Origin of the sequence: Roseovarius tolerans, from assembly GCF_900109855.1 — a bacterium.
Classification (GTDB): domain Bacteria; phylum Pseudomonadota; class Alphaproteobacteria; order Rhodobacterales; family Rhodobacteraceae; genus Roseovarius; species Roseovarius tolerans.
In genome coordinates this window covers 108,579-164,211 of sequence record NZ_FOBO01000005.1, presented here as the reverse complement: position 1 = coordinate 164,211, position 55,633 = coordinate 108,579, and the positions used below count along the sequence as shown (strand labels likewise).

General features: G+C 63.9%; 55 protein-coding genes and 1 tRNA gene (1 of these 56 running past the window's edge). 20 read left to right on the top strand and 36 right to left on the bottom strand.

Going from position 1 to position 55,633, the window contains the following annotated elements; translation table 11 throughout:
- The 4 genes in view from BMX04_RS06880 to BMX04_RS06865 are tightly spaced (at most 56 nt apart) and all read right to left on the bottom strand, a layout consistent with a single transcriptional unit that may run on beyond the window.
- Window positions 1-55 carry the 5' portion of a ubiquinol-cytochrome c reductase iron-sulfur subunit N-terminal domain-containing protein gene (locus BMX04_RS06880; protein WP_050664171.1) on the bottom strand. Its footprint begins 137 nt before the window's first position, so 55 of the gene's 192 nt are visible here — the first part of the coding sequence; the start codon lies at window positions 53-55; its stop codon lies off the left edge, out of view.
- A 56-nt stretch (window positions 56-111) separates the two neighbouring features.
- Window positions 112-741, bottom strand: a complete 630-nt coding sequence (locus BMX04_RS06875) for a TorD/DmsD family molecular chaperone (RefSeq protein WP_074785574.1) — start codon at window positions 739-741, stop codon at window positions 112-114.
- Window positions 738-1,355 carry a DUF3306 domain-containing protein gene (locus BMX04_RS06870; protein ID WP_074785573.1) on the bottom strand — a complete coding sequence of 206 codons (618 nt, stop codon included), beginning with the start codon at window positions 1,353-1,355 and terminating at the stop codon, window positions 738-740. The genes BMX04_RS06875 and BMX04_RS06870 overlap by 4 nt, the downstream gene beginning before the upstream one ends.
- The gene (locus BMX04_RS06865) at window positions 1,352-1,942 is read right to left on the bottom strand and encodes a DUF3305 domain-containing protein (RefSeq protein ID WP_244888496.1); all 591 of its coding nucleotides are present in this window, start codon (window positions 1,940-1,942) and stop codon (window positions 1,352-1,354) included. The genes BMX04_RS06870 and BMX04_RS06865 overlap by 4 nt, the downstream gene beginning before the upstream one ends.
- 351 nt (window positions 1,943-2,293) lie before the next feature.
- Here BMX04_RS06865 and BMX04_RS06860 point away from each other — a divergent pair, with 351 nt between their 5' ends.
- Complete coding sequence (locus BMX04_RS06860; protein WP_074785572.1) at window positions 2,294-4,249, top strand: 4Fe-4S binding protein; 1,956 nt, start codon at window positions 2,294-2,296, stop codon at window positions 4,247-4,249.
- Here BMX04_RS06860 and BMX04_RS06855 read toward each other — a convergent pair.
- Window positions 4,243-5,016, bottom strand: coding sequence for a hypothetical protein (locus BMX04_RS06855; protein ID WP_074785571.1), 774 nt, complete (start codon window positions 5,014-5,016; stop codon window positions 4,243-4,245). The two genes, BMX04_RS06860 and BMX04_RS06855, sit on opposite strands and share 7 nt — an antisense overlap.
- A 63-nt stretch (window positions 5,017-5,079) precedes the next feature.
- Between BMX04_RS06855 and BMX04_RS06850 the strand changes: the two genes are divergently transcribed.
- The 4 genes from BMX04_RS06850 to BMX04_RS06835 are packed head-to-tail and all read left to right on the top strand — an operon-like array spanning window position 5,080 to window position 7,520.
- Window positions 5,080-5,274 (top strand): DUF6494 family protein, encoded by a 195-nt coding sequence (locus tag BMX04_RS06850; protein WP_074785570.1) that lies wholly within the window; start codon window positions 5,080-5,082, stop codon window positions 5,272-5,274.
- Window position 5,275: 1 nt separating this feature from the next.
- Window positions 5,276-6,340, top strand: a complete 1,065-nt coding sequence (gene apbC / locus BMX04_RS06845; protein ID WP_074785569.1) for an iron-sulfur cluster carrier protein ApbC — start codon at window positions 5,276-5,278, stop codon at window positions 6,338-6,340.
- On the top strand, window positions 6,337-7,044 hold the full coding sequence (locus BMX04_RS06840; protein WP_074785568.1) for a biotin/lipoate--protein ligase family protein: 708 nt from the start codon (window positions 6,337-6,339) through the stop codon (window positions 7,042-7,044). Before apbC ends, BMX04_RS06840 begins: the two co-directional genes overlap by 4 nt.
- Entirely contained in the window at window positions 7,041-7,520 is a 480-nt protein-coding gene (locus tag BMX04_RS06835) for a DUF6505 family protein (protein ID WP_074785567.1), read from the top strand. Before BMX04_RS06840 ends, BMX04_RS06835 begins: the two co-directional genes overlap by 4 nt.
- Before the next feature lie 11 nt (window positions 7,521-7,531).
- Here the strand turns inward: BMX04_RS06835 and BMX04_RS06830 are convergent.
- The 3 genes from BMX04_RS06830 to BMX04_RS06820 form a co-directional block, all read right to left on the bottom strand.
- A tRNA-Leu gene (locus tag BMX04_RS06830) sits at window positions 7,532-7,617 on the bottom strand.
- A 64-nt stretch (window positions 7,618-7,681) separates the two neighbouring features.
- Entirely contained in the window at window positions 7,682-8,230 is a 549-nt protein-coding gene (locus tag BMX04_RS06825; protein ID WP_074785566.1) for a tetratricopeptide repeat protein, read from the bottom strand.
- Window positions 8,231-8,261: 31 nt separating this feature from the next.
- The gene (locus BMX04_RS06820; protein WP_050662042.1) at window positions 8,262-8,741 is read right to left on the bottom strand and encodes an Lrp/AsnC family transcriptional regulator; all 480 of its coding nucleotides are present in this window, start codon (window positions 8,739-8,741) and stop codon (window positions 8,262-8,264) included.
- Between the two features lie 105 nt (window positions 8,742-8,846).
- Here BMX04_RS06820 and putA point away from each other — a divergent pair, with 105 nt between their 5' ends.
- Window positions 8,847-12,278 (top strand): bifunctional proline dehydrogenase/L-glutamate gamma-semialdehyde dehydrogenase PutA, encoded by a 3,432-nt coding sequence (gene putA / locus BMX04_RS06815; protein ID WP_074785564.1) that lies wholly within the window; start codon window positions 8,847-8,849, stop codon window positions 12,276-12,278.
- A gap of 10 nt (window positions 12,279-12,288) precedes the next feature.
- Here the strand turns inward: putA and BMX04_RS06810 are convergent, their stop codons facing one another.
- Complete coding sequence (locus tag BMX04_RS06810; protein WP_074785563.1) at window positions 12,289-12,885, bottom strand: LysE family translocator; 597 nt, start codon at window positions 12,883-12,885, stop codon at window positions 12,289-12,291.
- 131 nt (window positions 12,886-13,016) lie between these two features.
- Here BMX04_RS06810 and BMX04_RS06805 point away from each other — a divergent pair, with 131 nt between their 5' ends.
- A complete protein-coding gene (locus tag BMX04_RS06805) occupies window positions 13,017-13,763 on the top strand; it encodes a rhomboid family intramembrane serine protease (RefSeq protein WP_050662045.1) in 747 nt (248 codons plus the stop codon).
- Window positions 13,760-14,128, top strand: a complete 369-nt coding sequence (locus BMX04_RS06800) for a GFA family protein (protein WP_139194517.1) — start codon at window positions 13,760-13,762, stop codon at window positions 14,126-14,128. Before BMX04_RS06805 ends, BMX04_RS06800 begins: the two co-directional genes overlap by 4 nt.
- A 24-nt stretch (window positions 14,129-14,152) precedes the next feature.
- Here the strand turns inward: BMX04_RS06800 and BMX04_RS06795 are convergent, their stop codons facing one another.
- The 3 genes from BMX04_RS06795 to BMX04_RS06785 form a co-directional block, all read right to left on the bottom strand.
- Window positions 14,153-14,938: an inositol monophosphatase family protein gene (locus tag BMX04_RS06795; RefSeq protein ID WP_050662046.1), complete on the bottom strand. Its 786-nt coding sequence runs from the start codon at window positions 14,936-14,938 to the stop codon at window positions 14,153-14,155.
- A 68-nt stretch (window positions 14,939-15,006) separates the two neighbouring features.
- On the bottom strand, window positions 15,007-16,050 hold the full coding sequence (locus BMX04_RS06790; protein ID WP_074785562.1) for an aldo/keto reductase: 1,044 nt from the start codon (window positions 16,048-16,050) through the stop codon (window positions 15,007-15,009).
- An 80-nt stretch (window positions 16,051-16,130) separates the two neighbouring features.
- The gene (locus BMX04_RS06785) at window positions 16,131-16,544 is read right to left on the bottom strand and encodes a VOC family protein (protein WP_074785561.1); all 414 of its coding nucleotides are present in this window, start codon (window positions 16,542-16,544) and stop codon (window positions 16,131-16,133) included.
- Window positions 16,545-16,628: 84 nt separating this feature from the next.
- Here BMX04_RS06785 and BMX04_RS06780 point away from each other — a divergent pair, with 84 nt between their 5' ends.
- Complete coding sequence (locus BMX04_RS06780) at window positions 16,629-17,909, top strand: O-acetylhomoserine aminocarboxypropyltransferase/cysteine synthase family protein (RefSeq protein ID WP_074785560.1); 1,281 nt, start codon at window positions 16,629-16,631, stop codon at window positions 17,907-17,909.
- A gap of 194 nt (window positions 17,910-18,103) precedes the next feature.
- Here the strand turns inward: BMX04_RS06780 and BMX04_RS06775 are convergent, their stop codons facing one another.
- Window positions 18,104-19,315, bottom strand: a complete 1,212-nt coding sequence (locus BMX04_RS06775) for a tetratricopeptide repeat protein (protein WP_074785559.1) — start codon at window positions 19,313-19,315, stop codon at window positions 18,104-18,106.
- A 360-nt stretch (window positions 19,316-19,675) separates the two neighbouring features.
- Between BMX04_RS06775 and BMX04_RS06770 the strand changes: the two genes are divergently transcribed.
- Together BMX04_RS06770 and BMX04_RS06765 are read left to right on the top strand one after the other, a co-directional pair.
- Window positions 19,676-22,126, top strand: coding sequence for a hypothetical protein (locus tag BMX04_RS06770; RefSeq protein WP_074785558.1), 2,451 nt, complete (start codon window positions 19,676-19,678; stop codon window positions 22,124-22,126).
- Window positions 22,127-22,165: 39 nt separating this feature from the next.
- The gene (locus BMX04_RS06765; RefSeq protein ID WP_074785557.1) at window positions 22,166-24,091 is read left to right on the top strand and encodes a cation:proton antiporter domain-containing protein; all 1,926 of its coding nucleotides are present in this window, start codon (window positions 22,166-22,168) and stop codon (window positions 24,089-24,091) included.
- Between the two features lie 132 nt (window positions 24,092-24,223).
- Here the strand turns inward: BMX04_RS06765 and BMX04_RS06760 are convergent, their stop codons facing one another.
- The 7 genes from BMX04_RS06760 to BMX04_RS06730 all read right to left on the bottom strand — a co-directional run bounded on the left by BMX04_RS06760 (window position 24,224) and on the right by BMX04_RS06730 (window position 31,775).
- The gene (locus BMX04_RS06760) at window positions 24,224-26,266 is read right to left on the bottom strand and encodes an ASKHA domain-containing protein (RefSeq protein ID WP_074785556.1); all 2,043 of its coding nucleotides are present in this window, start codon (window positions 26,264-26,266) and stop codon (window positions 24,224-24,226) included.
- Between the two features lie 109 nt (window positions 26,267-26,375).
- Window positions 26,376-27,071, bottom strand: a complete 696-nt coding sequence (locus tag BMX04_RS06755) for a hypothetical protein (protein WP_074785555.1) — start codon at window positions 27,069-27,071, stop codon at window positions 26,376-26,378.
- A gap of 290 nt (window positions 27,072-27,361) precedes the next feature.
- Complete coding sequence (locus tag BMX04_RS06750; RefSeq protein WP_074785554.1) at window positions 27,362-27,790, bottom strand: BLUF domain-containing protein; 429 nt, start codon at window positions 27,788-27,790, stop codon at window positions 27,362-27,364.
- A gap of 136 nt (window positions 27,791-27,926) precedes the next feature.
- The gene (locus BMX04_RS06745; RefSeq protein WP_139194516.1) at window positions 27,927-28,400 is read right to left on the bottom strand and encodes a GNAT family N-acetyltransferase; all 474 of its coding nucleotides are present in this window, start codon (window positions 28,398-28,400) and stop codon (window positions 27,927-27,929) included.
- Window positions 28,401-28,621: 221 nt separating this feature from the next.
- Complete coding sequence (locus BMX04_RS06740) at window positions 28,622-29,887, bottom strand: ABC transporter permease (RefSeq protein WP_074785553.1); 1,266 nt, start codon at window positions 29,885-29,887, stop codon at window positions 28,622-28,624.
- Complete coding sequence (locus tag BMX04_RS06735) at window positions 29,884-30,693, bottom strand: taurine ABC transporter ATP-binding protein (protein ID WP_050662057.1); 810 nt, start codon at window positions 30,691-30,693, stop codon at window positions 29,884-29,886. The genes BMX04_RS06740 and BMX04_RS06735 overlap by 4 nt, the downstream gene beginning before the upstream one ends.
- Before the next feature lie 86 nt (window positions 30,694-30,779).
- Window positions 30,780-31,775, bottom strand: a complete 996-nt coding sequence (locus BMX04_RS06730) for a taurine ABC transporter substrate-binding protein (RefSeq protein ID WP_050662058.1) — start codon at window positions 31,773-31,775, stop codon at window positions 30,780-30,782.
- 441 nt (window positions 31,776-32,216) lie between these two features.
- Here BMX04_RS06730 and BMX04_RS06725 point away from each other — a divergent pair, with 441 nt between their 5' ends.
- Window positions 32,217-33,614: an aminotransferase family protein gene (locus BMX04_RS06725; protein ID WP_074785552.1), complete on the top strand. Its 1,398-nt coding sequence runs from the start codon at window positions 32,217-32,219 to the stop codon at window positions 33,612-33,614.
- Between the two features lie 103 nt (window positions 33,615-33,717).
- On the opposite strand, the gene BMX04_RS06720 is transcribed toward BMX04_RS06725, so the two are convergent.
- The 3 genes from BMX04_RS06720 to BMX04_RS06710 all read right to left on the bottom strand — a co-directional run bounded on the left by BMX04_RS06720 (window position 33,718) and on the right by BMX04_RS06710 (window position 37,102).
- Entirely contained in the window at window positions 33,718-34,890 is a 1,173-nt protein-coding gene (locus tag BMX04_RS06720) for a type III PLP-dependent enzyme (RefSeq protein ID WP_074785627.1), read from the bottom strand.
- Window positions 34,891-35,088: 198 nt separating this feature from the next.
- Entirely contained in the window at window positions 35,089-36,222 is a 1,134-nt protein-coding gene (locus BMX04_RS06715; protein WP_083398110.1) for an NAD(P)/FAD-dependent oxidoreductase, read from the bottom strand.
- Window positions 36,223-36,340: 118 nt separating this feature from the next.
- On the bottom strand, window positions 36,341-37,102 hold the full coding sequence (locus tag BMX04_RS06710; protein WP_074785550.1) for a DUF1013 domain-containing protein: 762 nt from the start codon (window positions 37,100-37,102) through the stop codon (window positions 36,341-36,343).
- Between the two features lie 115 nt (window positions 37,103-37,217).
- Here BMX04_RS06710 and BMX04_RS06705 point away from each other — a divergent pair, with 115 nt between their 5' ends.
- Complete coding sequence (locus BMX04_RS06705) at window positions 37,218-37,868, top strand: ribonuclease T2 family protein (protein WP_074785549.1); 651 nt, start codon at window positions 37,218-37,220, stop codon at window positions 37,866-37,868.
- A gap of 58 nt (window positions 37,869-37,926) precedes the next feature.
- Here BMX04_RS06705 and BMX04_RS06700 read toward each other — a convergent pair whose 3' ends face one another.
- Window positions 37,927-38,910 (bottom strand): NAD(P)H-quinone oxidoreductase, encoded by a 984-nt coding sequence (locus tag BMX04_RS06700; RefSeq protein ID WP_074785548.1) that lies wholly within the window; start codon window positions 38,908-38,910, stop codon window positions 37,927-37,929.
- An 18-nt stretch (window positions 38,911-38,928) separates the two neighbouring features.
- Window positions 38,929-39,618, bottom strand: coding sequence for a COQ9 family protein (locus BMX04_RS06695; protein ID WP_074785547.1), 690 nt, complete (start codon window positions 39,616-39,618; stop codon window positions 38,929-38,931).
- Window positions 39,619-39,722: 104 nt separating this feature from the next.
- Here BMX04_RS06695 and rpsU point away from each other — a divergent pair, with 104 nt between their 5' ends.
- Window positions 39,723-39,929, top strand: a complete 207-nt coding sequence (gene rpsU, locus BMX04_RS06690) for a 30S ribosomal protein S21 (RefSeq protein WP_008207378.1) — start codon at window positions 39,723-39,725, stop codon at window positions 39,927-39,929.
- 155 nt (window positions 39,930-40,084) lie between these two features.
- Here the strand turns inward: rpsU and BMX04_RS06685 are convergent, their stop codons facing one another.
- The 5 genes from BMX04_RS06685 to BMX04_RS06665 form a co-directional block, all read right to left on the bottom strand.
- On the bottom strand, window positions 40,085-40,273 hold the full coding sequence (locus BMX04_RS06685; protein WP_050662108.1) for a hypothetical protein: 189 nt from the start codon (window positions 40,271-40,273) through the stop codon (window positions 40,085-40,087).
- A gap of 103 nt (window positions 40,274-40,376) precedes the next feature.
- Entirely contained in the window at window positions 40,377-41,099 is a 723-nt protein-coding gene (locus tag BMX04_RS06680; RefSeq protein WP_050662066.1) for a gamma-glutamyl-gamma-aminobutyrate hydrolase family protein, read from the bottom strand.
- Complete coding sequence (locus tag BMX04_RS06675; RefSeq protein WP_050662067.1) at window positions 41,096-42,049, bottom strand: amidoligase family protein; 954 nt, start codon at window positions 42,047-42,049, stop codon at window positions 41,096-41,098. Before BMX04_RS06675 ends, BMX04_RS06680 begins: the two co-directional genes overlap by 4 nt.
- A 3-nt stretch (window positions 42,050-42,052) precedes the next feature.
- Entirely contained in the window at window positions 42,053-43,231 is a 1,179-nt protein-coding gene (gene rlmN / locus BMX04_RS06670) for a dual-specificity RNA methyltransferase RlmN (protein ID WP_074785546.1), read from the bottom strand.
- 229 nt (window positions 43,232-43,460) lie between these two features.
- Entirely contained in the window at window positions 43,461-44,027 is a 567-nt protein-coding gene (locus BMX04_RS06665; protein ID WP_074785626.1) for a DNA-3-methyladenine glycosylase I, read from the bottom strand.
- A gap of 93 nt (window positions 44,028-44,120) precedes the next feature.
- Here BMX04_RS06665 and BMX04_RS06660 point away from each other — a divergent pair, with 93 nt between their 5' ends.
- The 3 genes from BMX04_RS06660 (at window position 44,121) to phbB (ending at window position 47,150) form a co-directional block, all read left to right on the top strand.
- Window positions 44,121-44,957: an EAL domain-containing protein gene (locus tag BMX04_RS06660; RefSeq protein ID WP_074785545.1), complete on the top strand. Its 837-nt coding sequence runs from the start codon at window positions 44,121-44,123 to the stop codon at window positions 44,955-44,957.
- 140 nt (window positions 44,958-45,097) lie between these two features.
- The gene (locus BMX04_RS06655; RefSeq protein WP_074785544.1) at window positions 45,098-46,273 is read left to right on the top strand and encodes an acetyl-CoA C-acetyltransferase; all 1,176 of its coding nucleotides are present in this window, start codon (window positions 45,098-45,100) and stop codon (window positions 46,271-46,273) included.
- 154 nt (window positions 46,274-46,427) lie between these two features.
- Window positions 46,428-47,150 carry an acetoacetyl-CoA reductase gene (phbB, locus tag BMX04_RS06650; protein WP_050662072.1) on the top strand — a complete coding sequence of 241 codons (723 nt, stop codon included), beginning with the start codon at window positions 46,428-46,430 and terminating at the stop codon, window positions 47,148-47,150.
- Window positions 47,151-47,230: 80 nt separating this feature from the next.
- Here phbB and BMX04_RS06645 read toward each other — a convergent pair whose 3' ends face one another.
- From BMX04_RS06645 to BMX04_RS06635, 3 genes are all read right to left on the bottom strand, one after another.
- Window positions 47,231-47,401 carry a YdcH family protein gene (locus BMX04_RS06645; RefSeq protein WP_074785543.1) on the bottom strand — a complete coding sequence of 57 codons (171 nt, stop codon included), beginning with the start codon at window positions 47,399-47,401 and terminating at the stop codon, window positions 47,231-47,233.
- Between the two features lie 122 nt (window positions 47,402-47,523).
- Window positions 47,524-48,297: a tRNA1(Val) (adenine(37)-N6)-methyltransferase gene (locus tag BMX04_RS06640; RefSeq protein WP_244888495.1), complete on the bottom strand. Its 774-nt coding sequence runs from the start codon at window positions 48,295-48,297 to the stop codon at window positions 47,524-47,526.
- Window positions 48,287-48,502, bottom strand: coding sequence for a putative signal transducing protein (locus tag BMX04_RS06635; protein ID WP_050662074.1), 216 nt, complete (start codon window positions 48,500-48,502; stop codon window positions 48,287-48,289). The genes BMX04_RS06640 and BMX04_RS06635 overlap by 11 nt, the downstream gene beginning before the upstream one ends.
- Window positions 48,503-48,558: 56 nt before the next feature.
- On the opposite strand from BMX04_RS06635, the gene BMX04_RS06630 reads away from it, so the two are divergent.
- Entirely contained in the window at window positions 48,559-49,560 is a 1,002-nt protein-coding gene (locus BMX04_RS06630; protein ID WP_074785541.1) for a polyprenyl synthetase family protein, read from the top strand.
- On the opposite strand, the gene BMX04_RS06625 is transcribed toward BMX04_RS06630, so the two are convergent.
- From BMX04_RS06625 to BMX04_RS06615, 3 genes are all read right to left on the bottom strand, one after another.
- Window positions 49,553-50,368 (bottom strand): 4-(cytidine 5'-diphospho)-2-C-methyl-D-erythritol kinase, encoded by an 816-nt coding sequence (locus BMX04_RS06625; protein ID WP_074785625.1) that lies wholly within the window; start codon window positions 50,366-50,368, stop codon window positions 49,553-49,555. The genes BMX04_RS06630 and BMX04_RS06625 overlap by 8 nt on opposite strands.
- The gene (locus tag BMX04_RS06620) at window positions 50,361-52,082 is read right to left on the bottom strand and encodes a tetratricopeptide repeat protein (protein WP_139194514.1); all 1,722 of its coding nucleotides are present in this window, start codon (window positions 52,080-52,082) and stop codon (window positions 50,361-50,363) included. The genes BMX04_RS06625 and BMX04_RS06620 overlap by 8 nt, the downstream gene beginning before the upstream one ends.
- 111 nt (window positions 52,083-52,193) lie before the next feature.
- On the bottom strand, window positions 52,194-53,843 hold the full coding sequence (locus tag BMX04_RS06615) for an electron transfer flavoprotein-ubiquinone oxidoreductase (RefSeq protein ID WP_074785540.1): 1,650 nt from the start codon (window positions 53,841-53,843) through the stop codon (window positions 52,194-52,196).
- Between the two features lie 279 nt (window positions 53,844-54,122).
- Between BMX04_RS06615 and greA the strand changes: the two genes are divergently transcribed.
- A complete protein-coding gene (gene greA / locus BMX04_RS06610; protein ID WP_074785539.1) occupies window positions 54,123-54,593 on the top strand; it encodes a transcription elongation factor GreA in 471 nt (156 codons plus the stop codon).
- A 41-nt stretch (window positions 54,594-54,634) separates the two neighbouring features.
- Complete coding sequence (locus tag BMX04_RS06605) at window positions 54,635-55,618, top strand: hypothetical protein (protein WP_244888494.1); 984 nt, start codon at window positions 54,635-54,637, stop codon at window positions 55,616-55,618.
- The last annotated feature ends 15 nt before the right edge of the window (window positions 55,619-55,633 follow it).

The window sequence follows — 55,633 nt, the reverse complement described above, 5'->3', positions numbered from 1 at the left end:
CGGCCATCTTGAGGAAATCGCGGCGGCTGCTGCCATCCTCGGGTTTCCGGGTCATGAAGGTTCCCCTCCTCTGGTTATGGTGAGCGCGTGCCCACCGGTTACGGCGCGGGATCAGCCCGCGCTCATCCGAAAGCCCTGCGCCTCGATCTCCATGAACACCCGGCCGACAACGCCGACCGAGGCATAGAGAACCGAATTGCGCGCAGCCTCCAAATCGCTGAAAAAATGCCCGGCCCATGGGCCGACATGCTTGGCAAAGAAAACCTGTTGCTCGGCCAGCGTGGCGGGTTTGCCGAAGCGGCCCCGGATCAACCCCGCCATCATCTCCATGCAAGACGCGATATTGTCCTCGGGCTCATAGACATTCTCGGCCCGCGTCATGCCGCGCGCGGCCATGTCCCGGCGCAGCCCGGCGAGCGGCTTTTCGTTGAGAAATCCGGTCAGGTAGTAGCTGGCATAGGGCAGCAGTTCGCCCCGGCCCAGCCCGATGAAAAGCGCGTTGAACTCGCTCTCGACCGCGCCGGGTTTGCTGACGCGCGCGACGCGGGCCAGCGCCGCGATGGCCTGCCCCATATCGCTCTGATCGCCGCTCAGCGCGGCGGTCTTGTCGAGCAGGTCCTGCCCCGGCGGGCGTGCAAGAAGGGCGGCAAGGAAATCATAGAGATCGGCACGCAGCGCGTCCTCCTCGGTGATCTCCGGCGTGGCGGTCTGGTCTTGCATAAAGGCCTCTTGCTGGGTCATGCCGATGCTCCGGCTGTGTCGTCAAACTCGAACCGCATGCGGCGGCGGGGTGGCGCGGCCTCTTCAGCCTCAGATGTGTCGGCCCAGACATACGGCTCCGCCACCTCCTGCGGCTCCTCAGCTTCGGCCACCTGCGGCGGTGTCTCGTCTTCCGTCTCCTGCGGGGCCTCCTCTGGCTCCGGCTGCTCTGCAGCTTGCGCCTCGGCCTCGGCCTGCCGCGCCATCTCCTCGACATGGGCGGTCATGCCCTTGCCCACCTGATAGGCGGTCTGCATGTTCTCGATCACCGTCGCACTGTCGGTGAAATCCTCACCGTAATCGATCAAACCATCGAGATTGGCGAGCGCCGGGTTGCTCAGCCACAGACGCCGCAGCGCCCGGCGGCGCAGCCGGTCGGGCACGGCCTTGGCCATGAAGGCGCGGAAATCATCGCCGGGCTGCAACGTGTCGGGATCGGGCAGGCCCAGCTCTTCGCAGAGGTCGTCATCGCTCTTCTCCGCCTGCTCCGCGTCCTGTACCGCGCGCGCCTGCGCCTCCGTCGCGCGGGCCTGTGCCTCGGCCTCTGCCTCGACCTGCGCCTTGCGGCGCGACCAGAAATCGCCTCCCCGGCTCAATGCAGCCTCCCTTTGCGCGCCATCACCGGCGCGCGATACACGTCGCTCATCTGCGGTATGCGCGGATCGCCGATGCCATCCTGCGCGTCGCCGATGGTGCGCTTGTCGCGGCGACGCTTCTTGAATTCCTCGTCCTGATGGTGCGCCTCGACAAAATCGCGCACCCACGCCACCAGACCTTCGGGCATCGGCACCTTCTCGACGATCTCTTCGCCGGTATCGGCATAATCCTGCGCCTCAAAGGGTGATGCGGTCGCCAGAAGCACTTCCAGCGGCGCGCCATCGCGATGCGCCGCTGGGCCGTTGCGCATCACCACGTAAACGGCGGGAACTTTGGCTGAAATGCCTTGCAGATACGCTTCTGTCTGGGTGTGGTGCAGTTCGACCTGCACGGTCGCGGCATGGTACTCCACCGCCTCGCCCTCGCGGCGCAATTCGCGCCACTCAGCAGGACCGGCCCCGGGCAAGACCGCTATAGCCCGCCACGACCACGCCGCCCACCGGGTTACACCGGGCGACTTTCGGATCACGATCCCCACCGGCATCGTCACCTCTTTTTCGTGGCTATGGGTCACGCGCTGTGCCATCCCCTTGCTGCGTAAACCCAGATTGGTTCAGTTTCCTGACCGGGCAAAGCCTTTTCTGTGTGCAAAGGTAGACTTTGACGACCGCCCGGACATTTTGAACCGGCAACAAGACGCTACAAGACAGGATTGGACATTTTGTCCACATGAACCCTCTCGATGCTGCGATGCCGCATTGCAAGACCTTGAATCCAAACAGAATCAATCGGGATTAAAATCACCCTCTCTGCGCCGAGCCCGGACGGATGGCGTGATTCGAATTGCTGTTTACGAGGGCTTCGAATCGTGCCTAATCTTGCGCCGAACAGACCGAAAACGTCGCCTTCCCAGCCGTGCAAAACACCCGGGGTGAAAATGCCTAAGCAACTGATATTGTGTGACTGTTCTGCGTCACAGACGCTCGACGCCGAGGGGCTGGAGACGGCCACCGGCTTGCCCTGCTCGCGGCTCCACAGCGCGCTTTGCACCGACGAGATCGGGTCGGCGGCCAAGGCGATCGAGGGCGGCGAGGCAATTATTTGCTGCGCGCAGGAGGCCCGGATTTTCGAGGAGCTGGCCACCGATCTGGAAGCCGACACCCCCGCATTTGTCGATCTGCGCGACCGGGCGGGATGGTCCGAGGATCCGGCCCCGAAACTACCCAAAATGGCCGCATTGCTGGCCGAGGCGGCGCTGCCGACACCCCCGGAAAAGACCCTGGACGTAATCTCCGAAGGGCTGTGCCTGATCATCGGGGCCTCCGACGTGGTGATGCCCGCCGCCGAAAAACTGGCCCCGCTTCTGGGGGTCACGGTGCTGCTGACAGACGAGTGCGACCCGCCCGAGGCCCGCGATTTCGATGCGATCCGGGGGCACATCACGCAGGCAAGCGGCGCCTTGGGCCAATTTGAATTGCGCCTCGACGCGCTACAACAGGTCAATCCCGGCGGGCGCGGCGCGCTGCGCTGGACCGCGCCCCGCGATGGAGGGCAGACACAGTGCGATGTCATTCTCGACCTCACGGGAGGCACGCCAATGTTCCCCGCCCCGCAGAAACGCGAGGGCTATCTGCGCGCCGATCCGGGCAGCCTGACGACGGTCTCGGACGCGGTATTCGAGGCGGCGCAGATGATCGGCACGTTCGAGAAGCCGCTCTATGTGGCGCTCGAGCCGCTGATTTGCGCGCATAGCCGCGCCGAGCAGACCGGGTGCAGCAAATGCCTTGATATCTGCCCCACCGGCGCAATCTCACCCGATGGCGATCATGTCAGCATTGACCCGATGATCTGCGCGGGCTGCGGGGACTGCGCCGCGCGCTGCCCCTCGGGCGCGATCACCTATGACGCGCCGCCGCCCGACATGACGTTTCGGCGCATTCAGACGCTGGCCTCGGCCTATCGCAAGGCTGGCGGCGCGGCCCCGCGCCTGCTGGTGCATGATGCAAGCCATGGGGCCGAGATGATCCGCCTCGCCGCCCGCCACGGGCGCGGGCTGCCCGCCGATGTGATCCCGCTGGAAGTGTCGGCGCTCTCTGGCTTTGGCCATGCCGAGATCCTCGCGGCCCTCGCCTCGGGCTTTGGAGCCGTTTCGATCCTGCTCTCGCCGCGCACTGAGCGCGACGCACTCGACCAAGAGGTGCCACTGGCGCAGGCCATGGCAGGCGGCGCGCCTGTCGGGATGCTCGACCTCGCCGATCCCGACGCGCTCTGCGATGCGCTCTACGATGCAGGACCAGTCCACACCCTGCCCGAACCCGTCTTGCCGATGGGCAGCCGCCGTCAGGTGGCGCGCCTCGCGGCCAAGGCGCTCAACACCGAGGGCGGCACCCTGCCCCTGCCCGACGCCGCCCCCTACGGCGCGGTGCTGGTCGATCAGGATGCCTGCACGCTCTGCCTCTCCTGCGTCTCGCTCTGCCCCTCGGGCGCGCTGATGGATAACGAGGATCTGCCGCAACTGCGTTTTCAGGAGGATGCCTGCCTGCAGTGCGGGATCTGCGCCACGATCTGCCCTGAAAAGGCGATCACGCTGGAGCCGCAGATGAATCTCGATGACAGCGCCCTCACCCAGGTCGTGCTCAACGAGGAAGAGCCCTTTGCCTGCATCGAATGCGGCGTGCTTTTCGGCTCGAAATCAACCATCGCGCGGATCACCGAGAAACTTGCGGGCAAGCATTCGATGTTCGCCACCTCGGATGCCGCAAAGATGATCCAGATGTGCGAAGGCTGCCGGATCAACGCGCAGTTCCATTCAGACGACAATCCGTTCGCCGCAGGCCCGCGCCCGCGTGTCCGCACGACCGAGGATTATCTCAGCAAGCGCAAGGATCACTGAAATTGAATCGGCGCGCCCAGATCGGCGGGGGCCATCTCCGCCACATAGGCCAGGATCGCCTCCACCTCGTCGAGCGTCACTTCGACGGGCACGATGGGCGAGGGCCGGTTGATCGGGAACGGCGCTGTGACATCCTCGACCTGCGTGAAAGCGGCATGCGGCCTGAGTGCGTAAAAGCTCTGAAACCGCGCGGCCCAATCGGGCAGCGTGCGCAGTACGGCAAAGGACGGGGTGGAGCCCATGGCGTTCATTCGGTTCTCGAGCGCGACCACGTGACAGCGCCCGCATTGCGCCAGCGACACCGCCTTGCCCTCGGACGCGTTGCCGTCAAAGTCAGGTATGGCCTCGGCCTCTTCGACCACCTCCGGCAGGGTAAAGGGCGCGCGGCCCGCAACCTCATAGCTGGTGACAGTGCGCTGCCCGATCTCGGAGGTCAGCCACTCGGCAAACCGCGCCGCCCCGGGGTGATCGCCGTTGAGGGCCATGCGCCAAATATTGGCTTCACCCTTGAAGACAGGCCGCCCCGCCTCGGGGCCAATCGTCATCTCTGTCGGATCAGCCGGGCCTACGATCTCGATCCGCACCCCGGTCTTGAGCGAAAATCGCGGCAGCAAGTAATCGAGCAAGCCAGTCTCCACGAGGGCGGCAGGCGCGCTCAGCCGAAATCGCTTGTCATCGGCGCACGCCTGCTCCACGTCCAGCATAAAGCCAAGAGACGCAACCACGATCCACAGCCGGTTTGCAATATGAGAGATCACTCCACGCATACCCAAGCCTAGAAAAGCGCCACTATCGGCGTCAAGTCGTCTGAACCACGAAGGGAGAAACCGATGAGCGATGAGTTCAACATGTCGATGCGCAAATTCCTCAAGCAGGTGGGCGTCACCTCGCAGCAGGCCATCGAGGAGGGGCTGCGCAAAAAAGGCGCCACAGCCGGGCAGGAGTTTCAGGCCAAGGTGGTTTTGACCGTCGAGGGTCTCGATATCGAGCATGTCGTGACCGGCACGATCAAAGGGCAGGACTGACGTGGCAGTGACAAGAGAGAGCGTCCTAGCGGCGCTCAAGACCATCACCGATCCGCTCAGCGGGTCGGATATCGTGGCGGCGGGCGTGATGCGCGCGCTGACGGTAGAGGGCGGCTCGGTACGCTTCGTGCTGGAGATCGACCCGGCAAGCGCCGAGGCCTACAACCCCGTGCGCGATGCCGCCGAGGCCGCAGTCAAGGAACTGCCGGGGGCCGAGACCGTCTCGGTCGTGCTGACCGGCCATTCCGCCAAGGCCCCGCCCGATCTAAAACCCGGCAAAAAGGCCGAACCAAAAGGCCCCGAGAAAGTGCCCGGCGTCAATCACCTGATCGCCATCGCATCGGGAAAGGGCGGCGTCGGCAAATCCACCGTGTCGGCCAATCTCGCCTGCGCGCTCGCCGCCGAAGGCCGCCGCGTGGGGCTTTTGGATGCGGATGTCTACGGGCCCTCGCAGCCACGCATGCTCGGTGTCTCGGGCCGCCCCGCAAGCCCCGACGGCAAGACCATCCTGCCGATGCGCAACCACGGTGTCACCATGATGTCCATCGGCCTGATGACCAACGAAGGGCAGGCGGTGGTCTGGCGCGGCCCGATGCTGATGGGCGCGCTGCAACAGATGCTGATGCAGGTGCAATGGGGTGCGCTCGACTGTCTGCTGGTGGATCTGCCGCCCGGCACCGGCGACGTGCAGATGACGCTGGCGCAAAAGGCGCAGGTCGATGGTGCAATCATCGTCTCCACCCCGCAGGACGTGGCGCTTCTGGATGCGCGCAAAGGGATCGACATGTTCAACCAGTTGCATGTGCCGGTGCTTGGCATGATCGAGAACATGAGCACGCATATCTGCTCCAATTGTGGCCATGAAGAACACGTTTTCGGACATGGCGGCGTCAAGGCCGAGGCCGAGAAACTGGGCGTGCCGCTGCTGGCGGAAATCCCGCTGCATCTCGACATTCGTCTCGCCTCGGATGGCGGCGCGCCCATCGTGGTCTCAAAGCCCGAGAGCGCGCAGGCACAGGCGTTTCGCGACGTGGCGCGGCAACTCATTGCACAGGGCATTGCATGACCGAGCCGAGCTTTCCGCCGCTGATGTCAGGCCTTGCGGTCGAGGGTGCGATCGACCCGTTCGAGAAAGCCTGCGCCATGGCCGCCTTGGGCTGTGACGCAGGCCTGATCGTGCATAATGTGACGGCCAATCACCTGTTGGCCGCCCTCGTCATCGCCCCCGAAGTCCCGCTTGAAGACGCGATGGCGATGGTACCTGTCTGCGGCGTGGGTTTTCAGAACGCGCTCGGCGCGCTCGCCCCGCCCGAAGTGGCGGTGCATCTGGAATGGGCAGGCGGCCTGCGCATCAATGGCGCGTCCTGCGGGCGGCTGCGCGTCGCGGCGGGTGGCACCGCACCGGATGCCGAGCCCGGCTGGCTCGTCGTCGGCCTTGAACTGCCGTTGATCCAGATCACCGAGCGGCCCGGCGACGCGCCAGATCAGACCGCGCTCTATGACGAGGGCTGCGCCGAGGTCGATCCGGTGGGATTGCTTGAGGCTTGGGCCCGGCACACGCTGGTCTGGATCAACCGTTGGGAAGACGGCGGCCCCAAGGTGCTCCATGCAGAATGGCGCGGTCTGGCCCATGGCATCGGCGAGCACATCACCCTCGACGGACGCAGCGGCACCTATCTCGGCGTCGACGATCGCTTTGGCATGCTCATGCGCGAAGGCGAAACCACCCATCTCATCCCCCTCAGCACCCGTCTGGAGACCCCGCAATGAAACTCGCCCGCGCGATCCATTTCGACGAAAGCGACCAACGCGTCTATCACAGTCCGGCGCGCACCGGCGAATGGTGCATCTCGGGCGGGTTCGAGTTTTCCAACTGGTCCGAAGCGGATCTGACAGGCAAATCCCGGCAGGCATTTGCAAATGGCTGGTTGGGGTTGGAGACATTCGGCCGCGTCACATTCGTCGCGGTCACGCAGATCGAGGAGGCCGAGGTCGAGACACTGACCCGCGCCCTCGCGCAGCATTTCGTGGACATCTACGGCGCCCCCTCCATCGACGCCGCCTTGCCCGTGGCCCGCGACGAGATCACCCAGATGATCGAGCTTTGCGAGGATCACGCGCCCAACACGCTGCTCACCGTGCTGCGCGAGTTGACCGAGGCGGGCGTGCGCGAGACCTACAGCATGATCGAGGCGCAGGAGGCGGGGTTGGAGCAATTCGCGATCCACGGCACGCTCGACGAGTGACGCTCACCGCCTGGTGCCCGCGGCCGGACTCGAACCGGCACGGCCTTTCGGCCTGGAGATTTTAAGTCTCCTGTGTCTACCATTCCACCACGCGGGCAAGGGCGACCAGACGCGCGCGGACAATATCCGCTTTGACCGGGGTGTAAAGCCATAGCGGCGTGTCAAATGTCGTCTTCCAGCGCCTCCAACCCGGGCAGCAGATGGCGCTCGGTCAGCCACGGGTTGAGGTCGAGCGCGCGGCGCAGGATCAGCGCCGCCTCGCCCGGACGCTGCAAAGCCACAAGCGTCAGCGCCTGCCCGGTCATCGCCGCGATATGGCGCGGCGACAATTCCAGCGCACGCTCCAGATCGGGCAGCGCCGCCGCATAATCCTGCCTTATGAAATTGACAAAGGCGCGTTGGTTGTAGCCCTCGGCATAGTCCGGGCAGTAGGCGATCAGCGCGTCGAACGCATCTACGGCCCCGGCGAAGTCATAGGCCTCGCGCCGCGTCATGCCCTCGTCGAGCAAGTCCTGCGCGCGCACGTCTGGCGCGTCGGCCCAGTATTCCCACATCTCGTTTGAAATGAGCCGAGCGCTGCGCTCGTCCTCTGCCTCCTGCACATCCTCGATCAACCCACCGATGGCCGCGCGGTGATCGGGCGGCTCGGGGCAGGTCTGGGCAAAGGCCGGTCCGGCCATCAGTGCAAACGCGGTCAGGGCAAGTTTCATGCGACTTATAATGGCGCAGGCCGCGCCCAGGTCAAATCACGTCCGAGAGCGCGTTTTCCTTCACCGCCTGCATCGCCACATAGGTCGAGGTATTGGCCAGATGCGGCAGCCCCGAGATATGCTCGGCCAGAACCCGGCGATAATCGGCCATGCTCTGCGTGCGGATTTTCAGCAGGTAGTCGAAACTTCCGGCGATGAGATGCACCTGCTCGATCTCGGGCACCTTGGACACGGCGGCATTGAACTCGGCCAATGCTGCCTCACGCGTGTCATGCAGCCGCACCTCGACGAAACTGACGTGATCCAGCCCCAGCCGGATCGGATCGAAAAGCGCGCGGTAGCCGGTGATCACCCCGTCCCGCTCCAGCCGCCGCAACCGCGCCTGCGTGGGCGATTTCGAAAGCCCGATCGCCTTGGCCAGGTCGGTCACGCTGATCCGCCCGTCACCCGCCAGAACACGCAGAATCGCCCGGTCGAAACGGTCGAGATCAAGCTGTTCACTTTGGTCCACTTTTCTCTCCAATTCAATGCAACCGGCCTGCGTTTCAACCCTAATCGGGAAAAGTCACTTAGACAATGATGGTAGCATCATGCGATCAATCATGGGGGAGTAGCCATGCCGTATGACACCGATATCCGCCGCGCCATCGACCTTGGCACCTATGCCGACGAGGCCGAGACGCTCGCCCGCCTAACCGAGATCGCCGACCTCTCGCCCGAAGATCGCGCGCGCATCTGCGCCCGCGGCGCACAGCTTGTGCGCGACATTCGCGGCCGGTCCGATACCGGGTTGATGGAGGTGTTTCTGGCGGAATACGGCCTGTCCACCGACGAGGGCATCGCGCTGATGTGTCTGGCCGAGGCGCTGCTGCGGGTGCCAGACGCCGAAACGATAGATGCCCTCATCGAGGACAAGATCGCGCCCTCGGACTGGGGCAAACACATGGGCCATTCCACCTCGCCGCTGGTCAATGCCTCGACCTGGGCCTTGATGCTGACCGGCAAGGTGCTCAAGGACGAACAACCCGGCCCGGTGGGCCACCTGCGCGGTGCAATCAAACGTCTGGGCGAGCCGGTCATTCGCACCGCCACGGGCCGCGCGATGAAGGAAATGGGCCGTCAGTTCGTGCTGGGTGAAACCATTCAGGCCGCGATGGACCGCGCGGCGGGGATGGAGAAGAAGGGCTATTCCTATTCCTACGATATGCTCGGCGAGGCGGCGCGCACCGATGCCGACGCCACCCGCTATCATCTCAGCTATTCCCGTGCGATCAGCGCCATCGCCAATGCCTGCACCAACAAGGACATCCGCGACAATCCCGGCATATCCGTGAAACTCTCGGCGCTGCATCCGCGCTACGAGGTGGCACAACGCGACGAGGTCATGAACATCCTCGTGCCGCGCCTGCGCTCGCTCGCGCTGCTGGCGAAATCCGCGCGTATGGGCCTCAATATCGACGCCGAAGAGGCCGACCGCCTCGCGCTCTCGCTCGACGTGATCGAGAGCGTGCTCTCGGAGCCGGCACTTGCCGGTTGGGACGGGTTCGGCGTGGTGGTGCAGGCCTACGGGCAACGCGCCGCCCATGTGCTCGACTACCTGCACGATCTGGCAACGAAACTGGACCGCCGGATCATGGTGCGGCTGGTCAAGGGCGCCTATTGGGACACCGAGATCAAGCGCGCGCAGGTCGAGGGCGTGGACGGCTTTCCGGTCTTCACCTCGAAACCGGCAACCGACATTTCCTATATCGCCAATGCCCGAAAGCTCTTGGCGATGACCGACCGCATCTATCCGCAATTCGCCACCCATAACGCCCATACGGCAGCGGCGATCCTCGACATGGCGACGGATAAATCCACCTTCGAATTCCAGCGCCTGCACGGCATGGGCGAGGCGCTGCATGACATCATCCTGAAATCCGAAGGCACCCGCTGCCGCATCTACGCCCCCGTGGGCGCGCATCGTGATCTGCTGGCCTACCTCGTGCGCCGCCTCTTGGAAAACGGTGCCAATTCCAGCTTCGTCAATCAGATCGTGGATGAGGATGTGGCCCCCGAAACCGTGGCCCGCGACCCGTTTGAGGCGGTGGATGATCCGCAGCCGCACCTGCCCACCGGGCCTGATCTGTTCCAACCTGAACGACCCAATTCGCTTGGGTTTGACCTGACACACCAACCGACGCTCGACGCCATTGAGGCCGCGCGCGCGCCCTATGCCTCGCAGGCATGGGAGGCCGCGCCGCTGCTGGCGGGCAAGGCGCAGCCAGAGACGCCCGAGCGCGTCGAGAACCCCGCCGATCCCGCCGACAGCCCCGGCACGGTCGCCTGGGCCTCTGAGGCGGATATCGAGACGGCGCTTGCGGCAGCCAAGCCGTGGGACGCCACAGCGACCGAGCGCGCCAAAATCCTCAACAAGGTGGCCGATCTCTACGAGGAGAACTACGGCGAGGTCTTCGCGATCCTGCACCGTGAGGCCGGGAAATCCATTCCCGACGCCGTGGCTGAGTTGCGCGAGGCGGTGGATTTCCTGCGGTACTACGCGGCCAACGCGCCCGAAGCGGAACCGGTTGGCACCTTCACCTGCATCTCACCCTGGAACTTCCCCCTCGCCATCTTCACCGGCCAGATCGCGGCGGCGCTTGCGGCGGGCAACGCGGTGCTGTCGAAACCCGCCGAGCAAACCCCGCTCATCGCGCATCTGGCCGTGCGCCTGATGCACAAGGCAGGCGTGCCCGACACGGCGCTGCAACTCCTGCCCGGCGCGGGACAGGTCGGCGCGGCGCTCACCTCGGACGCGCGCGTCGGCGGCGTGGCCTTCACCGGCTCGACCGACACGGCGCTGAAAATCCGCGCGGCAATGGTCAAGAACCTCGCCCCCGGCGCGCCACTTATCGCCGAGACCGGGGGCATGAACGCGATGATCGTCGATAGCACCGCCCTGCCCGAACAGGCGGTGCAGGCGATCGTCGAATCCGCCTTTCAGTCCGCCGGGCAGCGCTGCTCGGCGCTGCGCTGTCTTTACGTGCAGGAGGACATTGCCGAGGGCTTTACCGAGATGCTCACCGGCGCGATGGACGCGCTGCATGTCGGCCACCCCTGGCACCTCTCGACCGATTGCGGCCCGGTGATCGACGAGGAGGCCCGCGCAGGGATCGCCGAGCATATTCAGCAGGCCCGCAGCGACGGGCGGCTCCTGCATGAGCTCAAGACCCCGAATGCCGGAACGTTCATCGCGCCCACGCTGATCAAGGTCGGCGGCATCGAGGAAATCGAGCGCGAGATCTTTGGCCCGGTTCTGCATCTCGCCACCTTCAAGTCGCGCAACCTCGACAAGGTGATCGGTGCGATCAACGCTACCGGCTATGGTCTCACTTTCGGTCTGATGACCCGGATCGACGACCGCGTTCAGCACGTGACCGAGGCGGTGCATGCGGGCAACATCTACGTCAACCGCAACCAGATCGGCGCCATCGTCGGATCGCAGCCGTTCGGCGGCGAAGGCATGTCGGGCACCGGCCCCAAGGCGGGCGGGCCGCATTACCTCACGCGGTTCTGCGCGCATACGGCGCCCGTGGAGGGACAGAAGTGGGACGAGGCGATGCCCGTGGCCACCGTGCAAAAGGCGCTCGATGCCGCCAATGCCGCGCCGCACAGCCCGCGCGAGGCGCTCATCCTGCCCGGACCTACCGGCGAGTCGAACCGGCTGACCACGCATCTGCGCCCGGCGGTTCTGTGCCTTGGGCCGGACAAGGAGGCAGCAACAGCTCAGGCCCGTGCCGTGCGTGATCTGGGCGGGGTCGCGGTCGAGGCGTCAGGCCGTGTCGATCCGCATGCGCTCAAGACCATGGGCGGGCTTTCGGGCGCGCTCTGGTGGGGCGACGACCGCGACGCCCGCGCCTATGCGCAGGCGTTGGCCGAGCGCGCGGGCCCGATCCTGCCGCTGATCACCGGGCTGCCCGATACCGGCCACGCCCTGCATGAGCGGCATGTCTGTGTCGATACCACAGCGGCCGGGGGCAATGCGGCGCTCTTGGGTGGCATGTCCTGAGCGCAGCCGTCTAGGCCAGAAGCATCCACACGGCCACAGCCCCAAGGGTCAGACCGAACCCGATATTCATCGCCCGCGCACTCCCTGCGCGGGCGAAAAGCGCCCCCAACTGCGCGCCCATCATCGTCCAGACCGTGAACGCAACGAGATTGTTGAGCGTGAACAGCGTGGTGATCCCCAGAACCAACAACGTCCGGTCAGGTCCGGGAACATCGAGGAATTGCGTGAACATCAGCGCGATGATCACATAAGCCTTGGGATTGAGCAGCAACAGCATCGCGCCGTCACGAAACAGCGCCGGTTGCGCGTCATCGCTGGTATCGTGCCGTCCCGCGCGCAGCAGCCCGACCGCGATCCAAAGGACATAGAGCGCGCCTGCGATTTTGAGCACACTGAACATCGCCGGGGCCGCGTCAAATGCGCGCAGCGCACCAAAGCCGATGGCTGCGGTGACCAGCCATGTGGCGACGTGATAGCCAAGGCTTGCCGGGAGCGTCGCCCAGACGCCGAAACGTGCCCCATTGGCGGCAAAGAACAGGTTGCCCGGGCCGGGACTGTAGGCCAGCGGCAAGAGAAACAGGAACAGGGCAATCGCGGTCTGGGTCATTGGCACACCTCTTGATCTCTGGCGATTTGAGCACCGAACCGCACAGACCGCGACCCGGTTCCTGCGCAAATTGCACAAGGGCATGCACGCGCCGCCTTTTCGTCGCTCGCGTTCCGCGCTAGCTTCCCCTCATGTTCCCGATCCGCGATCATAACCCCTCGGGGCGCACACCCTACGTGACCTACGCACTGATCGCGCTCAACGTGCTGATCTTCCTCAGTTACTGGTCACTGTTCTCGGATCAGCGCGCATTGATGCTGTTTTTCGACGACTGGGCGATGGTCCCGGCCAAGGTCACACAGGCAGGCAATTATACTGGCCTGCTCACCTCGATGTTCCTGCATGGGGGGGTGATGCATCTGGTCGGCAACATGCTGTTTTTGTGGATTTTCGGCGACAACATGGAGGATCGGATGGGCCACCTGCCCTATCTCGGTTTCTATATCGCGTCGGGGCTGGCGGCGAGTCTTGCGCAGATTCTCGGCGGTCCCGGGTCGATGGTGCCGACGGTGGGCGCATCGGGCGCGATTGCCGGGGTGATGGGAGGATATCTGTTGCTTTTCCCCCGCGCACGGGTCGATATCCTGCTGATATTCATTATCTTTTTCCGGGTCATCACGATCCCGGCGGCACTGATGCTGGCGTTGTGGTTCGGGTTTCAGGTGTTCGCGGGGCTGGGGACCAGCGCCGAGACCGGCGGTGTCGCCTATTGGGCGCATGCCGGGGGGTTCGTGGCCGGTGTCGTGCTGACGCTGCCGGTCTTCCTGCGTTTGGGCGGGCCGCGCTTTTGGGAGTTGCATGACGGCAAACCGCCCTATCCGCAGACCGATTACACCACCCGGCGCACCCCGATCCCTCGGGTTCGGAAACGCCGATGACCGAGCCGCTGAAAGCCACCTGCCATTGTGGTGCCGTCGAATTGCGCGTGCGGCTGTCGCAGGCATTCGAGACCGCCCGCCGCTGCGATTGTTCCTTTTGCAGACGGCGCGGGGCCGCTGCGGTTTCGGTGCCTCTCGACCAGTTGGAGATCGTGCGGGGGGCCGAGAACCTAACCCTCTACCAATGGGGCACAGGGACCGCGAAACATTACTTCTGCAAGACCTGCGGGATCTATACGCATCACCAGCGCCGCTCGGACCCGACTGAATATGGCGTCAACCTCGGCGCGCTTGACGGGGTAAACCCGCGTGACTTCGATCCGATTCCGTGGGTCGACGGGGTGAATCATCCGTCAGATTCGTAAAAGGTTGGTTAAGCCCGGGGCCGTTCAGCCCCGGATCGCCTTGGTGAACTTGTCGAACAGGGCCTCGTTGGCACAGATCACCTCGCCGTCGCCCAGGATGTCGGCCCCTTTGGTGATCGGCTCAACGAAACCGCCCGCCTCGCGCACGATGATCACGCCCGCCGCCAGATCCCAGGCGTTCAGGCGCCGCTCCCAGAAGCCGTCATAGCGCCCCGCCGCCACATAGGCCATGTCGAGCGCCGCCGATCCCCACCGCCGCACGCCCGCACAGCTGGGCAGCAGCCGGGCCAGATCCTGCAAGGTGTCGGGCAGGTCCGCGCGCCCGCCAAAGGGCAGGCCGGTGGCAAAGATCGCCTCGATCATCTTGTGACGGCCAGAGACGCGCAGCCGCCCCTCGTTCATCCAGGCCCCGGTGCCCTTTTCGGCAAAGAACGCCTCATCCTTGCTGGCGTCGTAGATCACGCCCGCGACCACCTCGCCCTTATGCTCCAGCGCGATGGACACCGCCCAATGCGGCAGCCCGTGCAGGAAATTGGTGGTGCCGTCCAATGGGTCGACGATCCAGCGGCGGGTGGGGTCCTTGCCCGGCTCCTCGCCGCCCTCTTCGGCCAGCCAGCCATAGGTCGGGCGCGCGCCCATCAATTCGGTCTTGAGGATCTTTTCGGCGGCGATATCGGCGCGGCTGACGAAATCGCCCGCACCCTTCATCGAGACCTGAAGGTTCTCGACTTCGCGGAAATCCTTGGCCAGCGCCCGCCCCGCCTTGCGCGCGGCTTTCAGCATCACGTTGAGATTGGCACTGCCTACCATGGCTTTCGCTCCTTCTGGGTCAGGGCGCGCGTATACGCCGGGCCGTGCCCCCAGACAAGGGGGCAGGATCAATAGGGCATGGGATGGGCGCGGTGTGCCGCGTCGAGATCAGAGAGCACCTCACCGCCTAGCGTGATATCCGCTGCACCAAGCGCCAGATCGAGCTGATCCATGCTGGTGGCCCCGAAAATGGCCGAGCACATGAAGGGCCGCGTCAGGCACCAGGCGAGCGCCATCTGCACCGGATCAAGCCCGTGTTTGCGCGCCACGCCGAGATAGGCCTCGACCGCCTCAAAGGCGCGTGGCCCCTTGCGCCCGCCCAGATCGGTGTTGATCGTCATGCGAGAGCCTTCGGGCAGCGCGCCGCCCTGATATTTGCCGCTGAGCAGCCCTGCCGCGAGCGGTGAAAAGGCGAGAAGCCCGACATCCTCGTTCACGCTCAACTCTGCCAGATCGGTATCGTACAGGCGACACATCAGCGAATATTCGTTCTGGATCGAGGCCACGCGCGGGCCATGCCCGGCCTCTGCCAGCCGCAGCCATTGCGCGGTGCCCCAGGCGCTCTCATTGGAGAGGCCAAAGGCGCGGATGCGGCCCTTGTCGACCTCGCGCTGCAACGCGTCGAGCGCCTCTTGCATATGTGCCAGCGTCTCGGCGCGGTCCTGCCCTGAGGGATCGAAACTCCAGTTCTGCCGGAACATGTAGCTGCCTCGGTTCGGCCAGTGAAACTGGTAGAGATCGATGTGGTCGGTCTGCAGCCGCCGCAGCGATCCCTCGATCGCCTCAGGGATAGTCGCCGCGGAAATCGGCGCGCCGTCGCGGGCATTCGCAAAACCGATGCCGGAATGCTTGGTGGCGAGGATCATGTCCTGCCGCCGCCCCGTCCGCGCAAACCACTCGCCGATGATTTCCTCGGTGCGCCCGGTGGTTTCGGCGCGGACGGGGGCCGTGGGATACATCTCGGCGGTGTCGATGAAATTCACCCCGCGCTCCAGCGCGCGGTCGATCTGCGCGTGGCCTTCGGCGGGGGTGTTCTGCGCGCCCCATGTCATCGAGCCGAGGCAGAGCGCGCTCACCTCCATGCCGGTGCGCCCCAGTGGTCTTTTCTGCATGTCCTGTTCCCTCGTCGCGGTTTTGTGCGGCACTTTAGGGTGTTGGACCGGATGTGCAACGGGGAGCGCGCGACGGGCACTTACGCGGCGAAGACCGCGTCCATCTCGGCAAAGCCTTTCAACTCCAGAGGGTTGCCAGACGGGTCGCGGAAGAACATGGTCCATTGCTCGCCCGGCTCTCCCTCGAAGCGCACCGAGGGCGGGATCACGAAATCGACCTCCGCCGCGCTCAGCCGTCCGGCCACGCGCTGCCAGTCAGACAGGGGCAGCACCACACCGAAATGCGGCATCGGGACCATGTGATCGCCGACCTTGCCGGTGGCCTCGGTGGCAAAGGGCGTGCCCAGATGCAGCGACAGCTGATGCCCGAAGAAATCGAAATCGACCCAGGTTTCGGTCGAGCGCCCTTCGACGCCACCCAGAAGCCCGCCATAAAAGCGCCGCGCCGCGTCAAGATCGGTCACGTTGATCGCCAGATGAAACGGGTGTGCCATGTCGAGACTCCTCATGCCTGTTGCGGGGCACCTTTCAATGGCTTAACCCGGTTTGCAAGTATTTCCCAAGGGAGGATCCTTCACATGGCTTACGGTTTCGACACGTTGCAAATTCATGCGGGCGCGCGGCCCGATCCGGCGACCGGCGCGCGGCAGGTGCCGATCTATCAGACGACCGCCTACGTATTCCGCGATGCCGAACACGCGGCGGCGCTCTTCAACCTGCAGGAGGTGGGTTATATCTATTCCCGCCTGACCAATCCGACCGTGGCCGCGTTGCAGGAGCGCGTCGCGACGCTGGAAGGCGGCGCGGGGGCGGTGTGCTGTTCCTCGGGGCATGCGGCGCAGATCATGGCGCTCTTTCCGCTGATGGGGCCGGGGCTGAACGTGGTGGTCTCCACCCGGCTCTATGGCGGGTCGATCACGCAATTCAGCCAGACGATCAAGCGGTTCGGCTGGTCGGCGCGGTTTGTCGATTTCGATGATACCGATGCGATCGAGGCGGCCATCGACAAGGATACCCGGGCGGTGTTCTGTGAGTCCATCGCCAACCCCGGCGGCTATATCACTGATCTTGATGCGATTTCTGCCATCGCGGACAAGGCCGGGCTGCCGCTGATCGTCGACAACACCTCGGCCACGCCGTATCTGTGCCGCCCGATCGAGCATGGCGCGACGCTGGTGGTGCATTCGATGACCAAGTTCCTGACCGGCAACGGCACGGTGACGGGCGGTGTCGTGGTCGATTCCGGGCAGTTCGACTGGTCCGCCTCGGGCAAATTCCCGTCACTCAGCGAGCCGGAACCGGCCTATCACGGGCTGAAGTTCCACGAGACCTTCGGGCCGCTTGCCTTTACTTTCCACGGCATCGCCGTGGGGCTGCGCGATCTGGGCATGACGCTCAACCCGCAGGCGGCGCATTACACGCTGATGGGGATCGAGACGCTATCCTTGCGCATGCAGCGGCATTGCGAGAATGCCGAGCGGGTCGCCGGATGGCTGGAAAAACACGAGGCCGTCGAAGGGGTTACCTATGCCGGGCTGCCCTCGTCGCCGTGGCATGACCGGGTCGCGCGGATCTGCCCCAAGGGGGCGGGGGGCCTGTTCACCGTGGCGCTCAAGGGCGGCTATGATGCCTGTGTGCGGCTGGTGGACAGCCTTGAGCTGTTCAGCCACGTCGCCAATCTCGGGGACACCCGGAGCCTGATCATCCATTCGGCCTCGACCACGCATCGGCAGCTGTCCGAAGAGCAGCAGGTCGCGGCGGGGGCGGCGCCCAATGTTGTGCGGATTTCCATCGGGATCGAGGATGCGGATGACATCATCGCCGATCTGGAGCAGGCGCTGGCAAAAGCGGCGGGCTAAGCCGCGCCGGGTGTTGGTTAACGAAACCTGACCCGGGGCGCGCGGCATGCGCGAATCGGGGCAGGAGTCGCCTGATTAACAAGGGCGATCCGCGATTTTGGTTGGTCTGCATCGCGTCGGTATTCTGTCGGTATCGCGACGGTGCCGATGCGGCGCGCGGGCGGGTGAACAGGGCGCGCGGTTCGGGGTTTGGCTCAGGGCAGATTGGCGATGTGCCCTTCGACCGCCCCGATATGCGGATGATCGGGCGGCAGGGTGGTGCGGAAAATCTCCAAGGCTTGCTCAAACAATGGCCGCGCCACCTCGGGCTTGCCCTGCTTCACCAAAACCCCGGCGAGGTTGTTGAGGCGGGTGGCATAGTCCGGATGCCCCTCCCCAAGCGTCGCGCGGCCAATCTCAAGCGCCTCGCGGTAAAGCCTTTCGGCCTCCGCATACCGCCCCTGCGCCTGCACCACCACGGCGAGGTTGTTGAGGCCGATGGCATAGGTCTGATGCCTCTCCCCAATCGTCGCACGATCAATCGCAAGCACCTCGCGGTAGAGCCCGTCGGCCTCCGCATAGCGCCCCTGCGCCTCCACCACCAAGGCGAGGTTGTTGAGGCTAGTTGCATAGTTCGAATGCCCCTCCCCAATCGTTGCACGATCAATCTCAAGCGCCTCGCGGTAGAGCCCCTCGGCCTCCTCATACCGCCCCAGACTTTTGCTATTTACGGCATGCTCATTCAGTGCAATCGAGTATCGTTCCTGCGACTCATGCTGCTTTGCAAAACCGACAAGCCGCGCACTCCAAGCCAGAGCCGCTTCGTATCGGCCCGCTCGCTCGCAATAGTCGCTTGCCTTTTGCAATGCTTCAAAACTCGGGTGCAGTTCCGCGGAGCGTTCGTAAAATCCGGCGGCATCCCCCCACCGCACCTCTGCCTCGGCCACTTCGCCGCGACCATAGGCGGCGCGGGCTGTTTCCTGGACGGCGAGTTCGTTTTTCGCCTCGATCTCGGCGAAGATCTCGTCGGCGAGAGAATAGTCGCCCTGTTCCAGTGCCGCCTTGGCCTCGGCGATCCGGTCCGCGCCGATCTGGTTGGCCTCGCGGTCCAAGATCGCCTCAAGGTCTTTGATGCGTTTTTGGGCCTCGGCGAGGGCCTCATCAGGGTTGGCGATTTGCTTTTCCAACTCGGCGATGCGGGCGCGGAGTTGCGATTTCTCGGCCTCTGCCGCCTCGGCCAGTTCAGCCTCAAGGTCCGCCTTGAGTTCACGGCGCAGGCGGATGAATTCCGGCACGGTGAGGGCGGGGCCATCCTTGGCCTGGGGCGGTTTGATCTGGTCGATGGTATCGGAGGCGAGTTGGGTGGGTTTAGGTTTTGAGAAGGGTTTTTTGACAATGGTCCAGACGAACACAACAATCGCAACCAAGCCCCCTGCGGAGCCCAATTCAACAGCATACGTTCGCAAGAACCCTAAAAAAGCGTCCAACATCACCAACCCACTCGATTGCCCTCGGCCCCCACCATACCCGCCAGAGGCGATGTGGGAAGGGGGGCCGCGCCAAGCAATTGGGTTGGTTGGTGCGCATTGAATGCGGACACTGCGGAGGTGCCGGGATCGTCGCGGTGCGCATGACTGTGCAGCCTGCGGGGTTGGTGCTTTGACATCGCGTGAGGGCTATTATTCTACCTCGCTTCAACCCTTTGCCTCGGCGATTTGGTGCTGTAGGATCGGGGTTCGACGCGGGATGACTCCCGCATGACCCCGAGCGGTGTTACAGCGTTGCGCATGAAACCGAACTTTGCCCTTTCCCTGTCTTTCGACGGTATCCGCCTGTTGCATCGTGCAGGTGCGTCGGGCTGGCATCTGGTGGGTGAGGTCGCGCTCGATTGCGATGATCTGAACGCGGACCTCGCGGCGTTGCGCGAAAAGGCGGCGGCGCTGGATGCGTCGGGTCTGTCGTGCAAACTGATCATTCCCGACGAACAGATACGCTATCTCGATCTGCCCGCGAGCAGTGCGCCCTATGGCGATTATGACGCGGCGGCGGCAGAGGCGCTTGACGGGGCGACGCCCTACGCGCTGGAGGATCTGGCGTTTGACTGGAATGTCGAGGGGGCGCGGCTCTATGTGGCGGCGGTGGCGCGCGAGACGTTGCAGGAGGCAGAAAGTTTTGCCACCGATCACCGGTTCAACCCGGTGAGTTTCGTGGCCCAGCCAATGGGCGACGGGTTCGGCACGGAGCCGTTCTTTGGCGAGACCAGCAGTGCCGAGACCCCGGTGGAGCGGGACGCAGCACCGATCGAGATCATCGGCGCGGCGCGGATGCCCGAGCCCGAAGCGGTGCCGGACCCGGTGGAGGAGGAGGCGGACGGTTTGGCGGATGCGCCGGACGCGGAGGAGCCGCCCGCGCCGGAGCCCGAGGGTGATGCGGCGGAGGCGGCAGAGACGGTGGAGGCCGATACCGGGCCGGCGCAAGAGGCCGAGCCGCGACCCGAGGCCGAAAGCGCAGTCGCCTTTACCTCGATCCGGGCGGAGCGCGATGCGCCCGCAACCGGTGCGCCGATATTGGCCGGGGCAGCGCGCGCAGCCCCCGAGAGCCGTGAGACGACGCCGGTCGAGGGTGAGGCCACCCCCGGACCTGCCGCTGCGAGCCTTGCGCCGACGCCGGACAGCGGGCCGGATGACGCGGTCGCCGGTGACCGGGGCGCTATTGGGTTCTTTTCGCGTCGGTCGCGGCGGGCAGAGCCCGTGCCGCCCGCGCCGGTGGCGCGCGCCGAGCCGGGCTTTTTCGGCGTCGAGGATGACACGCCCCCTGTCGCGTCCACCAAAGGTGCCGGACTGGCCCCGCCCGAGGACGAAGCGGACCGGATGACGATCTTTGGCGCGCGCAGTTCGCAGCGCGGACAGCGGGGCAAGCCAAGATTCCTGGGGGTGATCCTGACGGCGGCGCTGATCCTGCTGATGGTCGGTGTCGCGGCCTGGGCGACGATCTTTCCCGACTCGGGCGTGGGGCGGCTGTTGCGCGGGGCGGAGCCGGAAATCGCGCTCACCCCGGAGATCCCGGAAATCGCCGCACCGGCATCTGTGCCGGAGGCGCCTGAGACTGCCGTGCCGGAGCCGCGTGACACCGTCGTCGCGGACCCGGTTCCCGAGGTCGCGCCGCGCGCAGCCCCGTCGGAGCCCGAGATTGCCCTTGCCCCGGAGCCCGAGACCGGCCCCGAGGTCGCGGCGGAGCCCGAGCCGGTCGCCGGGCCGCTGACCCCGGAGGAGGCGCGCGCGCGCTACGCGGTGACGGGCATCTGGCAGACCCCGCCCGCGCCGCCACAGGAGCCCGAGGCGGGCACGATCGACGATTTCTACCTGACCTCGATCGACGAGGATGTGCCGATGGGCGATGCCGTGGCGCTTCCGGCCGTGCCGGAGCTGGCCCCCGATGCGCGGCCCGCGACGCCCGCCGCACCGGCCCCGCCCGGCACGCAGTTCACGCTTGATGCGCGTGGCTTCGTGGTGGCGACGCCCGAGGGCGCGCTGACCCCTGACGGCGTCGTGGTGCGAGAAGGGCCGCCGCCGGTGATCCCGCCCGACACGCCCACGCGTGCGGTGCCGGTGCCCGGTCTCACGCTGACCGCCGAGGCGGCGGCCGAACTGGAGCGGCTGTCGGGAATTCGGCCCCGGTCGCGGCCCGGCGACCTGATCGAGCAACAAGAGCGCGGCGCGCTTGGCGGGCGCACCCGGACCGAATTGTCGGACCTGAGGCCACGCACCCGACCCGAGGTCATCGTGCAGGCCGCCGCCGCTGCCGTGACGCCCGATCCCGATGCCGTGGCTGCCGCCCTTGCCGAGGCGGTGGAGGACGCGGCATCTGACGCGACCCCACAGGCTGTCGCCGCCTCGCTCAAGCCGCGCACGCGGCCCGGTGATTTCGAGCGGATCGTGCGCGAGGCGCCGCAACAGAGCGCCGCTGCCGCCACCGTGGCGCCGCGCATTCCAAGCTCTACCTCGGTCGCGCGCAGTGCCACCGAGCGCAACGCGATCAACATGCGGCAGGTCAATCTGATCGGCGTCTATGGCAGCCCGTCGAACCGCCGCGCGCTGGTGCGGCTGTCGAACGGGCGCTATCAAAAGGTGCAGGTTGGTGACAGAATGGACGGCGGGCAGGTCTCGGCCATCGGTGACAGCGAATTACGCTACAATAAACGCGGGCGGGATGTGGTGTTGCGGATGCCGAAGGGCTAGGCTGCGCACACCTCGCATATTCTGACCCGGTAGGCCCCGATGGAAGGTTTCCTCTTTCAAGCCACGATCCTGCTCGGCGCGATGGTGATCGCCGTGCCGATCGCCTCGCGTCTGGGGTTTGGCTCGGTGCTGGGCTATCTGGCTGCCGGGATCATCATCGGCCCGATTGCCGGGCTGGTGGGCGGACATCAGACCACCGAGTTGCAGCATGTGGCAGAATTCGGCGTGGTGATGATGCTGTTTCTCATCGGGCTGGAACTGGAGCCGCGCGCGCTATGGGACATGCGGCACCGGCTGCTCGGGCTCGGGGGCTTGCAGATCACGCTGACCACGCTCGCCGTGATGGGCGGGGCGATGTATTTCGGGCAAGGCTGGAGCGTGGCGCTCGCCATCGGGATGATCTTTGCACTGTCATCGACCGCCATCGTGCTGCAGACCCTGTCGGAAAAGGGGCTGATGCAGACAGGCGGCGGGCGGTCGTCCTTCTCGGTGCTGCTGACGCAGGATATCGCGGTCATTCCGATGCTGGCGTTCCTGCCGCTGCTGGCGCTGCCCAAGGGGGCCGACGCGGTGCTGAGCGGTGTGCTACTGCGCGGGACCCAAGCGGATGCGGCGCATGGCAACGCGACCGCCACGCCGCATGAGGCCGCGCAAAGTTTCATCGCCAGCCTGCCGGGCTGGGGCGCGACGCTGGTGACCATCGCGGCGGTGGCTGCGATCATCCTGACAGGGGTTTACCTGACACGCCCCGTGTTTCGGTTCATTCACGCAGCGCGGCTGCGCGAGATGTATACCGCGCTGGCGCTGCTAATCGTGGTGGGCATCTCGTTCCTGATGATGCTGGTCGGGCTGTCGCCCGCCCTGGGTGCGTTCCTGGCAGGGGTGGTGCTGGCCAATAGCGAATTCCGGCACGAGCTGGAGAGCGACCTTGCGCCGTTCAAGGGGCTTCTGCTGGGGCTGTTTTTCATCACCGTGGGCGCCGGGATCAATTTCGAGGTGCTGTTCGGCGCACCGGTCATGATCTTCGGCATGGCGGCGGCGCTCATCCTGGTGAAGGGCGTCATTCTCTACGGGCTGGGGCGCATCTTTGCGCTGCGCGGGCGGGATCTGTGGCTCTTTACTCTGTCGCTGGCGCAGGCCGGGGAATTCGGGTTCGTGCTGGTCTCGTTTTCCAATCAGCAGAACGTGCTGCCGCGCGGCATGGGCGAGATCCTGCTGCTGGTGATCGCGCTGACGATGCTGATCACGCCGCTGTTGTTCATCCTCTATGACTGGCTGTCCAAGCGCATAACCGAGACCGCCGAGACGCCGGACGCCGACGAGATCGACAGCACCGGGCCGGTGATCATCGCGGGCATCGGGCGGTTTGGGCAGGTGGTCAACCGGCTGGTGCGCTCCAGCGGCTTCGAGACGGTGGTGCTTGATCATGATCTGGCCGCGATCCAGCGGATGCGGCGGTTTGGCGTCAAGGGGTTCTTTGGCGATCCGACGCGGCCTGACCTGTTGCATGCGGCGGGGCTGGCGGAGGCCAAGGTGCTGGTGGCCACGCTCGACAGTCCCGATGCGGTGGTGCGGCTGGTCAGCTTTGCCCGGCGCGAGCGGCCCGACCTGCATATCATCGCCCGCGCCCGCGACCGCACGCATGTGTTCCGGCTCTATCAGGCGGGGGCAAATGACATCGTGCGCGAGGTGTTCGACAGTTCGCTGCGCGCCGGGCGCTACGTGCTGGAGAACATGGGGCTGACCGAGTTCGAGGCGGCGGAGGTCGAGAAGACCTTTTATCAGCATGACCGCAGGTCGGTGCGCGATCTGGCCGCGCTATGGGATCCCGACACGCCCACCGTCGAGAACGCGGCCTATATCAAGCGCGCGCGCGAGTTGGAGCAGGAATTGCAGACCATGCTGCTGTCGCAACTGGAGGAAAGCAGCGATCCGGGTAACGGGCGGCAGAAGTCTGAGGGATAAGGGCCTAGAGCGGATATTGAAATATGCCCGCGACACGCACCAAGGGTGCCGCGCGGGCAGGCTTCAACGGCAGCATCAGGCCAAATGCGCAGATCGACCCGACCGCATGATCTCACATCCGGCCTTGGGTGTTCACCCGCGTCTGCGCTTGCGCCGTCCGCCGTCGCTGCCGTCGCCATGCGTGTTGAAGGACGGGTTGGGCAACGGCACGATCTTGGCCAGTTCCGGGAACGGATCGGTCTTGTGCGGAATCGCATTCGCAGCAACGAAATGCTCCTGGAATTTCGGCTCGATCGCGGTCTCGACCTTGGTGATCTCGCCGACCACGCGCTCGATCTCGCGCCGCGCAGCAACGTTGCAGAGCGCGATGCGCGCTCCGGTTCCGGCGGCATTGCCTGCCGATGTCACCTTGTCCAGCGGCACATCCGGGATCATCCCCAGCACCATCGCATGCTTGGGCGAGATATGCGCGCCAAAGGCCCCGGCCAGCACCACCCGGTCCACCTTGTCCACGCCGCGTTCGTCCATCAGCAACCGCGCGCCCGCATAAAGCGCCGATTTGGCAAGCTGAATCGCGCGGATATCGCCTTGGGTCACGGTCACACGCGGCCCGCCATGCTCTGTGCTGTCATGGATCAGGTAGGAATGCGTGCGCCCCTCGGGGATCATGCGCGCGGTGCCGGTGGCCTCGGCCGATCCGAGCAGGCCGCTCTCGTCCAAGAGCCCCGCCATGCGAAGTTCCGCCACCGCCTCGATGATTCCTGACCCGCAGATGCCGGTGATACCGCCCGCGCCGACCTCCTCAAAGAACCCATCCTCGTCCGACCACTTGTCAGAGCCGATCACGCGAAAGCGCGGTTCCTTGGTTGCCGGGTCGATGCGGATGGCCTCGATCGCCCCCGGTGCCGCACGCTGCCCCGATGAAATCTGCGCGCCCTCGAACGCCGGGCCGGTGGGCGAAGAGCACGCCAGAACGCGGGTCTTGTCGCCCAGCAGAATCTCGGCATTGGTGCCCACATCGACGATGAGCGCGAGGTCTTCGGACTTGCCCGGCTCTTCGCTGAGCGCCACAGCCGCGCAATCCGCCCCCACATGGCCCGCGATACAGGGCAGGATATAGACCTGCGCACGCGGGTTGATCGCGGCAAGATCAAGCTCTTTCGCACCCAACGTCATGCTGCTTGAGGTGGCGAGCGCAAAGGGCGCCTGCCCCAGTTCCACAGGGTCGATCCCGAGCAGCAGGTGGTGCATCACCGGGTTGCAGACGAACACCGTCTCGACGATCAGGCCCGCATCAATCTCCGCGTCCTTGGCGATCTCATCGGCCAGCGTGTTGATGGCATCACGCACCGCCGCCGTCATCTCCTTGTCGCCGCCGGGGTTCATCATCGAATAGCTGACCCGGCTCATCAGGTCTTCGCCAAAGCGGATCTGCGGGTTCATGATGCCCGACGACGCCTTGACCTCGCCGGTCACCAGATCGGTGAGATGCGCGGCGACGGTGGTCGAGCCGAGGTCGATGGCGAGGCCATAAAGCCCGTCCTCATGCAGCCCCGGCCAGATTTCCAGCACCTGCGCGGCATCCTCGGCATGGCCGCGATGCAGCGCCACCGTCACCTGATACTTGCCCTTGCGCAGCACCGGTTGCAGCTTTGAGAGCAGCGAAAGATCGGCGCGGATGGCGTCGATGCCCCATTCAGCCTTGAGTGCCCGCGCCAGCCGTTCCAGATCGCCGGTCGGCTCGTGCATGTCGGCCTCTTCGACCTCCACGAAATAGAGCTTGGTCGCCGGGTCCATCTCGATCACACGGGCCGAGGCCGCCTTGCGCACCACCTGCTTGTGGACCTGAGACTCAGCCGGCACGTCGATCACCACGTCGCCCATCACCTGTGCCTGACAGCCAAGACGCCGCCCCGGCTTCAACCCGCGCTTCTGATCATAGCGCTCCTCGACGCTGTTCCACTCCGACAGCGCGCCGTCCTGCACCGTCACGCCATGCTTGGAAAACTCGCCATAGCCCGGCGTGATCTGACATTTCGAACAGATCCCCCGCCCGCCGCAAACCGAGTCGAGATCGACCCCCAATTGCCGCGCCGCAGTCAGAACCGGCGTGCCTTTGGGAAAGCGCCCGCGCTTGCCCGAGGGGGTGAAAACGACAAGGGGATCGGTGGACATCTGGCTGTTCCTGTTGCTGACCTGCGCGGAACATAAGCCATAGGACGGGACCGAACAGCCTGCAACCGTCAGAAAATGGCCTTGGCGCGGCATCGCGCGCGCAGGCGCCTCACAGCCAGGGCATCTGCCAGCCGAAGAGCCAGATCGCCAGAGGGATCGGTGCCGTGGCGATCACGATGGTCAGCACGGTCGGGGGGAACCGGAACACCCCCGACAGGCCCGAGATCAGGGCGATGCCACCCCCGCCGCCGATCACCGAATTGCCCGGCACGTTGATCAGAACGGCAAGGTTCACGTAGCGATATTTGACGATCCAGCCGCAATAACGCGCGGGCAGGAAGCTGTGGACAAAGGCGGCGCGCTCCACGGGCGGCACAGCTTCGAACCGCGCGATCATATCAGCCGCGCCGGTCAGGTGCAGATCGAGCAGGAACCGGTGCAGCCATTTCAGCGGCACGAAACAGCCCACCATATAGGCCAGTGTCAGGCCCGTGGCCGTTGCCAGCCACACGAGCGGCGCAATCTCGGGCCCGCCTGCCGCCAGCACGCTCAGCCCGATCTCGACCCCGGGCACGAACGGGATGGCGATCAGCAGCGCATAGATCAGCAGCACCGCCACCAAGAGCCCGGGCATCGCCCAGCCATATTCGCTCTGCAATATCCAGCCTTCGGCCCAGACAAAAACCCGGTGCAGCACCACTGCCAGACCGCCGATCAGCAGCAGCCGCACCAAGGTGCGCGCCAGTCCGATCTTGACCGGCGGCGGTACGGGCGGGGCATGTCCAGGGGTGGCGCTGTCATCCATAGACCGACTCTACGGCCTATGCCGGGGCGCGCACAATCCGGCTCACGCGCGGATCACGGTGATTTCAACCAAAGCGGGCATTGCAAAAAGGCGGCCGCGATGCCCAGCCCTTTGCAATAAATGATGCAGCGCAGAGCTGAGAGCCATTCAGGGCAACACGATGACAAAGATCCAGCTTCCGAAGATTTTCTCGGGAGGTGGATGCGATGAATGTCAGCTGTGCGGGACAGAGCGGACATTGTCCTTTTTCTCAGTTACCGGAGACCAGTTGCCTGTTGTGGAGTTAGTTATCAGCGCTCTGAGAACCGTTTAAACATCGCTTGTGCAAGATCCAAAGCATGTCCGCGCTTTTCAGCGGCTGTAAAGTCGGGTGCCTTCAAACCAGACAAGCATTGCATCGATCCGCCAGTGTACTCACCAATTTCATCCGGACCGACGTATCCCATAACCCAATCCGCGAACGAACGAACCTCCACCGTTTCATCTATCGCGTCTGAAACGCCGAAGTGACGCGGATCTCCACAAATCCGCCCGTAGCATTCCTCTACAGCCTGACTCTCACCTTCCAGAACCTGAAAGAACAAATCGTTATGGTACATTAGCACCCCACTGATACCATCGCGCTCATTATTTCGGACAGAGACCTCGAGTATATCTGACAGAGTCTTCGCTTCTAATGGGGAGCGGGACACGCTCACGTATGCAATATGACGAAGCATTTCTGAAAATTACCCCTTAAAGAAGTTCGGGCAGCTTAGCTCCGGTATCCAAATTTGTACAATCAGGAAAAATGGGCGCGTTCCGGCCGTTCGCTGTCCTGCGCGCCAAGGTCTGCTCATATGCGGGACCTTGCGGTCATTCGGTTTTCAACCGGTATTTGAGAAAGACCGATCCATCGTAATCCACCTCGTCGACAAATATCGCCCCAAATCTTGTAAGTGCGCTCAGATTTTTGCGCGACGGTGGCAATAGAAAAGTCACGAACGGAATGCGCTCATCAGCGACAGCGAAATCGATTGCTTTTTTGGAAATGAGTTTGCCTAGTCCAAAGGCGTTTGGCTTGAGAACCAATCCATAGTCCCACTCGTCTCCCTCCCTTTGAAAACCACCCCAGCCGACATAGTCATTGTTCGACAATATGGCCCAATGACCAAGCCCATCGCGGCTCCAGCACTCTTCTTTCGCGGCGACAAATTTTGCCACCGCCGTTTCATCCCATTCAAATGTCAGAAGGGGCATATGCTCTGCAACACGAGGATCGGACATGTGTTCGATGATTTCCTCAGCATCAATCTGAGGCAATCGGATGAATTTGATCTGTTGTTTCAATTGGGATTCCACCTATCCTGATCTCACTGTTCCCATCTGCGGATAGGTGCTTCCTAACAATATCAGGAAACTTAGATACCTCCTAACTTTGGATGTCTTAGAAGGGCTCGAAGCGGTCATTGCGCTTCGAGCCCACTGCGTGTTTTAACCTGCATCATTTACTGCAAGGGGCTGGGCCGGGATGCCAGCCCCCTTTTGAGTTGGTCAGAGTGACAGGCCGGTCAGACCCGGCCTTTCCACGGCACCAGCCAGCTTTCGGCCTTGCGCATCAGGATGTCGATGCCGTAGCCGATGATCCCGATCAGGATGATCCCCATGATCACGATATCGGTCAGCTGAAACCGGCTGGCCACCATGATCATCATGCCGGCACCCTTTTCGGCGGCGACAAGTTCAGCGGCCACCACCGTGCCCCAGCAGACCCCCATGGCGACACGCGCCCCGGTGAAGATCTCCGGCAGGGAGTTCGGCACGATCACGTGGCGCATGAGCTGCCATTTTGATGCCCCGAGCGAATAGGCCGCATGCACCTTGGAAATCGCCACGCCCGAGACACCCGCACGCGCCGAGATGGTCATGATCCAGAGCGCCGCGAGGAACAGCAGGATGATCTTACCCGACTCCCCGATACCCGCCCAAATGATCACCAGCGGGATCAGGGCCAAGGGCGGCACCGGTCGCATGAATTCGACGATCGGATCGAACCAGCCGCGGAACCAGTCGCTCAGCCCCATGGCATAGCCCAGTGGAATGCCCACAGCGGCCCCGAGCGCAAAGCCCACGATCACCCGGAACAGCGACCAGTAGAGATGTTCCCACAGGGTGAAGTTCTGATAGCCCTCGCTTGCGATCTCGCCCACCCGCTTGACCACGGATTCGGGCGGCGGCAGCCAGATCGGCTCCATCTGCATGCCGCCCGAGGGCGTGAAATTGAGCGCGCCCTTGGCGGTGACCGTGACCTTACCCGCCGCAACCGACACGGTGCTACCCTCGCTCACCGGCTGTCCGTCGATGGCCACGACCTTTGCCCCGTCATCGCGCTTTGTCTCGTCGTTCTTGTCCATCAGAATGAGGTCGGACCGCCATGCACCGACCGCCGAGGCATCATTTTTGGCAAACCCGTCGCCCGGCTCGATCTCGGGCTTCACGATCTCCTCGCCCACCTCGAAGACACGCACAAAGACCGTCGCATCGTCACGATCCCCATTCGGGGCCTCGAGCGTATAGGTGAATTCAGCATCGCCCACAAACGGGCCGGGCGCGTGAACGGGCACCCATTTTGACCCGGTGAACGCGCCCCAGAGCAGAAAGATCGTCACCACCGAGATGACGCTCGCCCACCGATCGGGGCGCACCGCGCTTTCATCCCCGAAGGTGACGGTCTTGAGCGAGGTAAAATCGTTCATCTGCCGGAACTTGCGCACGCCGAAGCGCACCAGAAAGAAGGCAGCGGCGAAGATCACGATATATATGACGAGGATGATCATGCGTCGGCCTCCTCTGTGCGTCCCATGATCTCTTCTTCCATGTCCCAGATCATCGACAGGATTTCCTCGCGTTTCTGCCCGAACTCGGGGTTCTTCTTGACCTCACGCAGATCCTTGCCCACGCCATCATCGGCAAAGGGCAGACGGTATTCCTTGTGAATGCGGCCCGGACGCGGCGCCATGACCAGCAAACGCTCGCCCAAGAGCAGTGCCTCCTCGACCGAATGGGTGATCAGGATGATCGTCTTGCCGGTCTCCTTCCAGAGCTTGAGCACCAGCCCCTGCATCTTTTCGCGGGTCAGCGCGTCAAGCGCGCCCAACGGCTCGTCCATCAGGATCACGTCGGGATCGTTGGCAAGGCACCGCGCCAGCGCCACGCGCTGCTGCATGCCGCCGGACAGCTCATAGACCGCCTTGTCCTTGAAACCCTGAAGGCCCACCACATCCAGCAGATGATCGACGGTGCCGCGCCATTCCTTCTCGCGCTTGCCCGCCATGCGCGGGCCAAAGCTCACGTTGTCACGCACGCTCATCCATTCGAAGAGCGCGCCTTGCTGAAACACCATGCCACGCTCGGCATCCGGCCCGGTGACCTTGTGACCGTTGAGCGTGATCTGCCCTTCGGTCGGGGCGAGAAAGCCGGCGAGGATGTTGAGAAGCGTGGTCTTGCCGCAGCCCGAAGGCCCCAGCACGCTCATCAATTCTCCGGTATTGAGTTCGAGCGAAACGTCCTGCAACGCCTGAACATGGCTGCCATTCGGCAGGTCGAACCGCATCGAGATGTTTTCGATTGATAGTGTCGACATCCCCACCCCCTGTTGTTCATTGGGTTTGTTGGGCAAAGGCCCGCCCGGTCTTGCGGGGCGGGCCTCGTTGAGAGTGTCAGCAGGGATTACATGCCGTTAGCTGCGGCGAGCGGTCCGGTGTTGACGTTGCTCTCATAGGTGGCCTGCGCCGAATCGATGCTGCCTGCCTCGACGAACACTTCGGCGACGCCCTTCATGAATTCCTGCGCGCCGCCACCCAGCCATTTCTCGGTCAGCTGGTCCTCGACGGTTGGAAAAACGAACGTGTCGATGGTGGCCGCCGTGGCTTCGACATCCATGCCGCTATCCTTGGCGATCACCGGCAGCATTTCGTCGCGATTGGCGGGGTCCGCCCACATCGCGTTCGCCTCTGCCGTCACCGCGAGGAACTTGGCCACCACGTCGGAATTCTCGGCGATGTAATCGGCGGGGCCGGATGTCACGTCAAACACCAGAATGCCCAGCTCTTCCTTTTCCGCCCCGGTCAGCAACACGTTGCCATGCTCCTTTGCCCGGCGCAGCGAACCGCCCCAGCCGCAGAACATGTCGACCGCACCCTGCGCGATGGCGGCGGCCCCTTCGGGCGGGGCCATGTTGACCACGTCCATGGTCGAGATATCGACGCCGAAGTGGTTCATCTGCTTGAGGAACCCGTAATGCGCCGCGGTGCCGAGCGGTACGGCGACCTTTTTGCCCGCAAGTTCCCCGGCGCTGTCCTTGTCGATCTCGAGCGCCTCGGCGACGACGCAGTTGTCATTGTCGGAATAGCTGACCGCCACATCGACAGTCTGAAGATCCTGACCGGCGCTGGTGGCGACCACGAAGGGCGGCACGCCCTGGCTCACCGACAGCTGGATATCTCCGCTGGCCATCGCCGCACTCATCGCCGTGCCGGTGTCGAACGCGCGCCAGTTCACCTTCATGCCAAGCGCCTCTTCATACATGCCCTTTTCCTTGGCATATTGGAACGGCATCGGCCATTCGAGGAAATAGGCGACGGTGATTTCCGCCTGCGCGGCACCCGCGCTGGCCGCAAAAGCCGCACCGGCGACGGCGGACATCAGTTTTGCCTTGAGGTTCATTTGTCTGGTCTCCCGTTGGTTATGTTGACAGGCTTTGCGCCTTGTTGATTAACCGGCGCGCCCGGCATGATTGCCCGACACACCCGCATTGATGAGCCCGACCGGCCCCATGGACCGCCCACTGCACGAAAGAGTGCACCCGATCCATGCGTCCCGATCAACGCCATAGTGCAAAGCCTAGAGGCATTTCAGTAAATCCGAAAAGAGCTTTTCGGATCGCCCGAAAGAGAGCCGCTGCGCAGGGCCAGAGAAGAAAACTGCTACTTTTCAGGGGATTGACTGCAAATTCTCTGCCGACCGGGGTAATCTGGATATATTTAATGCCGTTATTTGGCCCTATCGTGTGCCTAAATTTCAAGGCTGATATGAAGCATGAACGAACGCTGTTACAGCCTTGGCTCCGCGCGCCTGCGCCGGGCCTCAACCTGATGGAGCATCCCCATGGACGGCAAACTTCGCGACAATGACATCAGCCACGTGGTCGAGGCCGACCGCGCGCATGTCTGGCATCACCTCATTCAGCACGCAGCCTGGACCGGGGCCGACCCCAAGGCCGACCCGCGCATCATCGTCGAAGGGCGCGGCATGCGCGTCTGGGACCAGAAGGGCCGCGAGCATATCGACGGCGTCTCGGGCGGGGTCTGGACGGTCAACGTGGGCTACGGGCGCGAGCGCATCGCCAACGCGGTGCGCGACCAGCTCATTCAACTGCCCTATTTCGCAGGCTCCGCAGGCTCGATCCCGGGCGCGCTTTTTTCCGAGAAACTGATCTCGAAAATGCCGGGGATGAGCCGCGTCTACTATACCAACTCAGGCTCCGAGGCGAACGAGAAAGCCTTCAAGATGGTCCGCCAGATCGCCCACAAGCGCTATGGTGGCAAAAAGCACAAGATCCTCTACCGCGACCGCGATTATCACGGCACCACCATTGCCTGCCTCTCGGCGGGCGGTCAGGATGAGAGGGGCGCCCAATATGGCCCCTACACGCCGGGTTTCGTGCGGGTGCCGCATTGCCTTGAATACCGCGCGCAATGGGATCTGGAAGGCGAGGATTACGGCATCGCCGCCGCCAACGCGATCGAAGAGGTCATCCTCGCCGAGGGTCCCGATACCGTCGGCGCGCTCTGTCTTGAGCCGGTCACCGCAGGTGGCGGCGTGATCGTCCCGCCCGAAGGCTACTGGCCCCGCGTGCAGGAGATCTGCCGCAAATACGACATCCTGCTGCATATCGACGAGGTGGTCTGCGGCGTGGGGCGCACCGGCACATGGTTCGGCTATCAGCATTACGGGGTCGAGCCCGATTTCGTGACCATGGCCAAGGGTGTGGCCTCGGGCTATGCGGCCATCGCCTGCTGCGTCACCAACGAACGCGTGTTCGACCTCTTCAAGGACGACGCCACCGACCCGATGAACTATTTCCGCGATATCTCGACCTTCGGCGGATGCACGGCGGGGCCTGCGGCGGCGCTCGAAAACATGGCGATCATCGAAGAGGAAAACCTGCTCGAGAACACCAACGCCATGGGCGACTACATGCTCGATCAGCTACGCGCCTTGCAGGACAGGCATGCGGTGATCGGCAATGTGCGCGGCAAGGGGCTGTTTCTTGGGGCCGAACTGGTGGCGGATCGCGCGACCAAGGAACCGGCGGCAGAGAAGATGGTGCAAGCCGTGGTTGGCGATTGCATGGCAAATGGCGTGGTGATCGGCGCGACCAACCGCTCGCTGCCCGGCTTCAACAATACGTTGTGCTATTCGCCCGCTCTGATCGCCACCAAGGATGACATCGACCAGATCGTGTCGGCCACCGATGCCGCACTGACCCGCGTGTTCGGCTGAAAAACGAACCGCCCCGAAACACCGGTTTCGGGGCGGGCCAGAGCCGGAATTTTCAAAAAATTCCGGACCGGAAACTTTTAAAGTTTCCGGCGCGCGGCTTTCCTCAGATCACCACCACATCCAGCGGCGGGAACCCGTTGAACCCGACCGAGGAATAGCTCGACGTGTAGGCCCCGCAGGCGCGGATGATGATCCGGTCCCCGGCCCGCAGGCCCACCGGCAGCGCCACGGGGCGTTTCTCGTAAAGCACATCGGCGCTGTCGCAGGACGGCCCGGCCAGGATGCAGGGCCCCGTCGCCTCATGGTCGCGATCGGTCAGGAACTGATAGCGGATCGCCTCGCCCTCGGTTTCGGCCAGCCCGGAAAAGCGCCCGATATCGAGATAGACCCAACGGCACAGATCCTCGTCCGACTTGCGGCTGACCAGCAGCACCTCGGCGGCGATCATCCCCGCGTCGGCGACCATGCCGCGCCCCGGCTCTGCCATCACGCGGATAGCCCCGGGAAAGCGCGGCTCGACCATCGCCATCACCTGCGCGGCATAGGCCTCGGGCGCCGCGATCTCGTCGCCGTAAAAGGCCGGAAAACCACCGCCGATATTGATGAGGCTGAGCGCGTGCCCGGCCGCGCGCGCCTCGGCCCAGACACCGCCCACCTGATCGAGCGTGTCGCGCCACATCTCCGAACGTCGCGTCTGGCTGCCGACGTGGAACGACAGCCCCACGGGCTTGAGGCCAACCGAAACGGCACGATCCATCAGCTCCACGGCCCGCTCCGGCGCGCAGCCGAACTTGCGGCTCAGCGGCCAGTCGGCCCCCGTGGCCCCCACCAGCAGGCGGATATAGACCTGCGCGCCCGGCGCATGCTCGGCGATCTTCTCCAACTCCATTTCGGAGTCCGCCGCGAACAGCGTGATCCCGGCCGCATGGGCAAAGGCGATGTCGCTGGCACGTTTCACCGTATTGCCGAACGAGATATGCTGAGGCTGCGCACCAAGGCTCAGGCAAAGCTCGATCTCACCGCGCGAGGCCGCATCGAACCGGCTGCCCTCGGCAATCAGCGTCTCGATCACTTCGCGGGCGGGGTTCGCCTTGACCGCGTAATGGATATCGGCGCGGCCAAGACCGGCCTTCAGCGCGCGGTAATTCTGCGCCACGATCACGCGCGACAGCACCAGCGTGGGGCGGTCGAACGTGTTTTGGCGGATGAAATCGACAAGGGGGGTGGCTGCGAAAACGGCATCGCCGCCCGCGACGGGGGTTACGTAAGCGTTCATGGTCATCTCCGATCAAGACCCGGGCTTTCACCCGACCAGTTCCAAAAGGAGACGTTACCGTCGCTACGTAAACACGGGTGGCGAACCACCGGCCAGAGGCGCGTGCGTTGGCGTCTATGAAAATCGCAGGTAGGGCTTTGGACTGACTCGCGCAAGAGATTTCTGAGGGCCGCGAAAAATAATTCCGAGGCGCGGATGTCACGCCATGGCAGGCGCGCCCTCCGGCACATCATCGGCAATGAGCACGGCCCCGAGACGCCCCAATTCGTCACTGCATTTCGCGCCCCGCCCACAGCCCGCCGTGGCCACGCCGATGCGCGCCGACACCATCTCGATCCGCGCCTCGTCCTCGGGGGTGAATGTGGTCACGCAAGCCATGTGGGTCATGCACCGGATCGTCAGATCGGGCATCCGGTCGCGCAGCTGCGCCTCCAGCCCGGCGGCCACCTCCGGATCACCATTCGAGCGGAACCAGTCGCTGATCTCGGCCCCTGATCCAAGCACCCGATCCACCGGATCACCGCCCATCTTGAGGTAATGCCGCCCGTCAGGATAGCGGATCGGCGGCAACAGGTATGGCCCGTCGCCATGCGCGTGCAGGTAGATCAACGGCGGCATCGAGGCAAAACGCGCCGCCTCGCCCTCGTCCACCTCGAAAAGCGCCACCGTCCGCGCCATCACCGTCAGCGGCAGCGGCTCTGCGAGCAGAGTGTTGGTATAGCCCCCCGCCGCGATCAGCACCCGGTCGACGCGGATATCGCCCGCCGTACTGCGGATGCGCACACCCTGCCCATCCTCCTCGACCGACTCGACCGTCGCGCGCAAGATGCGCGCCCCCGCCCGCTCGGCGGCCGCGCCTTGTGCGGCAACCAGACGGCGCGGGCTGATGAACCCCGCTTGCTGCGTCTGGTGAAAGGCGCAGGTTCCGGCATCAAACCGGAAATACCCGAACCGCGCCGCCAGCCCCGCATCGTCCAGCCGGTCATGCGGCACGCCGTCCCGCGCCGCGACCTCCCCGATCCGGTCCATCGGCGCGCTGCCCTCGGGCCCCGCCATGACCACACCGCGTTCGGTATAGAACCGGATGCCGCTCGCCGCTTCGATCTCGGCATAGCGCGCGATAGAGGCACGGCTGACCCGGCTCCAGAACGGCGCGGGGTCAAGGCCCCGCGTGATCCGCCCCTCGTCATAATGGCTGGCGAAAACGCCGGGATGGCGGGCCTTTTCCTCCGGCTCATCCGGCCCGATCAACACCACATCCTGCCCCGCACGCGCCAGATGCCGCGCCGCCGCCGATCCGATCAGTCCCCGGCCAATCACCGCAACGCTCATGCCTGCCTCCCTCATCTTGCGCGCGCAGTCGAGCGTGCGACCGCGCCCGCGTCAAGACACGAAAAGGCCCGGCACGCTGATGCGTCCGGGCCTGTCATTCATCAGAGGTCAGCGGCGTTCAGCGCTGATCGTCCTCGTCATCCTCGTCATCGTCGCTGTCGGGCAGGTTGAAGACGCTGTCGACGTCATATTCCTTTTCCGGCGCGTCCTCTTCGTCATCCTTGTCCTGACCGAGGGTAAACGTCTCCAGTCCCTCGATCGCCGTCGGCATGCGCGGCTCCGCATCCGCCCCAAGGCTCTGCTCGGTGCTCAACAGCTTGCGGCGCTCGTCATCGCTCAGCGCGGCACCTTCCTTGGCCTTCTTCGCGGCGGCCTTCTGCACGGCGGCATCCAGCTCGGACTGCTTGCACAGACCCAGGGCCACCGGGTCGATCGGCTGCATGGCTGAAATGTTCCAATGCGTCCGCTCGCGAATCGAGGTGATCGTCGGCTTGGTGGTGCCCACCAGCTTTGCGATCTGGCTGTCGGCCAGTTCGGGATGGAACTTCACCAGCCACAGGATCGCATTGGGCCGGTCCTGCCGCTTCGACAGGGGCGTATAGCGCGGACCGCGCCGCTTTTCCTCGCCCTGTGCTGCGGCATAATGCTTGAGCTTGAGCTTGTGCATGGGGTCGGCCTGCGCGCGGTCGATTTCCTCCTGCGTCAACTGGTTGTTCGCAATCGGATCGAACCCCTTGACGCCCGCTGCCACATCACCGTCGGCGATGCCCTGCACTTCCAATTCGTGCATGCCGCAGAAATCGGCGATCTGCTTGAAGCTGATCGTCGTGTTATCCACCAGCCATACGGCTGTGGCCTTGGCCATGATCGGCAGTGACATGTCTCAGGTCTCCTTTACCCAAATCTTCCCCGTCGCCTGAAAGGCGGTTCCAGCGGGCCGGAACGGTTTCCATTGTCGGGGAAATTGGGCGCTGTATACTGCCCCCGACGGCAAAATGAAAGACCAAAGAATGCGCCTTGTGCTGTTGATCTGCCTGGCCCTGTTCGGCCTTCCCGCCACCGCACAGACGCACCGCGCGGGCGTGTTCGACTATTACGTCCTGTCGCTCAGCTGGTCGCCCACATGGTGTGCGCTCGAAGGCGATGCGCGGGGGGCCACGCAATGCGACCCGCAGGCCGATCACGGCTGGGTGCTGCACGGGCTCTGGCCGCAATACCACCGTGGCTGGCCCGAGCAATGCCAGAGCCCGCACCGCCCGCCCTCACGCGCGATGACCCGCGACATGGCCGATATCATGGGCAACGCGGGCCTCGCCTGGCATCAATGGAAGAAACACGGCACCTGCTCCGGTCTTTCCGCGCCCGATTACTATGCCCTGTCGCGCGAGGCCTATGCCCAAGTCACCCGACCAACGGTGTTCCGAAACCTCACCAAACCCGTGAAACTGCCCACCAGCGTGGTGGAAGAGGCGTTTCTCAAGGCCAACCCAAGATTGGAGGCCGACATGCTGACCATCACCTGCCGCGCGGGCCGCATCCAGGAGGCGCGGCTCTGCCTCTCGCGCGATCTCAGCCCTGTGCCCTGCGGGCGTGACGTGATCCGCGATTGCCAGATGAAAGACGCGCTTTTCGCGCCAATCCCCTAGGGTTTCTTCTTGGCAAAAATACTCGAATCCCGCCCTGTGCCCCGACGGGCGGCCCGGCTCAGCCGACCCTAAGGACGATCTTGCCGATGTGGCCGCTCGATTCCATCCGCGCATGCGCCGCCGCTGCGTCCGCCAGCGGGAACTCGGAATCCATCACCGGGGCAACCTTGCCGGCCTCCAGCAACGGCCAGACATGGGCGCGCAACGCCTCGGCAATCCGCGCCTTGGCCAGATCGCTTTGCGGGCGCAGGGTGCTGCCGGTGATCGTCAGCCGCCGCATCATCACCTGCGCGAAATTCAATTCCACCTTGGGGCCCTGCAGGAAAGCGATCTGCACCAGCCGCCCGTCATCGGCGAGACATTTCACGTTGCGCGGCAGGTAATCGCCGCCCACCATGTCGAGGATCAGGTCGGCCCCGCCCTCGGCGCGCAGCACCTCGACGAAATCCTCCTCGCGGTAATTCATTGCGCGCTCCGCACCCAGATCGGTGCAGACCCGGCATTTCTCGGCATTGCCTGCGGTGGTGAACACCCGCGCGCCGAATTCACGGGCCAGTTGAATGGCCGTGGTGCCGATACCCGACGATCCGCCATGCACCAGAAACCGCTCGCCGCCCTTGAGCCCGCCACGCTGAAAGACATTCGACCAGACGGTGAAAAACGTCTCAGGCAGGCAGGCGGCCTCGCGCAGACCCAATCCCGCCGGAATGGGCAGGCAATGTGCCGCGGGCGAGGCCACGTATTCGGCATAGCCGCCGCCGGGCAGCAGCGCGCAAACCTGATCGCCGATGGCCCAATCTCCGACACCCTCGCCAAGCGCCACGATCTCGCCCGCGCCCTCCAGACCCGGCAGATCGCTCGCCGTGGGGGGCGGCGCATACATGCCCGCACGCTGCAATGCATCAGGCCGGTTCACCCCGGCATAGGCCAGCCGGATCACCACCTCGCCCGCGCGCGGCGCAGGAACAGGCCGCGTGGTCGGCTGCAGCACCTCCGGCCCGCCTGCCTTGGTGATTTCGACCGCCTGCATGGTCTCGCTCATGTCCTGTCCCTCTATGCTTTAGTTGGGGCCGGTCCAGCGCCCCGGCATGCCCGTCTGTTGCCGTGCCTGCGGCGCGCGCACGCGGCCCAGAAAGGCCAGCGGCCCGGCCATCAGCCCTGACACCGCGCGGTTTTCACGCGCGCGCGCTTTCAATTTCTCGATCTGCATCACGTCCTCGATCCGCCGGTCGAGAAACTCCCAGGTGCGCACATTGCCCTCGCTGTCATCGCCCAGCCAATAGAGCACCGTGGCCCCGTAGACACCCGACAGCGTGGCGCGCTTGGTGTACCAGTTCACATCGTCCGAGGTATCGCCCAGCGCGGTCCAGATGTGATCGCAGGTCTGCCAGATCGCTTTCGCACCATCGGCGGCATGATTGGGCAGGGAAAACAGCGTGGTGCCGCGCCGCACCAGTTCGCGATCCTCGACCGCCTCCAGCCGCGCGCGCACGGCGAACGCAATCCGATCGCGAAAGCGCATCGCGCTCAGGTCAGTCTCTTCCAGCCGTTTGAGCATCGCGGCATCGCCCTCGGCATGATAGGCCAGCGCCAGATCGACCGCCCCACGCGGGCAGATCGCAGCCACCAGACCGGGCGCGATATCCGCGTCCTGCGCGGCCAATCTCAACGTGGTTTCACTCCATCCGTCAAACGGCACATGCGGCTTGGCAGCCTCCAGCAGACGGCTCATCAGATCGGCATCGGACATCAACTATCCTCCTTGCGACGCACCCTAGACAAATCCGGGGCGCTTTGCTATACGAACGCTTCCTGCAATCTTGCAACTTTAACTTAGGAAGGTGGTGACACCACATGCAGGTTAGTGTTCGCGACAACAATGTCGATCAGGCGCTCCGCGCCCTGAAGAAAAAACTGCAGCGCGAAGGCGTTTTCCGCGAAATGAAGCTCAAGCAACATTTCGAGAAACCGTCCGAGAAGAAAGCGCGCGAGAAGGCCGAAGCGATTCGCCGTGCCCGTAAACTGGCACGTAAGAAAGCGCAGCGCGAAGGCATGCTCTAAGAGCTTTATCCGCAGTTTTTCGCGGCACGATTTGACGACCCCCGGGCATCCGCTTCGGGGGTTTGTCGTTTTCAGGGGGTCTCGTCAGGGGGCGTTGCCCCCGTCGCTCCAAGCGGCGACTCCCCCAGAGTATTTTCGCCCAGAAGAAAACGAGTTCAGCTCAGCTGGCAGAGCGGCGCATCTTTCAGAAGTGACGTGACAAAGCGGCCCTCGGAGGTGTCGCAAATGCCGTAGCCATAGCCGCGCAGGCGGTGCTTCCATTCGCGCTCGGACACGGCAAGGTGACGCTCGCGCAGGACAAGATCGCGAATCTCGCGGTTCGTCGTGGTGTGGTTCAAGTTCATCGTTTCCATCCCTGTTACGGTTTTCCGATAATCACGGGATAGTTGACGCATGTGGCGTCAATCGCGCCGGATTGTGGCGCGGTTTGGGAAATGTCGCGACCGCTCAGTTGGTTTCGGCATCGACCCGGGCCAACTGCGCCGCATGCTCCTGACGCGCCCGCGCCGCCGCAATCAGCGCGCGGAAAATGCCCATCTGCCGATGCGCGTAAAACAAATGCTCCGGGTGCCATTGCACGCCGAGCGCAAACGGCTCTTCAACCCGCTCGATGGCCTGGATCATGCCGCCCTGATCACGCGCCGCGACGCGCAGCCCCTCGCCCAACCGGTCCACCGCCTGGGTGTGCAGCGCGTTGACCTTCATCGGCTCGGTGCCCGCCAGATGCGCCAGCCGCGTGCCCGGCTCGATCTGCACGGTCTTGCGCGGCAGCACGGTGCGGATATGGTCGCTCGCCTCGTAGGTCGCATAGGCGTCCTGATGCAGCGTGCCGCCCAGCGCGATATTGAGCATCTGACTGCCCCGGCAGATGCCCAGCACCGGCTTGGATTTCACGAAGGCCCCCAGCAACACCCCCCGCTCCAGCGCATCGCGCGCCGGGTCGAGCCGGGCCGAGGTGACGATCCAGCCGCCATAGAGATCGGGTGAGATATCGTCGCCGCCGCCGATGATCACCCCATCGACACTGTCGATCTCGGCCCTGCGCCCGGCCTGCCAGCGTCGCGCGCAGCCCCCCGCAAGCCAGACATTGAGCGCAATGAGCGGATAGATGCGCCAGCCCGAGCGGCGCGACACGGTGACCCCGATCACGGGGCGGTTGGATCGGGTCATGTCCCGGTCAGCCCCGCCGTTTGCAGGATACGCCCCGCCCGCGCGGCCCAGCTTTGCCGCGAGATTGTCAGGAGGCCGTGATCGTCCTCCCAGGCCCGCGCCAGCCGGTCGAGCAACGCCGCATTCGCGGCAACCCGTTCGACCGTCAGCCAGCGCCGCCATTCATCGGCGATCGACCAGTCTGCCTCGTCAATCCGGCAATCGGGCAGGCGGAAATGAAAGGTCGGGCGCGCCGAGGTCTTGTCGGAAATCGCGGCCTCGATACGGTCAGGCTCGAACTGCGCAAAGATCGGCAGCATGTCGAGGCCGCGATTCCGGCTCGGCGTATGCTCCAGATAAAGGCCCGTCACATGGTCGCGCGTGGCCCCCGGCCCGGCCTCGATTAGCGCTCGCACGAAATCGGTGGGATAGGGATCCGTGAACGGCAACAGGCGGCGCGACTCGTCGATGGGATTGTTGATGCGCAGCCAATCCTCGATCAGCGCATAGGCCAGCAGCGGCCGCACGATATCGGCGTCCTGCTCGCTCGCGATTTCGATATTGAGATGCAGGCCAAAGCCAAAGAACAAGCCCGCGCCACTACCCAGCGCCCCGGCCGCGCGCAAATGATCGCGCAGCCCGTCGAGTTGCGCCAGCCCCTCCATATCGAGCGGTTCGCTCACGATCTCGACCGGCACCACCTCGCGCCCCAGATCGAGCGCCAAATCGCGCAGCTTGCTCTTTTGTGCCTTGCGCAGGAAGATATCGAGATAGACCTCAAGCCGCCCGATGCGGCTGTCCTCGACATGCCAGATATGGCTGTCGACCTGTTTGATTGTCCCGCCGACCGCCTCGGCACAGAGCCGCGCCACCTCGGCCTCGGGCAAGCCGCCCAGCTCGATCTCGACACCCACAAGGCGCGGATCACCCTTGGCGTTGAGGGGCTGCGGCAGGGGGGCGAATTCCGCCACCGATCAGAGCCCCGCCTCGGCCTCGATATCACGACGCGGTTTGCGGGCGCGTTCGGTCGCGGATTTCAACTGCCCGCAAGCGGCCATGATATCCTCGCCGCGCGGCGTGCGGATGGGGCTGGCATAGCCCGCCTTGTAGATGATGTCGGCAAACCGCTCGATCCGCTCCCAGTCGCTGCGCTGATGCGGCGCGCCGGGCCATTCGTTGAACGGGATGAGGTTGATCTTGGCCGGAATGCCCTTGATCAGCTGTACCAAACGGCGGGCATCGGCATCGCTGTCGTTGACGTCCTTCAGCATCACATATTCAAAGGTGATCCGCTCGGAATTGGACAGGCGCGGATACTCGCGCAGCGTGTTGAGCAATGTCTCGATATTCCATTTCTTGTTGATCGGCACCAGCCGGTCGCGCACCTCGTCGGTGGTGGCGTGGAAGCTGACAGCGAGCAGACAGCCGATTTCCTCTGCCGTCTTGGCGATCTCCGGCACAACGCCGCTTGTCGACAGCGTGATCCGGCGGCGCGACAGCGAAATCCCCTCGCCATCCATCGCGATCTTCATCGCGTCGCGCACATTGTCGAAATTATAAAGCGGCTCACCCATGCCCATCAGCACGATATTGCTGATCAGGCGCGGACGCTCGCCTGCACCCTCGCCGGGGCGCGGCCATTCCTCCAGATCGTCCCGCGCCAGCATCACCTGACCGATGATTTCTCCGCCGGTGAGGTTACGCACCAGCTTTTGCGTGCCGGTATGGCAGAACGAACAGTTCAGCGTGCAGCCCACCTGAGAGGAAATACACAGCGTGCCCCGGTCGGTCTCGGGGATATAGACCACCTCGACCTCATGGCCGCCCGCGATCCGCACAAGGTACTTGCGGGTGCCATCGGCGCTGACCTGTCGGCTCACCACCTCGGGGATCTCAATCACGAATTTTTCGGCCAGATCGGCGCGATAGGCCTTAGCGAGATTGGTCATCGCGTGAAAGTCGCGCACGCCCCATCCATAAATCCATTGCCAGATCTGATTGACCCGCATCTTGGCCTGTTTCTCGGGCGTGCCGTGCGCGATCAGCACCTCGCGCATCCGGTCACGGGTCAGCCCGACCAGATTGATCGGCCCGTCGGGCAGCTTGCGGGGAATGGTCATCACGTCCTGCGTGATCGGTGCGGTCTGTGTCATGGCTCTTTCGCGCGTCTGAGGGAATGTCCCGTCATATAGGGGTTCGGCACCGATTCCAAAACCTCTTTGCGCCGGGGCGCAGGGGATGAGCCATTTTGGTCACCTCGCGGGACGAGATGGGTTTTAGCGAAACATCCCTAGGCATGAAGCTGTTGAAAATCCGACTCCACAGTCAACGCGCCGCCCCACCGACGCAATACCGACAGAATACCAACGCGTTACAGCCCCCTCATCCCAGCCGCGCCACCCGCTCGTGGCAGGGGCAGGTGACAACGTGATCGTTGACCATGCCCACCGCCTGCATGAAGGCATAGACGATGGTGGGGCCGCAGAACTTGAAGCCGCGTTTCTTCAAATCTTTCGAAATTTTTACGGAAAGATCGGTCTGCGCAGGCACCTCCGCGAGGGTCTGCCAGCGGCTCTGAATGGGTCGCCCGCCGACATGATCCCAGAGGTAACGGTCAAAGCCCTGCTCGGCCTCGATCGCCTGCCACGCGCGGGCATTTCCGATGGTCGCCTCGATCTTGCCCCGGTGCCGGATGATGCCGGGATCACAGAGCAGCCGGGCCACCTCCGCCTCGCCCCAGCCGGCGATCACATGCGGGTCAAAGCCTTGAAAAGCCTCACGAAAATTATCGCGCTTGCGCAGGATGGTGATCCAGCTCAGCCCCGCCTGAAACCCGTCGAGGATCAGCTTTTCCCATAGCGCACGGCTATCGTATTCAGGCACGCCCCATTCGTTGTCGTGATAGGCCTCGTAGAGCGCATCCGCCCCCACCCAACCGCATCGCTCCATGGCCTGCCCCCGCGATTTCATTCAAATTCGCCCTTTAAACTGTCCTTAAGGGATCTGCCGCAGTTTGGGAACACGCCAGTCTCGGAGGGCAAGATGGGCAAGACACGCAAATGGGTCGATATACCGGCAGGCCACGACAACCCGCTCACCTATGCCGTCTCGGCCCGTGATCGCTCGGTGATCGAAATGGTCGATCAGGCGGTACGCCACAAGCAGGTGATGCTCGCCTATCAGGCGGTCGTCACCGCCGGACAGCCGGACAGGCCCGCCTTTTACGAGGGACTGATTCGCGTCATGGATGCGACGGGAAGGGTGATTCCGGCGCGCGACTTCATCACCCAGATCGAAGTGACTGAAACCGGGCGCATAATCGACTGTCTCGCCTTGGAAAAGGGTCTGCGCACGCTGACCGAATATCCTGACCTTAGATTATCCATCAACATGTCGGCGCGCTCCATCGGCTACGGGCCTTGGCTGCGTATTCTCAAGAAGCGGCTGTCGAACGACCCGACGATCGCCGAACGGCTGATCCTCGAAATCACCGAAAGCTCCGCCATGCTGGTGCCGGAACTGGTCACCGGTTTCATGACCGAATTGCAGCGCAAGGGCATCGGATTTGCCCTCGACGATTTTGGCGCGGGATACACATCTTTCAGATTTCTAAAGGATTTCTACTTCGACATCCTCAAGATCGATGGTCAGTTCATTCGCGGCATCGCCCGCGATCCCGACAATCAGGTGCTGACCGCCGCGCTGCTGAGCATCGGTCAGCAATTCGACATGGTGACCGTCGCCGAAAGCGTCGAAAAACCCGAGGATGCCGCCTATCTCACCGCGCTCGGGATCGACTGCCTGCAGGGCTATTACTTCGGTGCCCCGACGATCCACCCGCCCTGGCTCGACGAGACACTTGACCGCGCGACCGCGTGAATGTGACACTCCGCCCGTTGCCGCAGCGCGGCACCTACGATATGACGCCGCGTAACGGCGGAGGAAAAGGCGGGGCGCGCATTCCATGCGGCGGCCCCACTTGCTTCTTCGGCCCGGGCAATTCCTGGTGGAGGACACTAATGACCAACGTAGTAATCGCATCCGCAGCACGCACCGCTGTCGGGTCTTTTGGCGGCGCGTTCGCCAACACCCCCGCGCACGACATGGGCGCCGCTGTTCTGGAGGCCGTGGTCGCGCGCGCGGGCATCGATAAATCCGAGGTCAGCGAAACGATCCTCGGCCAGGTTCTGACCGCCGCACAGGGTCAGAACCCGGCACGTCAGGCGCATATCAATGCCGGGCTGCCCATCGAATCGGCAGCCTGGGGCATCAACCAGGTCTGCGGGTCGGGCCTGCGGGCCGTGGCTCTGGGTGCGCAGCACATCCAGCTGGGCGATGCCAGCATCATCTGCGCCGGGGGCCAGGAAAACATGACGCTCAGCCCCCATGCCGCGCATCTGCGCGCCGGGCACAAGATGGGCGACATGAAATATATCGACACCATGATCCGTGATGGTCTTTGGGATGCGTTCAACGGCTATCACATGGGCCAGACCGCCGAGAATGTCGCCGAGAAATGGCAGATCAGCCGCGATCAGCAGGACGAATTCGCCGTCGCCAGCCAGAACAAGGCCGAAGCCGCGCAGAAGGCGGGCAAATTCGACGACGAGGTGATCGCCGTTACCGTCAAGACCCGCAAGGGCGATATCGTTGTCGACAAGGACGAGTATATCCGCCACGGCGCGACTATCGACGCGATGTCCAAGATGCGCCCGGCGTTCACCAAGGACGGATCGGTCACCGCCGCCAATGCCAGCGGCCTCAATGACGGTGCCGCCGCCACCCTGCTGATGAGCGCCGACGAGGCCGAGCGCCGCGGCATCGAGCCGCTGGCGCGCATCGCCTCCTATGCCACTGCCGGGCTCGACCCGTCGATTATGGGCGTGGGCCCGATCCATGCCAGCCGCAAGGCGCTGGAGAAGGCCGGTTGGAGCGTCGGCGACCTCGACCTCGTGGAGGCAAACGAGGCCTTTGCCGCGCAGGCCTGTGCGGTCAACAAGGACATGGGCTGGGACCCGTCGATCGTGAACGTGAACGGCGGCGCCATCGCCATCGGCCACCCGATCGGGGCCTCGGGCTGCCGGGTTCTGAACACGCTTCTGTTCGAGATGCAGCGTCGCGGGGCCAAGAAGGGTCTGGCCACGCTCTGCATCGGTGGCGGCATGGGCGTCGCCCTCTGCGTCGAGCGCCCCTAAGCCCGGGCGCGATAGATGACAGGAAAGGGCGCCCCGGGCGCCCTTTTTCATGCCCCACCCCGCATCGCGGAGATTTTACCACGCAACAATGTTGCGCTTGTCCCATCAAGAAGATAACCAAGTTACCAAAGCATTAGCCAGATTGGAGGATACCATGGCAAGAACTGCACTCGTCACCGGAGGATCACGCGGAATCGGCGCCGCCATTTCAAAGGCGCTCAAGGCCGACGGCTACAGCGTCGCCGCGACCTATGCCGGCAACGATGAGGCCGCCGCCAAGTTCACCGAGGAGACCGGCATCAAGACCTACAAGTGGAACGTCGCCGACTATGACAGCTCCAAGGCCGGGATCGAACAGGTCGAGGCCGATCTGGGGCCAATCGAGATCGTGGTGGCAAATGCCGGCATCACCCGCGACGCGCCGTTCCACAAGATGACGCCGGATCAGTGGAATGCCGTGATCGACACCAACCTCACCGGCGTGTTCAACACCGTCCACCCGGTCTGGCCCGGCATGCGCGAGCGTGGCTTTGGCCGGATCGTGGTGATTTCCTCGATCAATGGCCAGAAAGGACAGTTTGCGCAGGTCAATTATGCCGCCACCAAGGCGGGCGATCTTGGCATCATCAAGAGCCTCGCACAGGAAGGTGCGTCCAAGGGCATCACCGCGAACGCGATCTGTCCCGGCTACATCGCCACGGAAATGGTGATGGCGGTACCGGAAAAGGTGCGCGAATCGATCATCGGCATGATCCCCGCCGGTCGTCTGGGCGAACCCGAGGAAATCGCCCGCTGCGTGAGCTTCCTCGTCTCCGACGACGCAAGCTTCATCAACGGCTCGACGATCTCGGCAAACGGCGGTCAGTTCTTCGTCTGACCCGACCCGCGACAGACCACGAAAAAGGGCCGGTCCATGGTGACCGGCCCTTAGTTATTTACGTCTATCTGGCTGCACTGTCAGGCGTTTTCCGACAGGCGCTCGATCTCTTCCTTGATCTTCAATTTCTGTTTCTTGAGGTCCGCGATTTCCAGCGTGCTACTGCCCGGCGCGCGCTGCGCCTGTTCCACCTTCTCCGAGAGCGCGTGATGTTTCTTCTTCAGTTCCTCGATATGCGAACTCAAGCTCATGGGCAGTCTCCTCTGATATGGATGCGTCTCAAATCGACATGGGAAGTGCAGCATATTTTTACAATACTGTCACGCTGCGGTTGCAAAATGAGCGGGTGTTTTCCGATTGGATTTGAATCGACTCAGGCGGGAAAGGGCAAACCTGCCGCATCTCTGAGCACCGCGGAAATCGCAGGCGTGTAATCCTCGCCGTCGCGGCCATGCGCGGCCGCTGCGTGCAGGCGAATACCATCGTGCAAGCGAAACTCCGCGCGCCCACCTTTGCGCCCACGTATCAAGATGAGCCGCGCCGCCCGTCCCTGCCGGGGGATGAGCGGCAGAACCTCAAGCGATCCCAGATGCGCGACCATCGCCGGGATCAGATCGGGCAGGCGATCGGCGCGTTGAATGAACGTCACCTGACCCTTGGGGGCGACCCGGCGCGCGGCGGCGGTGACCCAGTCGCCAAGGGCACAGGTTTCCCCCATGCCGTGCTCGCGCCCCGGATCACGCGCGGGCGTGCTGGCTGCCCGGTCGAAATAGGGCGGGTTAGCGATGACGTGGTCGAACTGGCGCTGCCGCAGCGGGCCCGGCATATCGGTCAGATCGCCGATGAAAACCTCGAGTGCCTCGCCAATCTCCACCGCGTTGCGTCGCGCCAGATCGGCATAGGCGGGCTGTATTTCCAGCCCTGCGAGGACGAGGCCCGGCACCCGCGCCCCAAGACAGAGCGTCGCGATGCCGGAGCCGCAGCCGAGATCAAGCACACTCTGCCCCGCCCGCGCCGGGATGCTCGCGGCCAAAAGCACTGGGTCTATGCCCGCGCGGTAGCCCGCGCGTGGCTGCGCGATCCGAAGCCGCCCGCCGAGAAAGGCATCATGGCTCAGCTCTTTTTCGACAAACGTTTCAGTCCTCAAGCGAGAATCCGTTGTCGATGAGCGCCTCGCGCGCATCCTCGTAATCGGCATCCGCCACCATCAGGCGGCGCGGGAAAATCCCGATAGAGCCTTCGAGGATGCTCATGTTTACGTCCATTTCAAAGCAGTCTATACCCTCGCCCTGAAGCAGCGCCTGAGCGAACGCCATGGATGCGGGATCATTAGTGCGGAGAAGCTGTTTCATAAGGCTGACATAAGGGCACCGCGCGCTATTTGTCGAGCAGTGTTGACGGGAGTGTTATGGGATTGGACGAAGTCGCAACCAAACCGCATGAGGCCCTTGCCGCGCATCTGGCGGACAAGATGGACGCGGTCAATACGCTGATCCGGGCGCGCATGGCCTCGCGCCACGCGCCGCGCATTCCCGAGGTCACGGCACATCTCGTTGAGGCGGGCGGCAAGCGGCTGCGTCCGCTCCTGACGCTGGCGAGTGCGGATATGTGCGGCTATTCCGGCGATTATGACGTGCATCTGGCGGCAACGGTGGAATTCATCCACACCGCCACGCTGTTGCATGACGACGTGGTGGACGAGAGCGCGCAGCGCCGGGGGCGGCCCACGGCGAACCTGCTTTATGACAACAAATCCAGCGTTCTTGTGGGCGATTATCTCTTTGCGCGTGCCTTTCAGTTGATGGTCGAGACCGGCTCGCTGCGGGTGCTTGATATCCTTGCAAATGCCTCGGCGACGATAGCCGAGGGCGAGGTGCTGCAGCTCAGCGCGGCGCGCGATCTGCGCACCGGTGAGAGCATCTATCTTCAGGTGGTGCGCGGCAAGACGGCGGCGCTTTTCTCGGCGGCGACCGAAGTGGGCGGCGTCATCGCCGGCGCGCCCGAGGCTCAGGTGCAGGCGCTTTTCGATTACGGCGACGCTCTTGGGGTTGCGTTCCAGATCGTCGATGACCTGCTCGACTACGAGGGCGACGCCAAGGCGACCGGCAAGAATGTCGGCGACGATTTCCGCGAGCGCAAGCTGACCTTGCCGGTGATCAAGGCGGTGGCGGCGGCCTCGGACGAGGAACGCGCCTTCTGGAAGCGGTGCATCGAGAAGGGGGATCAGCGCGACGGCGATCTGGAGCATGCGCTCGCTCTGTTGCACGCGCATGGAGCGCTTGACCAGACGCGCGCAGATGCAATGGCCTGGGTCGCCAAGGCGCGCGTGTCTTTGGAGACGCTGCCCGCCCATCCGGTGCGCGACATGCTGGGTGGTCTGGCGGATTACGTGGTGGCGCGGATCAACTGAGACGGGTCGGCATGACCCACCAATCGGGATGGTCGCGGCGTAGCGCGTCGGAGGCCTCTTGCGCAAATTGCGGATCGGGGTAGAGCCCAAAACAGGTCGCACCAGAGCCCGACATGCGGGCGAGCGCGCAACCTTCGCTCGCTGCAATCACCTGCAAGACATTCGCGATCACCGGGGCCTCTGCGATGGCCGGTTCCTCCAGATCGTTGCGCTGTGTGGCCAGCCAATGGATCAGGTTTTCCGCCGTGTGCCAGCCCGGCAGGCGTTCGGGCATGGGGGAATTGTCACGCCGCGCCAGTCGTTTGAAGATTGCGGGCGTCGAGACGGCGATGCGCGGGTTGACCAGAAGGGCGTGCAGGAGCGGCAGGCGCGCCAGTGGCGTGACCTCTTCGCCGATGCCGCGCATCCGCGCGGCGCGGGCCAGCAGGCAGACCGGCACATCGGCCCCCAAGCTTGCCACGTCATCGGGCAGGCGCGCGCCAGTGAGCCGTGTGAGCGCGCGCAGGCAGGCCGCCGCGTCGCTTGAGCCGCCACCGATCCCGGCAGCGGCGGGCAGATGTTTGTCGAGCGTGATGTCGGCCTCGGCCCCCATCAGCGCGGCGGCGCGCAGCACGAGGTTCTCAGGCCCCTCTGGCACGCCCGCCGACGTAGGGCCCGTAATCCGCAAATGCGACACACCGGGCCGCAGGGTCACGCGATCACCGATATCGGCAAACACGACGAGCGAGTCGAGCAGGTGATAGCCATCCGCCCGGCGGCCCGTGACATGCAGCGTCAGATTGACCTTGGCCGGGGCAGGCTCAGTTATTGGCCGGGATTGCATTCACGGCTCTCAGCGGCTCGGACCCTTCTTCCTCGAGCACCTGATCGAGCCCGACCTCCAGCTTGCGGCGCACGCGGTCGGCATCGAGATCTGGCGACGGCGCGCTTTCATGAAGCGACAGCGCCCTCCGCCACTGAAATCGTGCCTCGCCCTTGCGATCCACCGCCCAGAGAACATCACCGAGGTGATCGTTGACCACCGGATCGGTGGGCATCAACTCGGCCGCGCGTTCCATCTGCACGATGGCCTCGTCATAGCGGCCCAGACGATAATAGACCCATCCGAGGCTGTCGACGATATAGCCACTGTTGGGCTGTGCCGCGACGGCGCGCTCGATCATGCCGAGTGCTTCTTCGAGATTGATGTGCTTTTCCACCATCGAATAGCCCAAATAGTTGAGCACCTGCGGATGATCCGGGTTCAACTCAAGCGCACGGCGGAAATCGGCCTCGGCTTGGGGCCAGTGATCGAGCCGCTCGTGACTTATCGCGCGCGCGTAGTGGACGAACCACTGCGGGTTGTCGCGCTCCTCCAGCAGCGCAATGGCGCGGTCATAAGCCTCGACTGCCGCGTTGTAACTCTCTTGCGCGCGATGCAGATCCCCGGCTGCGACATGTACATTGGCAAGATCGGGATAGGTCTGCGCCAACTGGTCGAGCACCTCCGCCGCCGCATCGGGCTTGTCCGCGCGGCGCAGGACCTCCGCACGCCCCAATTCGGCCACGTGATAAGAGGGGTGATCGCGCGGCACCTTCTTGTAAGCGGCGATGGCAAGGTCGTGTTGCTCCATATCCTCGAGCAACTCGGCCACCGTGATCACGGCGTCTACATGGCCAGGCCGGATCGCCTCGGCGGCCCGCGCATAAAGCAGCACGAACTCGTCATTGGCTTCTTGCATCAGCGCCCGTGCAAGCGAGAAAAAAACCTCCGCAACACCGTCTTTTGGCCCCGACACCACGTCGAATGGCACGGTTTCACCGGCCTCGATCTGCGCGCGCAGATCAGTGATCTCCGGGTCCGGGTCCCCACCAAACGTGTCATCGATCAGGCCAAGCGCGCGCTCGTGCTCGCCCAATTGGCTCAGGACCTGCGCCCAGGCCATGACACCGCGCCGGGTGGCTTGGACCGGGCCGTCCTCGTCTCCGGCAAACACTTGGTCAGCGCCTTCAAAATCACCGACAGAGGCGAGCGCCAGAGCCTTTTGATAGAGCGCGAAACTGCGCAATCCGCGTTCTTCGGCAACGGTGTCGAAGCGGGCGAGTGCCTCGGTCATGTCGCCCTTGCCGAGATAGGCCCAGGCCGAGATCAGCCCGTCTGCCAGATCGCCCGCGCCACGCTTGTCCTGAAGTCGCGAGAGCAGCCCCTCCCACTCGGCCTTGCTTGCCTGATCGGCCAAAAGCGCAATTTGCGCCACCTGACTGCGCAATCCGTCCGCCTCGATCTTGCGGGCCACGGCGACGGCCCGATCCAGCTGACCCAGGGCCAGATAGGCGATGGTCGCGTTCTCAAGCATTGCCGGGTTCGACGGGTCCCGCGACAAAGCCTGCGCGTAATACTGCGCCGCAGCCGCGAAATCGCCAACGACACGTGCCTGACGGGCCGCAAGATAGGCGCCGGCTGGCTCCTGCGCCGAGACAGGCAGCGGCACCGCCTGCAAGAATGCTGTGAGTGCGAGGGCCGAGAGGGTTCTGATTTTCACGCTGACCTGCCTTTTATCGCGGGAATGTCACGCGAAGGTAATATGCCAGCCCCCCCAAGGCAATGCGGCGCGGCCCATTTGCCGCGCCGCGCCCCCGATCTCACGGGATGGTTACATATTCGGATAGTTCGGTCCGTCCCCGCCCTGCGGTGTGACCCAGTGGATATTCTGGCTGGGATCCTTGATGTCGCAGGTCTTGCAATGCACGCAGTTCTGGAAGTTGATGACGAACCGCGGCTCCTTGCCTTCTTCGTGCACTACCTCGTAGACACCCGCCGGGCAATAGCGCTGCGCGGGCTCTGCGTATTTCGGCAGGTTGACGCTGATCGGCACGTTCGCATCCTTGAGCGTCAGATGCGCAGGCTGATTTTCCTCGTGATTGGTCATCGAGAAACTGACATTAGTCAGGCGGTCAAAGCTCAGCTTGCCATCGGGCTTGGGGTAGTCGATCTTCTTGTGGGTCTCGGCCAGCCCTGTCGCCTCGGCATCGGTCTTGCCATGCTTGAGCGTGCCCAGAAGGCTGAAGCCTACGGTATTGGTCCACATGTCGAATCCGCCGACAGTGAGTGAGGCCAGAAGGCCATATTTGGACCAGAGCGGCTTGACGTTGCGCACCTTTTTCAGGTCTTTGCCGATCGCGCCGGTGCGCACCTCGGTCTCGTAATCGCCAAGTTCGTCACTGGTGCGGCCAGCCTTGATCGCCTCATGCGCCGCTTCCGCCGCCGCCTTGCCCGAGAGCATGGCGTTATGGTTGCCCTTGATGCGCGGCACGTTGACCATGCCGACCGAACAACCCAGAAGCGCCACGCCCGGGGCCACCATCTTGGGCATCGACTGATAGCCACCCTCGGTGATGGCGCGCGCACCGTAGGCCACGCGCTTGCCCCCCTTGAGCAGATCCGCGACCATCGGGTGATGCTTGAAACGCTGGAATTCCATGTAGGGGTAGAGATGCGGGTTCTGGTAATTCAGATGCACCACGAAGCCGACATAGACCTGATTGTTCTCAAGATGATAGATGAACGAGCCGCCGCCCGCGTTGCTGCCAAGCGGCCAGCCCATCGTGTGGGTGACGCTGCCCTCGCGATGCTTGGCGGGGTCCACCTCCCAGATCTCTTTCATGCCGAGGCCGAATTTCTGCGGCTCGTGCCCCTTGGACAGATCGTATTTGCCGATCACCTCCTTGGCGAGCGACCCGCGCACGCCCTCGGACAGGAAGACGTATTTGCCGTGCAGCTCCATCCCCGGCTCATAGCTCGGACCGGGCGTGCCGTCCTCGTTGCGACCGAACTCACCGGCCACGACGCCCTTGACCTCGCCATTCTCGCCATAGACCATTTCCGAACAGGCCATGCCTGGAAAAATCTCGACGCCCAGTTCCTCGGCCTGTTCGGCCATCCAGCGGCAGACATTGCCCATCGAGACGATGTAATTGCCGTGGTTGTTCATCAGCGGCGGCATCGGCCAGTTGGGGACGCGCACCTTGCCGCCTTCACCCAGCATGTAGAAATTATCCTCGCGCACAGGCGTGTTTATCGGCGCGCCCTTCTCTTTCCAGTCGGGGATCAGCGCATCGAGGCCGCAGGGATCGAGCACCGCGCCCGACAGGATATGGGCCCCCACCTCGGAGCCCTTTTCCAGCACCACGACCTGACACTCGGCATCAAGCTGCTTCAGCCGGATCGCGGCAGACAGACCGGCAGGCCCCGCCCCTACGATCACGACATCGTATTCCATCGCTTCGCGCGTCATATCCGTCATCGACATCATCCTTTTTTCGGGGCGCATCACGGGCCAGTGCCGCCACGCAACATTGTTGCGAGAGTGACTAGCCCGCCCGCGCGTCAAGCGTCAATTGAAACACGACGTTAAAACCGCTTGAAACCGGCAATTTGTCACGGCCCTGCGCCTGAATACGCCTGCCTTCGCGATCCACTATTGCAATCGAAGCCCGCATTCGTGCAATCTGATCCAAATTCTGAAACGAGACTGACGGGGCCAGCAAATGCGCGGCCCCGCTTCTGACAATGGACGCGTGAAATGGAAAAAATCCCGATGACTGCAGGCGGCCATGCCGCGCTGGGAAAAGAGCTCAAGCAGCTCAAGTCGGTTGAGCGGCCCGCCATTATTCGCGCCATCGCCGAAGCGCGAGAACATGGCGACCTGAGCGAGAACGCTGAATATCACTCGGCCAAGGAAAAGCAGTCCTTCATCGAGGGCCGGATCAAAGAGATCGAGGGCATCCTGAGTCTCGCCGAAGTGATCGACCCCGCGAAACTCTCGGGTTCGATCAAGTTCGGCGCGACGGTCACGCTCGTTGACGAGGATACCGACGAGGAAAAGACCTATCAGATCGTGGGGGAACATGAGGCCAGTATCGAAAACGGCCTTCTGAACATAAAATCGCCAATTGCGCGCGCCCTGATCGGCAAGGAAGAGGGCGACAGCGTCGAAGTGCGCACTCCCGGTGGTGATCGCGCCTATGAGGTGATAAAGGTCGTATATCTCTGACAGGCAACCACATCATGCCCCCACGCACGCAACCCAGCCCCATGTCGGGGCGTCAGGACAGGCCCCAGGCGGACCGTCTGACCGTGATCGAGGTGATTGCGGTTGCGTTGTCCTTGTTATGGCTGGCAGGAACGGGGCTGTTTTTCCTCGTGCTCGCACCACAGGACAGCGTGGATGGCGCGCTGCAATTCGTGATCGTTCTGATTGCCGTTTTCATGCCCGTGGCCATGATCTGGGTCGGGGCAACCGCTGCGCGCGCAAGCCGCGTCATGCGCGAGGAAAGCACCCGGCTACAGGCGGCAATTGACGCGATCCGCGACGCGTATCTCAATCAAAATCAGTTTCTTGGCCAAACCGTGGACAAGACGGTCAGCCAGAAGCTGGACGAGATCGTGGCGGCACAGCGCAAGACCGAAACCACCCTGGCGACGTTTTCCTCGGTGCGCACGCACGAGGTCGAACCGCGCCCGGTACTGGCCCCTGCCCCGGCACCGTCCGGTGCTGATGATCAAGTTGCCCTGCCACTTGGCACGCCCGCCGAAGAGATACAGGCGCCTCTGAGCCGCGCGGATTTCATCACCGCGCTGAACTTCCCCGAGAGCCCCGAAGACAAGGCCGGTTTTGCGGCGCTGCGACGCGCACTCAAAGACCGTCCCACGGCACAGCTCATCCGTGCAGCACAGGACATTCTCACGTTGATGTCGCATGATGGCATCTACATGGACGATCTGCGCCCCGATATGGCCCGCCCCGAAATCTGGCGGCGTTTTGCCGATGGTGAACGCGGGCGGACCGTGGCTGCGCTTGGTGGCGTGCGCGACCGGTCATCACTGGCGCTGACAGCGGCCCGGATGCGGCAGGATGCGATCTTTCGCGATGCGGCGCACCACTTTTTGCGGCTCTTTGACAGGATGGTCTCACAATTCGCCGAGACCGCGACGGATGCCGAGATATCGGAGCTTTCAGAAACCCGCACAGCGCGGGCCTTCATGCTGTTGGGTCGGGTGGCCGGCACCTTTGACTGAGGGCAGAGCGGGCGG

What these genes read in the sequence shown, in the direction of transcription:
- BMX04_RS06875 (WP_074785574.1), bottom strand. Translation starts at nt 741, where the DNA reads ATGACCCAGCAAGAGGCCTTTATGCAAGACCAGACCGCCACGCCGGAG.
- BMX04_RS06865 (WP_244888496.1), bottom strand. Translation starts at nt 1,942, where the DNA reads ATGGCACAGCGCGTGACCCATAGCCACGAAAAAGAGGTGACGATGCCG.
- BMX04_RS06860 (WP_074785572.1), top strand. Translation starts at nt 2,294, where the DNA reads ATGCCTAAGCAACTGATATTGTGTGACTGTTCTGCGTCACAGACGCTC.
- BMX04_RS06855 (WP_074785571.1), bottom strand. Translation starts at nt 5,016, where the DNA reads ATGCGTGGAGTGATCTCTCATATTGCAAACCGGCTGTGGATCGTGGTT.
- BMX04_RS06850 (WP_074785570.1), top strand. Translation starts at nt 5,080, where the DNA reads ATGAGCGATGAGTTCAACATGTCGATGCGCAAATTCCTCAAGCAGGTG.
- BMX04_RS06840 (WP_074785568.1), top strand. Translation starts at nt 6,337, where the DNA reads ATGACCGAGCCGAGCTTTCCGCCGCTGATGTCAGGCCTTGCGGTCGAG.
- BMX04_RS06835 (WP_074785567.1), top strand. Translation starts at nt 7,041, where the DNA reads ATGAAACTCGCCCGCGCGATCCATTTCGACGAAAGCGACCAACGCGTC.
- BMX04_RS06825 (WP_074785566.1), bottom strand. Translation starts at nt 8,230, where the DNA reads ATGAAACTTGCCCTGACCGCGTTTGCACTGATGGCCGGACCGGCCTTT.
- putA (WP_074785564.1), top strand. Translation starts at nt 8,847, where the DNA reads ATGCCGTATGACACCGATATCCGCCGCGCCATCGACCTTGGCACCTAT.
- BMX04_RS06810 (WP_074785563.1), bottom strand. Translation starts at nt 12,885, where the DNA reads ATGACCCAGACCGCGATTGCCCTGTTCCTGTTTCTCTTGCCGCTGGCC.
- BMX04_RS06805 (WP_050662045.1), top strand. Translation starts at nt 13,017, where the DNA reads ATGTTCCCGATCCGCGATCATAACCCCTCGGGGCGCACACCCTACGTG.
- BMX04_RS06800 (WP_139194517.1), top strand. Translation starts at nt 13,760, where the DNA reads ATGACCGAGCCGCTGAAAGCCACCTGCCATTGTGGTGCCGTCGAATTG.
- BMX04_RS06795 (WP_050662046.1), bottom strand. Translation starts at nt 14,938, where the DNA reads ATGGTAGGCAGTGCCAATCTCAACGTGATGCTGAAAGCCGCGCGCAAG.
- BMX04_RS06790 (WP_074785562.1), bottom strand. Translation starts at nt 16,050, where the DNA reads ATGCAGAAAAGACCACTGGGGCGCACCGGCATGGAGGTGAGCGCGCTC.
- BMX04_RS06785 (WP_074785561.1), bottom strand. Translation starts at nt 16,544, where the DNA reads ATGGCACACCCGTTTCATCTGGCGATCAACGTGACCGATCTTGACGCG.
- BMX04_RS06780 (WP_074785560.1), top strand. Translation starts at nt 16,629, where the DNA reads ATGGCTTACGGTTTCGACACGTTGCAAATTCATGCGGGCGCGCGGCCC.
- BMX04_RS06770 (WP_074785558.1), top strand. Translation starts at nt 19,676, where the DNA reads ATGAAACCGAACTTTGCCCTTTCCCTGTCTTTCGACGGTATCCGCCTG.
- BMX04_RS06765 (WP_074785557.1), top strand. Translation starts at nt 22,166, where the DNA reads ATGGAAGGTTTCCTCTTTCAAGCCACGATCCTGCTCGGCGCGATGGTG.
- BMX04_RS06760 (WP_074785556.1), bottom strand. Translation starts at nt 26,266, where the DNA reads ATGTCCACCGATCCCCTTGTCGTTTTCACCCCCTCGGGCAAGCGCGGG.
- BMX04_RS06755 (WP_074785555.1), bottom strand. Translation starts at nt 27,071, where the DNA reads ATGGATGACAGCGCCACCCCTGGACATGCCCCGCCCGTACCGCCGCCG.
- BMX04_RS06750 (WP_074785554.1), bottom strand. Translation starts at nt 27,790, where the DNA reads ATGCTTCGTCATATTGCATACGTGAGCGTGTCCCGCTCCCCATTAGAA.
- BMX04_RS06740 (WP_074785553.1), bottom strand. Translation starts at nt 29,887, where the DNA reads ATGATCATCCTCGTCATATATATCGTGATCTTCGCCGCTGCCTTCTTT.
- BMX04_RS06735 (WP_050662057.1), bottom strand. Translation starts at nt 30,693, where the DNA reads ATGTCGACACTATCAATCGAAAACATCTCGATGCGGTTCGACCTGCCG.
- BMX04_RS06730 (WP_050662058.1), bottom strand. Translation starts at nt 31,775, where the DNA reads ATGAACCTCAAGGCAAAACTGATGTCCGCCGTCGCCGGTGCGGCTTTT.
- BMX04_RS06725 (WP_074785552.1), top strand. Translation starts at nt 32,217, where the DNA reads ATGGACGGCAAACTTCGCGACAATGACATCAGCCACGTGGTCGAGGCC.
- BMX04_RS06720 (WP_074785627.1), bottom strand. Translation starts at nt 34,890, where the DNA reads ATGAACGCTTACGTAACCCCCGTCGCGGGCGGCGATGCCGTTTTCGCA.
- BMX04_RS06715 (WP_083398110.1), bottom strand. Translation starts at nt 36,222, where the DNA reads ATGAGCGTTGCGGTGATTGGCCGGGGACTGATCGGATCGGCGGCGGCG.
- BMX04_RS06710 (WP_074785550.1), bottom strand. Translation starts at nt 37,102, where the DNA reads ATGTCACTGCCGATCATGGCCAAGGCCACAGCCGTATGGCTGGTGGAT.
- BMX04_RS06705 (WP_074785549.1), top strand. Translation starts at nt 37,218, where the DNA reads ATGAAAGACCAAAGAATGCGCCTTGTGCTGTTGATCTGCCTGGCCCTG.
- BMX04_RS06700 (WP_074785548.1), bottom strand. Translation starts at nt 38,910, where the DNA reads ATGAGCGAGACCATGCAGGCGGTCGAAATCACCAAGGCAGGCGGGCCG.
- BMX04_RS06695 (WP_074785547.1), bottom strand. Translation starts at nt 39,618, where the DNA reads ATGTCCGATGCCGATCTGATGAGCCGTCTGCTGGAGGCTGCCAAGCCG.
- rpsU (WP_008207378.1), top strand. Translation starts at nt 39,723, where the DNA reads ATGCAGGTTAGTGTTCGCGACAACAATGTCGATCAGGCGCTCCGCGCC.
- BMX04_RS06685 (WP_050662108.1), bottom strand. Translation starts at nt 40,273, where the DNA reads ATGAACTTGAACCACACCACGACGAACCGCGAGATTCGCGATCTTGTC.
- BMX04_RS06680 (WP_050662066.1), bottom strand. Translation starts at nt 41,099, where the DNA reads ATGACCCGATCCAACCGCCCCGTGATCGGGGTCACCGTGTCGCGCCGC.
- rlmN (WP_074785546.1), bottom strand. Translation starts at nt 43,231, where the DNA reads ATGACACAGACCGCACCGATCACGCAGGACGTGATGACCATTCCCCGC.
- BMX04_RS06665 (WP_074785626.1), bottom strand. Translation starts at nt 44,027, where the DNA reads ATGGAGCGATGCGGTTGGGTGGGGGCGGATGCGCTCTACGAGGCCTAT.
- BMX04_RS06660 (WP_074785545.1), top strand. Translation starts at nt 44,121, where the DNA reads ATGGGCAAGACACGCAAATGGGTCGATATACCGGCAGGCCACGACAAC.
- BMX04_RS06655 (WP_074785544.1), top strand. Translation starts at nt 45,098, where the DNA reads ATGACCAACGTAGTAATCGCATCCGCAGCACGCACCGCTGTCGGGTCT.
- phbB (WP_050662072.1), top strand. Translation starts at nt 46,428, where the DNA reads ATGGCAAGAACTGCACTCGTCACCGGAGGATCACGCGGAATCGGCGCC.
- BMX04_RS06645 (WP_074785543.1), bottom strand. Translation starts at nt 47,401, where the DNA reads ATGAGCTTGAGTTCGCATATCGAGGAACTGAAGAAGAAACATCACGCG.
- BMX04_RS06635 (WP_050662074.1), bottom strand. Translation starts at nt 48,502, where the DNA reads ATGAAACAGCTTCTCCGCACTAATGATCCCGCATCCATGGCGTTCGCT.
- BMX04_RS06630 (WP_074785541.1), top strand. Translation starts at nt 48,559, where the DNA reads ATGGGATTGGACGAAGTCGCAACCAAACCGCATGAGGCCCTTGCCGCG.
- BMX04_RS06615 (WP_074785540.1), bottom strand. Translation starts at nt 53,843, where the DNA reads ATGACGGATATGACGCGCGAAGCGATGGAATACGATGTCGTGATCGTA.
- greA (WP_074785539.1), top strand. Translation starts at nt 54,123, where the DNA reads ATGGAAAAAATCCCGATGACTGCAGGCGGCCATGCCGCGCTGGGAAAA.
- BMX04_RS06605 (WP_244888494.1), top strand. Translation starts at nt 54,635, where the DNA reads ATGTCGGGGCGTCAGGACAGGCCCCAGGCGGACCGTCTGACCGTGATC.